The sequence below is a fragment of the Agrobacterium sp. NPDC090283 genome (assembly GCF_044769685.1).
Lineage (GTDB): Bacteria > Pseudomonadota > Alphaproteobacteria > Rhizobiales > Rhizobiaceae > Agrobacterium.
Window position 1 is genome coordinate 1 of the sequence record NZ_JBIVYG010000025.1, and the last position, 57,671, is coordinate 57,671.

Sequence of the window (57,671 nt, forward strand, 5' to 3'; positions counted from 1 at the left end):
CACTCTAAGCAGTCAAATAATCATCCGCCTCAAAGCCATAAGCCCCGAAACCAACAAGCAAGCAGCTCATCTTCCTGATTTATTTAGAACGAAAGTCTTCGTCGCCAGCAGCGCCGCCGCCCTCGTTCAGTGAGCGGACTTATAAGAGAACCACCCCGAACAAGTCAACAGCCCAAATTCGAAAAATATACGAAATTCGACAAGTGGCTGAAATTTATGGTCTATTTCATTTTTTAGCGATTGCTGCCCCTATGCGTCCCGATAACCGCGGCGGTTTTACACAGGAGAAGGGCGGGCGGACCCGCAGGACGCGGATCGCGCCTTCTTTTAGCCCGGTTCCTCACTAATTGCTTTGTCAACGAAGCGTTAACACGGGGCCTGTCTGCGGACGGCCTTATATAGCGCGCTGCAATGTATCTGCCCGGTGCGTCGATGATTTGACTCCCGGCTTTGAAAGTTGCACACCTTCGCCTGAAGTTTCTGGAGAGCGCATGACCGACGGGGCACAGCCAGTATGACTGCGGATCGCAACGTGATCCGGTCGCTAGGCACGGAACCGCCAATTCTGGCGGAAGGGCGCCGTGCACCCGATCGTCGCGAAATTTCGCTCCGATGGCTGTCCGGCACGTTCCTGACCGGCATTACCTCTTCCATATTGATGGGGGTTGCGCTGTTTGCCGCTCTCGACGGCCGCCAGCAGCTTGCCATTCCCGCCGAAGCCTTCGCCAAGGCGGATATGGGCAACAATGCCACGGAAGCCGCCCGCCGCGGCAAGCGCCTCGTCGCACCCAATATCGCGGCCCGGCCATCCGACCGGTCGATCATGGAAGTTTCCACCGTCATCAATGAAGGTGACAAGGAAGTCGTTCGCAAGGTCCCCTTCTCGCATGTCAAGATTCCGCTGGCGTCGAATTATGCCAAGCAGGACGACTATCCCGCCTTCGACCCCCTGAATATCTTTGCGAGCAATGACGACAAGGACGCTCCCGCTCCGGCGGCGAGCCGCACCGGAACGATCTATGGCTCCGAAGTGGAATCCGAAGTCAGCCTGAAAACCGTGGCTTTCCCCGTCCAGCATTCCAAATATGCCTTTGCCGGCTCCCTGAGCTTCGATGAGGTCGAGGAAGCCGTCCGTTCCAACGGCTCGATCCTGACTGACGGTAACGAGCAGGTTGCGGCGCTTTATTACATCGACCCGCGCCGTTTCGATAATGATGACGGCGATGTCGACATTACCGCCGGCCTTGCCGCCCGCGTTGTCGAACAGAACATGTCGGTTTCGACCCCGCAGTCAGCCTCGGTGCCCGTCAAGGAATATGCCGACGACGTGATCCCGGCCCGCCAGACCGAGACCATCGAAGCCGCCCTCTTCGGCGCGGGCTATTCGAAGGCACAATCGTCGGAGATCGCCGGGCTGCTTTCACCGCAAATCCAGTCGAACGATGTCGAGAGCGGCGACGTGCTGCGCGTCGGCATTATTCAGGAAGACGAGAAAAGCGACATTGTCCGCGTGAGCCTTTATCGCAAGGGCCGCCACATGGTCACCATGGCCATTGATGACAGCAAACGTTTCATCAAGGCCAGCGAACCGCCGAAGCTCGATGCCGTGGCGACCGCCTTCGACAGCACCCCGGCCCCTGCCGCCGGTCGCGATCTGCCGAGCGTTTATGACGGGGTCTACCGTGCGGCTTTGGCCTATGGCATGAACCAGAGCATGGTTTCCCAGCTCATCAAGCTTCTGGCCAGCAGCGTCGATTTTCAGGCGCAGCTCAAGCCGGCGGATACGCTGGAAGCCTTTTTCTCCGTGGAAGACGCGGATGGCAAGGCGACGGACAAGTCGGAACTGCTCTACGTCAATGCCAAATTCGGCGACAACGAGACGCGTTTTTACCGCTTCCAGAACCCGGACGACAACAGCATCGATTATTTCGACGAGAATGGCAAAAGTATCCGGCAGTTCCTCTTGCGCAACCCCGTTCCGAACGGTCGCATGACCTCAGGTTTCGGCATGCGCCGCCATCCGGTTTTGAAGTTCAGCCGCATGCATACCGGCACCGACTGGGCCGCCGCCCGCGGCACGCCGATCATCGCGACGGGCAACGGCACTGTCGAAAAGGCCGGATGGGCCTCCGGTTACGGCAACCAGACGCTGATCCGCCATGCCAACGGCTATGTCTCCTCCTATAACCACCAGAGCGCCATCGCCAAGGGCGTCACCGAAGGTTCCAAGGTCCGGCAGGGTCAGGTCATCGGTTATGTGGGATCGACAGGTCTTTCAACCGGCGCGCATCTGCATTACGAGCTGATCGTCAACGGCACCAAGGTGGATGCGATGAAGGTACGCCTGCCGGGCGGCAAGTCGCTTTCCGGCGAGGCGCTGGCGCGTTTCTCCGATGAGAGAAAACGCATCGACAATCTGCTGAATATCGACGAAAAGCCCAATCAGGTGGCGAGCCGCTGATCTACGGGAAGACCCGAACGACAATCCCCGCCATGTGAAAAGGGCTCCGTTTCCGGAGCCCTTTCATTTTAGGCCGCATCGGCCGTTTCAGCTTCGGCCTCACCCTTGGCGGGCTTGACCTTGAACAGCAGCCGGTCGGTGCCCGAGGTCACCTTGACCCGCGATCCATCGGGGATTTCACCGCCGAGGATCATTTCGGCGAGCCGGTCCTGAACCGATTTCTGGATCACCCGCTTCAGCGGACGCGCGCCGTAAGCCGGATCGTAACCCTTGTTGGCGAGCCAGTTGCGGGCATCCTCATCCAGCTCCAGCGTGATCTTGCGATCGGCCAGAAGCGAGACGAGGCGCTTCAGCTGGATCTCGACGATGGCCCCCATTTCGTCGCGCCGCAGGCGGTGGAACAGGATGATATCGTCGATACGGTTGAGGAATTCCGGACGGAAATGCGACCGGACCCGCTCCATTACCAGATCACGAACCGAATCCACGTCATCATTGTCGCCCATCTGCGTCATGAATTCCGAACCGAGGTTCGAGGTCATGATGATGATGGTGTTCTTGAAATCGACGGTGCGGCCCTGGCCATCCGTGAGGCGGCCATCATCCAGCACCTGCAGCAGGACGTTGAACACATCCGGATGCGCCTTTTCGATCTCGTCAAACAATACGACCTGATAGGGCCGGCGGCGAACCGCTTCCGTAAGCGCACCGCCCTCCTCGTAGCCGACGTAGCCGGGAGGCGCGCCGATCAGCCGGGCAACGGAGTGTTTCTCCATATATTCCGACATGTCGAGCCGAACCATCGCGGTTTCGTCGTCGAACAGGAACCGGGCGAGCGACTTGGTCAGCTCGGTCTTGCCCACGCCCGTCGGGCCAAGGAAGATGAACGAACCGATCGGCCGGTTGGGATCCTGCAGGCCGGCGCGCGAGCGGCGAACCGCCTTGGACACGGCCTGAACGGCCTCACCCTGCCCGACAACGGACTTGGCAAGCTCGTCTTCCATGCGCAGCAGCTTTTCGCGCTGGCCTTCCAGCATCTTGTCGACCGGAATGCCCGTCCAGCGCGATACGACATGGGCGATATTATCCGCCGTCACCACTTCCTGCACCATCGAGCCGGCACCGCTGCTATCACGGGCTTCCGCCGCAGCCAGTTCCTTTTCGAGGCCGGGAATGATGCCATAGGTCAGCTCGCCGGCGCGCTGGAATTGACCATTGCGCTGGGCAATCGCCAGTTCGTTACGGGCTTCGTCCAGCCGCTTCTTGAGGTCGGCGGCATGGCCGAGCTTCTGCTTTTCCGCCTGCCAGCGGGCCGTCAGCGCATCTGCCTTTTCTTCGGTGTCAGCCAGCTCGTCCTCGAGCTTCTTGAGGCGGTCGACGGAAGACTGGTCCGTTTCCTGCTTCAGGGCTTCGCGCTCGATCTTCAACTGAATGATGCGGCGATCCAGTTCGTCCAGTTCTTCCGGCTTGGAATCCACCTGCATGCGAAGACGCGAAGCGGCCTCGTCCATCAGGTCGATTGCCTTGTCCGGCAGAAACCGGTCGGTGATGTAGCGGTTGGAAAGCGTCGCAGCCGCAACCAGGGCCGAATCCGAGATGCGGACCTTGTGGTGCTGTTCGTATTTTTCCTTCAGGCCGCGCAGGATCGAGATGGTGTCTTCGACGGTCGGTTCATCCACCAGTACGGGCTGGAAACGGCGGGCAAGGGCCGGATCCTTCTCCACATGCTTGCGATATTCATCGAGCGTGGTGGCGCCAACGCAGTGCAGCTCACCGCGGGCAAGCGCAGGTTTGAGCAGATTGGACGCATCCATTGCGCCATCGGCCTTGCCGGCGCCGACCAGCGTGTGCATTTCGTCAATGAACAGGATGATGCCGCCATTTTCGGCCTGCACTTCATTAAGCACGGCCTTCAGGCGCTCTTCGAACTCACCGCGATATTTCGCGCCGGCGATCAGCGCGCCCATGTCGAGCGCCATCAGCTTCTTGTCCTTCAGGCTCTCAGGCACATCGCCATTGACGATGCGCAGCGCAAGCCCTTCGGCAATCGCCGTTTTACCGACGCCGGGTTCACCGATCAGCACGGGATTGTTCTTGGTGCGGCGCGACAGAACCTGAATGGTGCGACGGATTTCGTCGTCACGGCCGATGACAGGGTCAAGCTTGCCTTCACGGGCCTCTTCCGTCAGGTCACGCGCAAACTTCTTCAGCGCGTCAAAACCCTGTTCGGCATTGGCACTGTCAGCCGTGCGGCCCTTGCGGATATCGTTGATGACCTGGTTGAGCGCCTGCGCCGTTGCACCCGCCTTTTTCAGGGAAGCCGAGGTGGTGGCGGAACTTTCAATCGCAAGCGCCTGCAAAAGGCGCTCGACAGTGACGAAACTGTCGCCAGCCTTCTTGGCAAGATCTTCAGCAGTGGAGAAAACCTTGGCGAGCGGCGCCGTCAGCGAAAGGCCGCCATTGCCGCCGGAAACCTTGGGCAATTTTGCAAGGGCTGCGTCATTGGCGAGACGCGCTTCCTTGGCGTCGCCGCCCGCACGCTCGATCAGCGACGCGGCCATTCCCTGCTCGTCGTCAAGCAGAACTTTCAGAACATGTTCGGGCGAAAACTGCTGATGGTTTTCGGCAAGCGCAAAGGTTTGCGCCGATTGCAGGAAACCGCGAACGCGTTCGGAGTATTTTTCAATATTCATAGTCGAACCTCCATAGACCGGCCCGCCCGCTTTCGGCACGGATCCGGGTGTTAGGGTTGAGGCTCCCTCAAAGGCAAGCCCCGCTACGACAGCCGTGTTTTAAGGATTTCACGATTGCCGCCTCTTGATGGCCGGTTGCCGGCGAATGCGGCTTCCGTCCTTCCTGCACGAATATGGGAGGCATTTTCATGGGTTTAAAGGGGCGGAATTCCGCTGTTCGGGAAATTTTCGCCTGACATGACAGGCATCAATTCCGCCCTTCGATCACGCCCGGGACGCCCGGTCTGTTTCACACCCATCGCCGAAAAACAAAAAACTCCGGCGAACCGGAGTTTTTCAATAGCGGGGCTGATTTGCAGACGCTGCTTATTCAGCGGCATTCTCAAGCGTGGCAGCTGGGGCCTCTTCACCGGCCGGCGCATCTTCGCCTTCGGCACCTTCCGCAGCGGCGGTGCGGCGCGGACGGCGCTGGCGCGGACCGGTTGCCCGGCGCGCCTTGGGTGCGCGTTCGGCAGGAGCTTCCGCCTGTTGCTGCTCTTCCTCGACGGCCACTTCCATGGGCGTGCCTTCGATGACGGGCTGCGGCGCCTGGCTGGCGTCATAGACCGGCGGCTGCTGTTCGGCGGCCACCTGCGGCTGGCGCGGCTGGCGCTCCTGCCGCTCGCGGCGGTCGGGACGCTCACGGCGTTCCTGGCGCTGCTCGTTCCGCTCAGTGCGTTCCTGGCGTTCCGGCTGCTGCGCGCGCTCGACCTGTTCGGCCTGCTGCTGCGGTGCAACGACGTTGTCGTCGCCGTCATTCATATCCATTTCGTCGCCATCGGCGGCATTGTACTCGCCACGGTCGTCGCGCTGGAAACGTTCCTGCATCTGGGCCTGGGCCGAAGCGATGATACGGTTATAATGTTCAGCGTGCTGCAGGTAGTTCTCAGCGATCACGCGGTCGCCGGAACTCTGCGCGTCGCGCGCCAGAGCCGCGTATTTTTCCGCTATATGCTGGGCTGTGCCACGGATTTTAACATCGGGGCCGGAACTGTCATAAGTCCTGGTGAGCGGATTGCCGCCCTTGCGGTTGAAGTTGTTATTGTTACCGCCACCATTGTTATTGTTGTTGTTTCCACGCCCCCGGCCGCGCTTGTTTTGCTGTCCTGGCCTCATCAATTGCTCACCTGAATTCTGTTTTGCTGACAATCTGGTTGTTTTCATGCAATTCCGGGCGGAAAACCGCTGGAAATTTTTCCTGAAATTGCTCCATCACGCGTCTTGCCGAAGATAACCCCAGGGCAAGACCTCGCGTATGACGACCGGCTGCGCAAATGCTGCACCGAGCCGCCTGCGAACAAAGTTTACTGATTCACATGCCGGAAACGCCCAGCCTTTCAGGGCTCTCAAAAGAACCCGCTTCGGGACTGACCCATACCCTGACGAATCTCAGTTCGTCCTCAGCCACCCGGCATGTGGCCGCAAACTATCCCGCTTCCTGCGGAAATCCAAGCCTTTTCTTTTGCTGTGCAAAATATCCTTGCAAAAAATCCGCAGACATATCGCGAACAACTATCTCCGGAAGGTCAAAACTCTGTCGTTACCGCCATAATCCTTCACGGCATCCAGAAGAGAGAAACCGTGGGCAGCAAATATAGCGGAAACATCAAGCCTTTGATCGAAACCGATCTCCACACCGACAATCCCGTTTTCCACAAGAAAGCGGCCCGCGTCGGCAGCGATGAGGCGGTACGGTGCAAGGCCGTCCTGACCTCCGTCCAGCGCAGCCATCGGATCGTGATTACGAACCTCTTGGTCGAGCGTTGCGACGATATCAGTCTTTATATAGGGCGGATTCGACACAATTATGTCAAAGCGGCCAGAGATTTTTTCAAACCAGTTACTGCGAATGGTTTCGAAGCGTGAAGCAAGACCATTTCGGGCGGCATTTCTGGCCGCCGTTTCCAGTGCGTCCGCGGAAATATCACTGCCGATGCCGGATGCCTGCGCACATTCCTTTAAAAGCGCCAGACAGATCGCACCCGTTCCCGTGCCCAAATCCAGAATGCGGGCGCTACCCTTTCGGGAAACCGTCTCTTTTAACGCCGGCAACAGCGTATCGACGAGAACTTCCGTGTCCGGCCGGGGTTCGAGCGTCTCCTTCGACAAAAGAAGATCGAGACCATGAAACTCCCGGTGACCGAGAATGCGATGAACGGGTTCACCGCTGGCCCGACGTTCGATCATGGCGACAATACGGGCGTTTTCTTCCGAGGTGACCGGCCGCTCAGACTTCATCACGAAATCGGTCAATGAAAAATCGACGACTTCCGCAATCAGCAGCCGTGCATCGAGAAGCGGATCATCGATCCCGGCTGCCTGCAGCCTTTTGCGAGCGGCGGCAAGCGCACTCGCGACACTTGCTTCAGCCCCCGCGCTCAAAGCTGCTCGCCAAGCTGTGCCAGCTGGCCGGCCTGATAATCGGCGATCAGCGCATCCACAAGCTCGTCGATCTCGCCTTCGATCATGCGATCCAGCTTGTAAAGCGTGAGATTGATACGGTGATCGGTGACACGGCCCTGCGGAAAATTATAGGTGCGGATACGCTCGGAACGATCGCCGGAACCGACCTGGCTCTTGCGGTCGGCCGAACGTTCGCTCTCCACCTTCTGCCGCTCGATGTCATAAAGACGCGAACGCAGGACCTGCATGGCCTTGGCGCGGTTCTGGTGCTGCGATTTTTCCGAGCTCGTGACGATAAGGCCCGTTGGAAGATGGGTGATGCGAACGGCAGAGTCGGTGGTGTTGACGTGCTGGCCGCCGGCACCCGAAGCGCGCATCGTATCGATGCGGATGTCTTCCGGGCGGATTTCGACATCGATATCTTCCGCTTCCGGAAGCACTGCGACGGTTGCGGCAGAGGTGTGGATGCGACCGCTCGCTTCCGTCTCCGGCACACGCTGCACCCGGTGAACGCCGGATTCGAATTTCAGCTTGGAGAACACCCCTCGCCCGCTGATTGTGGCGATGATTTCCTTGTAGCCACCCGCTTCACCTTCGCTGGCAGAGAGCACTTCCACCTTCCAGCCCTTGGTCGAAGCGAAACGCTCATACATGCGGAACAGATCGCCGGCGAACAATGCCGCCTCGGAACCGCCGGTGCCGGCGCGGATTTCAAGGATCGCGCTTTTTTCGTCCGCCGCATCCTTGGGAAGCAAGAGGACCTGCATGTCCTTCTCAAGCTCTTCGATACGGCTCTCGATGTCCGGCAGCTCCATTTCCGCCAGATCGCGCATGTCCTTGTCGGTGGTTTTATCGGCAAGCAGCGCTTCCAGATCGGCGGCCTCGGAAACCGCCTTTTCGTAGTCGCGAATTTTCTTCACCACGGGCTCGAGTTCGGAATATTCCGAAGCGAGCTTCACATAGACATCCGCTGCCGGGCCGGCCGACATGCGCGCTTCGATCTCGCCGAAACGTCTTTCCAACTCGTGCATTTTTTCGACGGGAAGCTTCGCCACCAGTCACTCCAATAATGAAACAGGTCTTTTTAAATGGGAATGGAATGCGTCGCGGCAAAGCGTAACAACACCTCGCGCGCGCTTTCCAGCGAATTGTGATCGTCCAGCGCCGCGTTCAGATCTTCGGCAAGCTTTGTGGCATCGAGCCCGAGCAGCATGGCCTTGACCGGACCGATTGCCGTCGGCGACATGGAAACAGAACGGAAGCCGAGACCAATCAAAGCCATGGCCGAAAGCGGCTTGCTCGCCATTTCGCCGCACAGCGTAACGGAAGTATGGTGCCTTTCGCCGGCGCGCACGATATCGCGCAGAATGCGCAGAAACGGCTTGCCGAGAGTGTCGAAACGATCCGAAACCCGGGCATTGCCGCGATCGACCGCCATCGAGAACTGGAACAGGTCGTTCGAGCCGACGGAGACGAAATCCACCTCCTGCATCAGCTCATCGAGCTGCCACATGAGGGATGGCACTTCCAGCATCGCGCCGAATTGCAGCTTTTTCGGCAGCGCATGGCTGAATTTCGAAAGATGCTGCACTTCTTTCTGCAACAGGTCGCGCGCGGCGCGGATTTCGGACACTTCCGTCACCATCGGCAACATCATGCGCAACTCAGCACCGGAGGCGGCGCGCAAAAGCGCGCGCATCTGCGTGCGCATCAGGCCCGGCCGGTCAAGCGACAGGCGGATCGCCCGCCAGCCGAGCGCCGGGTTTTCCTCTTCCTGGCCGCGCATATAAGAAACGACCTTGTCGCCGCCGATATCCAGTGTGCGGAAGGTAACGCTCTTGCCCTTGGCCTGGCGCAGAACGGAGCGGTAGAAAGCCTCCTGCTCCTCGCCCTTCGGCATGTTGGAGGCGATCATGAATTGCAGCTCGGTGCGGAACAGGCCGATACCATCGGCGCCGGATTCCTCCAGCTGCGGCAGGTCGACCAGCAGGCCGGCATTCATCTTCAGATTGACCTTCTGGCCATCCTTGGTGATCGGCTCGACATTGCGCAGCGCGCGGAACTGCTCCTGCCGCCGGGCACGCAGCCGCACCTTTTCTTCATAAGCGTGTTGCAGATCCGACATCGGGCGCAGATGCACCTGACCGTCATCGCCATCGATGATGATCGGATCGTTGTTTTCCGCCAGCGCGACGATGCCGGCCGCTTGGCCGATGATCGGAATACCCATGGCGCGCGCCACGATAACGACATGGCTCGTCACCGCGCCGTCTTCGAGCACCAGACCTCGCAGTTTTTCACGCGGGTAATCGAGCAGTTCGGCAGCACCCATGGCGCGGGCAAGCACGATGGCGTCGAGCGGGAAATCCTGCTCCGGCCCACGACCGCCAAAACCGATCAGCTGGCGCAGCAGCCGGTTGGCGAGATCGTCGAAATCATGCATGCGTTCGCGCAGATAAGGATCGGTCAGGCGCATCATGCGCGCCTTGGTGTCGCTCTGCACCTTCTCGACCGCCGCTTCCGCCGTCAGGCCGTTACGGATCGCCTCTTCCATGCGCCGCACCCAGCCCTGATCGTGGGCGAACATGCGGTAGGTTTCCAGAACCTCGCGGTGCTCACCCTCGGTCGGGACATCGCGGCGCTGCAACATGTCGTCAATCGACAGGCGCAGAGACCCGATGGCGTCGGCAAGACGGCGGATTTCCGTATCCGCATCCTCGTTCAGAAGATTGGTGACGACGATTCGCGGATCATGCAGCACGACATGGCCAAGGCCGATGCCTTCGCCATAACCGTCGCCATCGATGGAAACGGCGCGCGTCAGATCAAGCTCCACGCCGGGGCGCGTGATCTTCTTCAACTCGCCGCTCGCCACTATTTCGGCAATGAGCATCGCGGTTGTCTCAAGCGCTTCCACTTCATCCTCCCGGTATGTTCGGCTGGCCTTGTTCTGGACCACAAGAACGCCAAGAGTGCGACCGGAACGCAAAATCGGCACGCCGAGGAAGGAATGATAAATTTCCTCACCGGTTTCAGGAAGATAGCGGAATGCGGGATGCGCCTGCGCATCGGAAAGATTGAGCGGCTGGGCCGAAGCGGCGATGGTGCCGACAAGACCTTGCCCCATTTTCAGCTGGGCAAGATGCACGGCATCCTTGTTCAGACCTTCGGTCGCGTAAAGTTCCAGCACGCTGTCGGAACGCAGCACGTATACAGAGCAAACCTCCGCCACCATGTTGCTGGCAATCTGACGGACGATCTGGTCCAGACGCTCCTGCGGTTCAAGGTGCTCCGCCATCATTTCGCGCAGCCGCTTGAGCAGGACGCGCGGACCTGCGGAAAGGTCTCTCATCGCGTTTGCTCCCCGACGCTTCCGATCCGAATGTCATAATATTCGAGAATCAAAACGTCATTTAAAAATTTATAGCGCGAGAAGCGCGTCCCGCAAGGGACACGCTTTCATGAAACGCCACATCGGAAGAACGCAACTCCGAAGAATCGGAGCATCGGGAACCGATGTCTCGGCTTAGCTCTTATCGAGGCCGTAAGCGGAATGCAAAGTGCGAACCGCAAGTTCAGCATAGGCGCCGTCGATCAGGATCGAAATCTTGATCTCTGACGTGGTGATCGCCTTGATGTTGATGTTCTTCTCGGCCAGTGCCTTGAAGGCGCTGGCGGCAACGCCGGCGTGGCTGCGCATGCCGATGCCGATGACCGAAACCTTGGCAAGACCCGTCTCGTTCTGCGCGACGTCGAAGCCGATCTGGGCCTTGTTGTCGTCGAGAACCTTGAGCGCCTTGGCAACGTCGCCCGAAGGAACCGTAAAGGTCATGTCCGTGCGCGAACCGTCTTCGGAGATGTTCTGCACGATCATGTCGACATTGATATGCGCTTCAGCGAGCGGTCCGAAGATCGCGGCGGAAACGCCCGGACGGTCGGCCACGCGACGCAGCGAGATCTGTGCTTCATCCTTGGCATAGGCGATGCCGGTTACGACTTCCTGTTCCACGATTTCATCCTCGTCACAAATCAAAGTACCGGGCGGGTTGATGAGGTCGCCCATGCCCGGCGCATCGGGATCCTCGAAACTGGAGCGAACGAAGGTGCGCACCTTGTGTACCATGGCAAGCTCGACCGAGCGAACCTGCAGAACCTTCGCGCCGAGAGAAGCCATTTCGAGCATTTCCTCGAAGGCGATCTTCTTCATGCGGCGAGCCTTCGGCTCGATGCGCGGATCGGTCGTGTAGACGCCATCGACATCCGTATAAATGTCGCAACGATCCGCCTTGACAGCGGCGGCGATGGCGACGGCCGAGGTGTCCGAACCGCCGCGGCCGAGCGTCGCGATGCGATTATCCGGGCCGATGCCCTGGAAACCGGCAACCACGGCAACCTGTCCCTCGCCCATGCGGTGGACGATATCCGAACCGTCGATTTCGAGAATGCGGGCGGCGCCATGCGCATTGTCGGTGCGGATCGGGATCTGCCAGCCCTGCCAGGAGCGCGCATTGATGCCCATGGATTGCAGCGTGATCGCCAGAAGACCCGAGGTCACCTGTTCGCCGGATGCGACGACCGCGTCATATTCGCGCGCGTCGAAAAACGAGGCGGCGTTGGCGCCGGCCACTTTCGCGGCGTTCTGCACCCAGTCCACCAGCTCATTGGTTTTGCCGGACATGGCGGAAACGACCACGGCCACTTCATGGCCGGCATCCACTTCGCGTTTCACATGCCGTGCGACATTGTGAATGCGTTCGAGGTTCGCGACGGACGTGCCGCCGAATTTCATGACAATGCGAGCCATAGCCTTGACCAGTACCATCCCATTTTCCCGCCGGCTCGTTCAAAGAGCGGACGGACAAGAACAAACCCAGTCGGCCCTTCCTGACAAAGAGCCTCAAGTTGCGGGTCTCTTAGCGAAAAGGCGGGGGGCACGCAATGCCGTTTATGAACCATGCGGTACGCCTTTTTATGGAGTGGCGGCACGCAACAATGGCAGGAGGAAACGTCGGCGGCATAAAGTACCCGTAAAAGAGCGTACCGCAGTGCACTGTACAAACCGGCCCATTCGCAGTATGAGCGCGGCAATGCAACCGGCCAGATGGCCGAAATGGCCCGTATCGGCTGCCCCGGAGACTTTAGGATCTATTGGTTTCGGGCGGATGCGGGCAGCTTCATATCCGAAAGACGGTAGATGACAGACACCCAGGGTATCGCCCCGGCGATCGCGCAGGCGTTGGAAAAACGCGGCTACAAAGACTTGACCCCCGTGCAGCAGGCCATGCTTGCGCCGGAGCTTGCCGACAAGGACGCGCTGGTTTCCGCGCAGACCGGCTCCGGCAAGACGGTCGCCTTCGGCATCGCGCTCGCGACCACGCTGCTGCGTGAAAACACCCGTTTCGGTCAGGCCTCTGCACCTCTGGCCCTTGCCATTGCCCCCACACGCGAACTGGCCATGCAGGTCAAGCGCGAGCTGGAATGGCTTTATGAGTTTGCCGGCGTTTCCATTGCTTCCTGCGTCGGCGGCATGGATATCCGCAATGAGCGCCGAGCGCTGGAGCGCGGCGCTCATATTGTCGTCGGCACGCCCGGCCGTCTCTGCGACCACATCAAGCGCAACGCGCTCGATCTGTCGTCGATCCGCGCTGTTGTGCTTGACGAAGCCGACGAGATGCTCGACCTCGGCTTCCGCGAAGATCTGGAATTCATTCTGGAGGAATCGCCAGAGGATCGCCGCACGCTGATGTTCTCCGCCACCGTGCCGCGCAGCATCGCCAAGCTGGCCGAAAGCTACCAGAAGAACGCCGTACGCATCGCCACCGCTTCCGAACAGAAGCAGCATGTGGATATCGAATATCGCGCCATGCTGGTGACCCCGGCCGACCGTGAAAACGCCATCATCAATGCGCTGCGTTTTTACGAGGCCCGCAACGCCATCGTCTTCTGCTCCACCCGTGCGGCGGTGAACCATCTGACGGCACGCCTGAACAATCGCGGCTTCGCCGTCGTTGCTCTCTCCGGCGAACTCACCCAGAACGAGCGCACCCATGCGCTGCAGGCCATGCGCGACGGCCGCGCCCGTGTCTGCGTGGCGACCGACGTCGCCGCCCGCGGTATCGACCTGCCGGGTCTCGAACTCGTCATCCATGCCGACCTGCCGACCAATTCCGAAACGCTTCTGCACCGCTCCGGCCGTACCGGCCGCGCCGGGCAGAAGGGCGTCAGCGCCATCGTCGTGCCGGTCAACCAGCGCCGCAAGGCCGAACGCCTGCTGGAAGGCGCCAAGGTCAGCCCGGCATGGGTTCACCCGCCTTCCGCCGAAGAGATCGTTGAGCGCGACGGCGCCCGGCTTCTGGCCGATCCGTCGCTCACCGAGGCCGTGGCCGAGGACGAGCGCGATTTCGTCACCAAGCTGCTCGAACAGCATGGCGCCGAAAAGGTCGCCGCCGCCTTTGTGCGCCTCTACCATGCCGGACGTTCCGCGCCGGAAGACATCACCGAAGTGTCGCTCGACAACAGCCGCAAGCCGCGCCGCGACAGTTTCGAGACGGTCGAAAACAACGCCCCGCGCCGCGAACGCTCCGATTTTGCCGACAGCGCCTGGTTTTCGCTGTCCGTCGGCCGCAAGCAGAGCGCCGAACCGCGCTGGCTTATCCCCATGCTCTGCCGTTTCGGCAAGATCACCCGCCAGGATATCGGCGCGATCCGCATGCAGCAGACGGAAACCTTCGTGGAACTGGCGGCCGATGCCGTCGACCGTTTCACCTCGGCCATCGGCAAGGACATGACGCTCGAAAAGGGCATTCGCCTGAAGGCGCTGGAAGGCAAGCCGGAAATGACCGGCGGCTTCCGCGAAGACACGCGCCCGGCCAAGGCTCAGCGGAAATTCAGCAAGACGGACAATGCGAGCGGCCCCCGCGATGACCGCAAGGGCGACGACAAGCCCTGGAAGAAGAAAAAGCCCTTCGGCGACAAGCCGAAATACGAGGGCAAGAAGGACAAGCCCTTCGAGAAGCGTGGACCGAAGCCGACGAAGGGCTGAGGACCACTCTTCACAAGCCTCGGCAATTTCGGCTCCCGTTCATCTGAAACTTGAGACCGGCAGCAAGGTTTCTGCCGTCATGCCGGCCTTTGAGCCGGCATCCAGCCACGGCGCGTCTGCGCCGTGAGAAGACTCTCCCGCGATCAAGGACTTGATCGCGCTGGACCCCGGACTAAATCCGGGGTGACGGTAAGGATGCTACGAACTCGCCAAAACTATTAGGGTCGGTAGACGTCGCCACCAACAAAAAAGCCCCGCTTTCGCGGGGCTTTCTGTTTAACGCAATCACAACGCCTGCAATCAGAACTCCAGCGCGCGATCGCCGTTTTCGTCCTTGATGCGGTTCGGAAGACCGATCTTGTTCAGGATGTTCAGGAACGGCTTCGGCGGCAGCTCTTCCACATTGGCCATCTGCTTCACATCCCATTCGCCGGTGGCGATGAGCATGGCAGCGGCGACCGGCGGAACGCCGGCGGTGTAGGAAATGCCCTGCGAGCCGACTTCTTCGTAAGCTTCCTTATGGTCGGCCACGTTGTAGATGAAGACTTCGCGTTCCTTGCCGTCCTTGATACCCTTGACGATATCGCCGATGCAGGTCTTGCCGACGTAATCGGGCGCCAGCGAAGACGGATCGGGCAGCACGGCCTTGACCACCTTCAGCGGCACGACTTCGAGACCTTCAGCCGTCCTGACCGGCTTTTCGGACAGGAGGCCGAGATTCTTCAACACGGTGAAGACGTTGATATAGTGATCGCCGAAGCCCATCCAGAAGCGCACATCGGCGCCGTCCATGTTCTTGGACAGCGAATGTACTTCGTCATGGCCGGTCATATAGGCCTTCTGCTTGCCGACGACCGGCAGATCGAATTCCTGGCCGACTTCGAACATCTGGTTCGTCTGCCACTCACCCTTCTGCCAGGAATAAACGACGCCGGTGAATTCGCGGAAGTTGATTTCCGGGTCGAAGTTGGTCGAGAACCAGCGGCCGTGGCTGCCGGCATTGATATCGACGATATCGACCGAGGTGACCTTGTCGAAATAGTCATCCTTGGCGAGACGCGCATAGGCGTTCACCACGCCCGGATCGAAACCGACGCCGAGAATGGCGGTAACGCCCTTTTCCTTGCACTCTTCCGCGCGCTTCCATTCGTAGTTTCCGTACCACGGCGGCGCTTCGCAGATCTTGGTCGGATCCTCGTGGATCGCCGTATCCATATAGGCAACACCCGTGTCCATGCAGGCACGAAGAACGGACATGTTGACGAAAGCCGAACCGACATTGATGACGATTTCCACGCCGGTTTTTTTGATCAAGGCTTTCGTCGCCTCGATATCCATCGCGTCAAGCGCATGGGCCTCAAGTTTCACATCTGTCTTGAGGCTCTTCTTTTCGCGTACGGACTCGACAATCTTGCGGCACTTTTCCAAAGTCCGTGACGCAATATGAATGTCTCCCAATACATCGCTGTTCTGGGCGCATTTATGCGCCACGACCTGTGCTACGCCACCGGCGCCGATGATCAGAACGTTCTTCTTCATTTCAGGTGATGCCTCCTTTTCCCCGCAGGGATGAGCTTCGTTTCATGTTAAAAACAGGGTTTAAGACAGGCTTTGCTCGAAATCGGCAAAGTCGAATTCACGAACGGCGCGCACGCTGCCGTCGAGTTCCTTGATGGCAATCGTCGGCATCTTCACGCCGTTGAACCAGTTCTTCTTGACCATGGTGTAACCGGCCGCGTCCTGGAAGGAGATGCGGTCGCCGACCTTCAGCGCCGTGTCAAAGCGGAAATCGCCGAAAATATCGCCCGCGAGGCAGGACTTGCCGCAGACCATATAGGGATGCTCGCCCTCATTCGGCGACACCTTGGCGGTTTCGCGGTAGATCAGGAGATCGAGCATATGCGCTTCGATGGAGCTGTCGACGATGGCGAGGTTCTTGCCGTTGAACAACGTGTCGAGAACCGTCACTTCCAGCGTCGTGCTCTTGGTGATCGAGGCTTCGCCCGGCTCCAGATAGACCTGCACGCCGTATTTTTCCGAGAACGCCCGGAGACGGTCGCAGAACTGGTCGAGCGGATAATTCTCGCCCGTGAAGTGGATGCCGCCGCCGAGGCTCACCCATTCCGCACGCGACAGCAGCGATCCGAATTTCTCCTCGATCTGCGTCAACATCCTGTCGAACAGGGAAAAATCGCTGTTTTCGCAATTATTGTGGATCATGAATCCGGAAATGCGGTCCATGACCTTGTCGACCTTGGCGACATCCCATTCGCCCAGCCGGCTGAAGGGGCGCGCAGGATCGGCAAGATCGAAGCTCGAGGAACTGACCTGCGGATTGAGGCGCAGACCGCGGGTAATACCGGAGGCCTTGTCGGCGAAACGTTCGAGCTGGCCGATGGAATTGAAGATGATCTTGTCGGCATTCGCAATCACCTCGTCGATTTCGTAATCGGCATAGGCAACGGAATAGGCATGGGTCTCACCGCCGAATTTCTCGCGGCCGAGACGCACCTCATAAAGCGAGGACGAGGTGGTGCCATCCATATATTGCGACATGAAATCGAACACCGACCATGTGGCGAAGCACTTCAGCGCCAAGAGCGCCTTGGCGCCGGATTTTTCCCGCACATAGGCAATCTTCTCCATGTTGCGAAGAAGTTTTGTCTTGTCGATGAGGTAATAGGGCGTCTGGAGCATGTCGTTTCACATATTGATTGAAGTCAAGGTACGTCTCGATGATGGGCCTTATATGATGCTTGTGACAGGAAAACAAATGTCCGGCACCGAATTCCCGGAAAATCGCCCCCGAGCCGAAATGCCGGTGAAGAAAACACCTCCCCTTGCGGAACCAAGCCGGCATGGACGCGTTTGAATGACGGACAGGCGGGTGTTTTGGCCGCCGTAACGAAGGCTTGTGAGCGGCGGCAGTCTGTAACATGTCGCCATTCCCATCAACGATGTTCAGGAAGGACTTCACCTATGGCAAGCGTGCGTAGCAGCGTGAACGACAAGATCCAGCAATCCCTCGAAAACGGTGATGCGGCCGATGTGGCGGCACAACTCGCCCAGCTTCGCGAAGACCTGGCAAATCTTGCCAAGAGCGTGAAGGCGCTCGGCGTCGGCGCTTCGCACGAGCTGAAGGCGCAGGCCGCCCGGGTTGCCGACGATGCCCTCACCGCCTCTGGCGAAATGGCCGACAGCGTCCGCAATGAAATTTCCACGCTGAACGACAATCTGACCGATCACGTCCAGAAGAACCCGCTTCAATCCCTCGGCATTGCCGTCGGCGTCGGCTTCGTGCTCGCCCTTCTGACACGTCGATAAGGCAGCGCTCATGCTTGAGGCATTGCTGGTCTATCTGGGGGAGACCCAGCGCGAAGGGCGCGTCGTTACACGACGGCTGCGCGCGACCATAATCCTGTATGTTCTGACCGGGATATTCTTCCTGATCGCCTTCGTCGCCGCCGTGGTGGCGGGGTCGATCTATCTCGCCCGGCATGTGGGCGCCGGGCCTGCGGCGCTCGTCGTCGCCGGCACGGCATTCCTGCTCGGTGTCATCATGCTGGTGGCGCTGGCGATCGTCAAACGTCCGAGAGCCTATGCCGTAAGGCCCGCTGTCGCCCCTCTGACGGCGGCGCCGCTAGCTGCGGCGCCTCTGGCCCTGCAATCGCTGCTGACACTGGCGATCCAGGCCCGGCCTTATGCAACGCTCGCCGTGGCTGTCGCGGCCGGTTTCCTGGCCACAAGGGTCAATACGAAAAAGTCCAAGTAATTTCTTGGCGACACGACAAGGCGAACCGCGCGTCCAGACGATGGATGCGCGGTTTTTTTTGTGTTACCCGCGAAGGATAGACTGGTTGATGGCGTTACCCGCCACGCCGCCCTTATTTGAACAAAGTGACATACAGTCTCGGGCAGTCTCGGCGCGTCCGTAATTTTCTGAAAGGCAATTGATGAAGAAGAAAGTCCTTGTCGTCGGCGGTGCCGGCTATATCGGTTCGCACACCTGCCTTCTCCTGTCTGAGCGAGGATATGAACCTGTCGTTTTCGACAATCTGTCCAACGGGCATGAGGAATTCGTCCGCTGGGGGCCCTTCGAACAGGGTGATATTCGCGACCGGGCGCGGCTGGACGAGGTCTTCGCCAAGCACCGGCCGGAGGCCGTTCTCCATTTCGCCGCGCTGATCGAGGTCGGCGAATCGGTCAAGCAGCCCGTCGCTTTCTACGACAATAACGTCATCGGCTCGCTCAACCTGCTCTCCGCCGCCATCGATGCCGGCGTCACGGCCTTCGTTTTCTCGTCCACCTGCGCCACTTACGGATTGCCGGAACAGGTGCCGATCGACGAAACGCACCGGCAGGCGCCGATCAACCCCTATGGCCGCACCAAATGGGTGGTGGAACAGGCGCTGAAGGACTACAGCACCTATAAGGGGCTGCGCTCGGTGATGCTGCGCTACTTCAATGCCGCCGGCGCGGATTTCGAAGGCCGCATCGGCGAATGGCACAAGCCGGAAACCCACGCGATCCCGCTCGCCATCGAGGCCGCACTCGGCCGGCGTCAGGGCTTCAAGGTGTTCGGTACGGATTACGACACGCGCGACGGCACCTGCGTGCGTGACTATATCCACATTCTCGATCTCGCCGATGCGCATGTGCGGGCCGTGGATTATCTGCTGGCCGGCGGGGAAACCGTCGAACTCAACCTCGGCACCGGCACCGGCACCACGGTGAAGGAACTGCTGGCGGCGATTTCGGACGTTTCCGGCCGCCCCTTCCCGGTCGAATATACCGGGCGGCGCGACGGCGATTCCACGACGCTCGTCGCCAATAACGACAAGGCGAAGGAGGTTCTCGGCTGGGAACCGCGTTATTCCCTGTCGGACATAATCAAATCCGCCTGGGCGTGGCATTCCTCCCGCAATGCCGGGGATTGAACAGCCGGCGAACAAACATAAAAAGACACCGGCCTGTTGGCCGGTGCCTCTCGCGGGACAGCTGATTGAAGCCTGTCCCGCTCCTGCCTCCCAGGTATGGGAATTAGGGCTTGGTGGCTGATGTCGTCGTGCTGTCGGGAGCCGCCGGCGTTGCCGCATTCTTTTCGCTGGCCTTCTGCTCCAGCGTCTTGAATTCGGGGGCGGCCTTCAGCGTTTCCGCCGTTTCCGTCGTCGTCAGGCGGATGGTGCCGTCCTGCGCGTTGCGCGTCATCGTTACCTTGTCCATCGGAACGGCAACGTCCTTTGCACCGATACCCAGGAAGCCACCGACGCCGATCACGGCCGCAACCAGACCACCATCTTCTTCCATGATCAGGTTGGTGACGTTACCGATGCTTTCATCGGCTGCGGTATAGACCGCCTTGCCGATATAGTCGTTGGCGCTGACCTGCGTTTCGCCCTGTTCGGTCAGATAGGCGCCACCCGTCGTTGTGGCCGCGCTGTCATTGGTCGCAGTAGTTGCAGGCGTCATCGGGGTGGCAGGCGGGGTTGCCGGCTCCGTCTGCGCACTCGGATTTGCCGGCGCAGGCTGGGTGGTGCCCTGAGCGATGGCCAGCGGCGCGAAAGCCGTCGTGCCCATCAGGGCGGCGGTGACGAGGATTGTAAGTTTCTTTGCCATTTCGTACCTACCTTTCATCGTTCTCAACTGGCCGGCGGTGATGAATTTCATATCCGCTCCTCGGCCGGTTCGTCTGGCAAACGGGTTGGTCGTTGAAATAGTTCCGATTTTTTCAATCACGCCGTTTGCAATTGTCGCCTGCCGCAACAACCGAAGGTAAAAATCAGGCATTGCTAAAGGGGGACAGCGCGGTATTATCCGTGTCGTAACAATGCCATAACTGCCGGAGTTTTTTGTATGCCTCGACCCGGCAACAGACTGAAAGACATGATCTCGGCTTTGCGTCGGCGCAGCGCGAATTTTTTCCCGACCGCCTCCATCGGCACCTATCTGGTGGTGATGGCTACCGTCATTACCCTGCCGCTCATTCTTTTCGGCGGCTATCTGATGCTGCGTCTCGAGGCGGAAAAACGCGACGACCTGCAGCGGGAAACCATCGAGGATGTGCGGGTGGTCTCCCGCAACATCGACCGCCGCCTGCAGGAAATCGCCACCTCGCTCAATCTCCTGTCGCAATTTCCGGAACTCGAGAGCGGCAACCTCGCCGCGTTTCAGGGACGTGTCGCCGACAGTCTGAAGCGGGAGGGCCTCTACGCCATTCTCGCCACCAAGGATGGCCAGCAGCGTCTCAACACCCGCGTGCCCTATGGCCAGCCGCTCGGCAAGGTGCCGACGGAAGCCAATCTGGTCAGGGCGATCGACTCCCGCCGCATCACCGTCTCCGACATGTTTTTCGGCTCGACCAGCAAGGAATGGGTGTTCAACGTCACCATGCCGCTCGGCCCGGACCTCGACCCCGCCGGAGACGCCCTGATCCTGACGCAGAATACCAGCGATTTGAGCCGGCTCATCCCCACGGAAAACCTGCCGCGCAACTGGGCGGTCGCCATCATTGACGGCACCAACCGCGTTGTCGCCTCAAGCGCGCCCGATGAGGCGGAAGTGGGCAAGCCGTTTGTCACTCCCGATATCCTTTCGGAAATGCAGGCCTTCAGCGGCAATTTTTTTGACGGCAAGGGTAATCTCTACGCCTACGCTCAATTGCCGGGCTGGCAATGGAAAACGGTGATGTGGGGGCCGCTCGCCGCGAGCCAGGCGGCGCTGATCGACACCTGGCGGCAGATGATGATCGGCAGTCTGATGCTGGTGCTGATTGCCATTGGCGGCGCCTATCTGGTCGGCCGGCAATTGCGCAGTTCCATTCGTGACCTGACTTTGATGGCCGAGCGCATCGGCGAAGGCGAGATCGTCGCACCCGTCGATACCAAGATAAAGGAGGCGAACCAGGTCGCCATAGCGCTCTCCAACGCATCCTTCGACAGAAGCCAGTCGGAAGAGCGGCTGCAATTGCTACTGCACGAGCTGGTTCACCGTTCCAAGAACATTCTGACGCTGGTTCAGGCGATGATACGGCAATTGGGGCGCGAAAATAAAAGCATTCCGGAATTTCAAAAGGAGGTCGATCACCGCCTGCGCGGCCTTGGAATGTCGATCCGGGCTCTGGCGGAAGTTCAATGGCAGGGTCTGCCGATCCGCAAGCTGATCGAGACCCACCTCGATGTTTTCGGCACCGTGGCGCAGCGCATCGTGCTGGTCGGGGATGATTTCATGCTTTCCCCGGAAGCGGCGCAGAATTTCGGTCTGGTGATCCATGAGCTGACGACGAATTCCATTAAATATGGCTCGTTGTCGGTTCCATCGGGAAAAATCACCGTGCGCTGGCAGTCACTTGAAAAAGACGGGCGACAGATGATCCATCTTGTCTGGACCGAAACGGGCGGACCGCCGGCCAGAGAGCCGAGCCGCAAGGGCTTCGGCACCACCGTCATCAAAAGGCACGCGGAAGGCGCCTTCGGCGGACAGGTGCTGACAGAATATCGCGAATCCGGTTTCGAGTGGTCGCTGGAAGCGCCGATGCGTTATTTCACGCCCAAACGATCGGATCAGACAGGCACGCATTGAGGCCGAGACTTGCGGACCGAACCCGCCGTGCAGGCGCAAAAACGACCGGTATTTTGCTCAACGTCAAAAAAATGCATTTTTCGGGAACCGAATCCCGTCAGGTGTGTTTTTACTGCAGGCCAAGCAATTCCCCCGTCCCCGCCTGAAGCTTGGCTGAAAATAAACAGGTTTCGCCCCTGAAAACCTGTCATAAAAATAGCACGGCTCTTTCATGAGCCGTGCTTTTTGTTTTTGTCGACACGAAATGAAAGTGGACCCGGTGCTGCGGATTATATCGGGATTTCAGGTATCCGCGCCGTTGCCGGAAGGGAATTTCAGCCGGTAGACGATCCGCTCCGGCGTCAACACATATTCAGCGCTTCCCCCCAAGGCGGACGGAACCACCTTTTCCAGCACCACGCTGCCGAAGCTGCCGCGCCGGGCCTCCGCCGGCTCTTTCGACGGCATCATCGGCTCATTCCATTCAACGATATAAAAATCACCCTCCTGGCGACATTGCAGGGATATGGGCGGGTGATAGGCAAGATTGCCACTGTGGCTGACGGTGTTGACAACCAGCTCATGGAAGGCGAGCCCGATATAAAGCGCGCCATTCGGATTGAGCAGCAGGTTTTCGCCTTCCATATGGATGAGGTTCGGATATTCCGGCACATAAAGATCGAATTGCTGGCGCAGCAGTTCGAATATCCGCGCGCCCCGCCAGTCCGAATCCGTGATGAGATCCTGGCTTTGGGCAAGGGCATGCAGCCGGCCGCGGAACTTGCGCAGAAAATCATCCTTGGTCAGGCTGAAACGGGCCGTCTGGCCCGCAAGGCTCTGGATGATCGCCAAGAGGTTTTTGGAACGGTGGCTGACCTCGCGCAGTAGCGAGCGCAGGAGCTGCTCGCGCCGCCTTTCCGCCGTCACTTCGCGAATGGTGGTTTTCATCACCATCTGATTCGACTGGTTGAAGGTGGAATGAACCTGAAACTGGAAAACCCGATCATTGCCGGCATTGACTTCCAGCATGCCGCGGCTACCCGCAGCGTTCATGTCCTTCTTGAGGTCTGCAAGCCGGGCGGAGAGATCGTTGCCGAACAGATTTTCATCGGTCGGCCGGGAATCGGCCGGAAGTTTCCAGACATCCGGCAGATTGGCCACGAATATATAGTCGCGGTTCCAGTCCTGCAGCATGACTGTCTCGCCCGAATCGAGCAAGGCAAGGACAAGCGAATCGTGAAGTTCGCTTTCGTCCCTCTCCGCGTTATGCCATGCCAGCCGATGCAAATTCATCTCCTTGCAGAAAGCCGCGGGAAAGCCCCACGACCGTAACCGCCAACGCCCGGGTACCACACTGGTTCCCGGTCATTCCACGGTTTCGGCAAAATTCACGCCGCGACGCGTGAGCTTTCGTTGAAAAACAGGGCCTGGCTGATAAGCGCTTTCACCATGTCCGGATTGAACGGCTTCGTCACGAGGAAGGTCGGCTCCGGTCGCTCGCCTGTCAAAAGACGCTCGGGGAAGGCCGTGATAAAGATCACCGGGAGGGTGGTCATCTGCAGGATATCCTTCATCGCATCGAGACCGGAGCTGCCATCGGCGAGCTGGATATCGGCCAGGATCATCTTCGGCTGGGTGCGATGGAAGAGATCGAGCGCCTCCGTATGCGTGCGGGCGATGCCCGTGACACGGTGACCGAGATCGGTGACCATCTGTTCGATATCCATGGCGATCAGAGGTTCGTCCTCGATGATCATGATATCGGTCGCCACCTGCCGGGCGATTTCAGACGCCGCCTCGTCGATCAGCTTGCCGACCTGATCCTCGGAGACTTTCAGAACTTCTGCGGTTTCCGAAGGCGTGAATTCTTCGACCGTAGTGAGCAGGAAAGCCTGACGGGCCAGCGCCGGCACGGCGGAGAGGTTGGCCGAGGCGCGTTTTTCCCATCCGGACAGGTTTTCATCGGTCTTAATATTGATCGTGACGGAACTAAAGATCGATACGAACAATTGATAAAGCGAAACGCGATCGCTGCTTGTCTGTGGAAAGATGCTGATATCGGCGATCAGAGCTTCGAGTGTTGCCGCAACATAGGCATCGCCCGTCGATTGTGAGCCGCAAACGGCACGCGCGAACCTGCGCAGATATGGCAGGTGCGGTGCGATGCGTGTAGAAACTGACATGGAATTCTCCCCTTTCATGCGGTCTGCAACGCAAACCCACGATAGCAACGTGCGCATTGCAAAAAAAGTTCCGAAAAGTCGGAACTATTTTTTTCACCGCGCATTCTTTGCCACGACGAAAAAGGAATACCGGACGTTATGAGCATATTTCAATCGGACCAAGATCAGCCGGACAATTCGGCCGCCCCCCAGGTTCCGCACTCCGGGCGGGCGGTGATTTCCCGTAAGCTCAGGGAGCTTTACGATGCCGTTCAGGATGAAGGCATCCCTGACAAATTCCTCGATCTTCTCGAAAAACTCGATGAAGCCGAAAGCAAAGCCAAAATAAAGGCTTCGGAGGAATGATGGCGAAAGAGCCGGAGCAGACAGAATACAATTTCAAGCGGGAAATGCTGGCGGCGCTGCCGAATCTGCGCGCGTTTGCGATTTCACTCATCCGTTCGAGGGACCGTGCAGACGACCTCGTGCAGGACACGATCATGAAGGCCTGGGCGAAACAGGACAGCTTTCAGCCCGGCACCAATATGCGGGCATGGCTGGTGACGATCCTGCGCAACGAGTTCTACAGCCAGATTCGCAAATCCGGCCGCGAAGTGCAGGATACGGACGGGGTTTACACCTCGCGTCTTTCGGTGCCGCCGGAACAGCACGGTTCGGTGGATCTTCAGGATTTCCGCGCAGCGCTCGCAAAACTGCCGGACGACCAGCGTGAGGCGATCCTGCTGATCGGGGCTTCGGGTTTTGCTTACGAGGAAGCCGCCGAAATCTGCGGTTGCCCCGTAGGTACGATCAAGAGCCGCGTCAGCCGCGCAAGGCTGCGTCTGCAGGAATTGCTCGGCATCGAAAATGAAAACGAATTCGGTCCCGACGCGCAGATGAGCGCGGTGACCGCCGCTGCCACGGCGCGCTGAGAAAACGGAACTCGGACAGTAAGAAACGGGCAGGCTCGCGTCTGCCCGTTTTTCCATATCCGCTTTTTAGATACCGGTTTCCTTCACCGACTGCATGACCACGAAGGTCGAGGTGTTGGCGACGGACGGCAGGCTCGAGATTTTTTCCCCGAGCACCCTTCGGTATTTGCGGATGTCGCTGGTGCGCACCTTCAGGAGGTAATCAAAGGCGCCGGCGATCATGTGGCACTCCTCCACCTCCTTGATCTTGCGCACCGCCGTGTTGAATTCCTCCAGCGCCTTTTCCCGCGTATCGGAAAGCTTGACTTCGGCGAAGGCGATATGGTCGACGCCGAGCTTTTGCGGGTTGAGCACGGCGCGGAAGCCAAGAATATAGCCCTCATCCACCAGCCGCTTCAGCCGCGTCTGGCAGGGCGTCTTGGAAAGGCCGACCGTTTTTGAGAGTTGCAATACGGACATGCGCCCGTCTTCGCTGAGCGCCTCGAGGATCTTGAGATCGAAGTGGTCCAGATCGTCTGCTTTATGACTATTTGCCATGTGATTTAACGCCATATCTCAAAAATAAAAGTTCATATTGCCTGTTTTATCCTGAAAATAGGGCCATAGCAATTTCTGCGGTGATGATATTGTCTGTGCCAGGATGAGAAGCGGCGGGCGGAGGACACGCGGCCGCCGAAGGTCTGTCTTCAACAGCGTTTTCAGGATTTTCAGAATGGCCGATGGTGCAAGCAACGCCGGTGTAGTGGCGAACGGTATTTTCCAGAATTTTGCGCCGCAGGTGCGCGAACAGAGCCTGCTGCGCAAGGCGATCACCGCCGCCTATCGCCGCCCGGAGGAAGAATGCCTGGCGCCGCTCATTGAGGCGGCAACGGTGACGGCGGAAGAGGCGAAAGCCATTCGCGCCACGGCACGCAGGCTGATCGAGGCGCTGCGCGCCAAGACCAAGGGCACCGGCGTTGAAGGGCTGGTGCAGGAATATTCGCTCTCCAGCCATGAGGGCGTGGCGTTGATGTGCCTTGCCGAAGCGCTGCTGCGCATTCCCGACACCGCCACCCGGGATGCGCTGATCCGCGACAAGATCGCGCGCGGTGACTGGAAGTCCCACATCGGCGGCGGGCGCTCGCTGTTCGTTAATGCCGCTACGTGGGGCCTCGTCATCACCGGCAAGCTGACCTCGACGGTCAATGACAGCGGCCTTTCGGCGGCGCTGACCAAGCTGATCGCTCGCGCCGGCGAACCCGTCATCCGCCGCGGCGTTGATATGGCCATGCGCATGATGGGCGAGCAATTCGTCACCGGCGAGACCATCGGCGAAGCGATCAAACGCTCCAAGCCGCTTGAGGAGCAGGGCTTCCAATATTCCTACGACATGCTGGGCGAAGCCGCGACGACCGCCAAGGATGCGGAGCGTTATTACAAGGATTATGAAAACGCCATCCATGCCATCGGCAAGGCGTCTGCCGGCCGCGGCATCTATGGCGGGCCGGGCATTTCCATCAAGCTTTCGGCGCTGCATCCGCGTTACGCCCGTGCTCAGGCCGAGCGGGTGATGGCGGAGCTTCTGCCGCGCGTCAAATCGCTGATGCTGCTCAGCAAAAAATACGATATCGGCCTCAATATCGATGCGGAAGAAGCCGACCGGCTGGAACTGTCGCTCGATCTTCTCGAAGAACTGGCGCTGGACAAGGACCTTGCCGGCTGGAACGGCCTCGGTTTCGTGGTGCAGGCCTATGGCCGCCGCTGCCCCTTCGTTCTCGATTACATCATCGATCTCGCCCGCCGTTCGGGACGCCGCATCATGGTGCGTCTCGTCAAGGGCGCCTATTGGGATGCGGAAATCAAACGCGCGCAGGTGGAGGGGCTGGAAGACTTCCCGGTCTTCACCCGCAAGGTGCACACGGATGTCTCCTACATCGCCTGCGCCCGCAAGCTGCTCGACGCGCGCGATCTGGTCTTCCCGCAATTTGCGACCCACAATGCGCAGTCAATGGCGACCATCTATCACCTCGCCGGCCCCGATTTCAAACTCGGCGACTATGAATTCCAGTGCCTGCACGGCATGGGCGAACCACTTTACAGCGAGGTCGTCGGCAAAAAGAAGCTTGACCGGCCCTGCCGTTTTTACGCCCCGGTCGGCACCCACGAAACGCTGCTCGCCTATCTCGTCCGCCGCTTGCTGGAAAACGGTGCGAATTCCTCCTTCGTCAACCGTATTGCCGATCCGGCCGTGCCGGTCGATTCCCTGCTGGAAGACCCGGTCGCGGTGGTCAAGGCCTATGCCGTTCCCGGCGCACGCCACGATCGCATCGCTGCACCCGCAGGTCTCTTCGGCCCAGAGCGGAAAAATTCCGCCGGCCTCGACCTTTCCAGTGAAACCACGCTCTCCGCCCTCGACAAGACCCTGAAGGCAGGCGCCGCAACGGAATGGAAGGCTGCCGCGCCACAGGCGGGCGGCCAGACACGCCCGGTCCTCAACCCCGGCGACCACAGCGATATCGTCGGTCATGTGACCGAGCCGACGCAGGCCGATGTCGAAGCGGCCATGCAGCGGGCGGCGGCTTCAAGCTGGCCCTCCACTCCGGTGGAAGACCGCGCCGCCTGCCTGGAACGTGCGGCTGACGCCATGCAGGCCGAAATGCCTGCGCTGCTCGGGCTCATCATGCGCGAGGCGGGAAAATCCATGCCCAACGCCATTGCCGAAGTGCGCGAGGCCATCGACTTCCTGCGTTATTACGCGGCGGAAGCCCGCAGGAATTTCAAGGCCGGCGAAACGCCGCTCGGTCCGGTCGTCTGCATCAGTCCCTGGAACTTCCCGTTTGCCATCTTCATTGGGCAGGTGACGGCAGCACTGGTTGCCGGCAACCCGGTTCTGGCAAAGCCGGCCGAAGAGACCCCGCTGATCGCCGCACAGGGCGTGCGCCTGCTGCATGAGGCGGGCGTTCCGCAAGACGCCGTGCAGCTTCTGCCGGGCGATGGCAAGACGGGTGCGGCGCTGGTCGGCTCGTCACTGACAGCGGGCGTGATGTTCACCGGCTCGACGGAGGTAGCGCGGCTCATTCAGGGCCAGCTTGCCGGCCGGGTTCTGGCCAATGGCCAGCCGGTGCCGCTGATTGCCGAAACCGGCGGCCAGAACGCCATGATCGTCGATTCCTCGGCGCTCGCCGAGCAGGTCGTCGCCGATGTCATCGCATCCGCCTTCGACAGTGCCGGGCAGCGCTGCTCGGCACTGCGCATCCTTTGCCTGCAGGAAGACGTGGCAGACCGCACGCTGACCATGCTGAAAGGCGCGCTGCATGAATTGCGCATCGGCCGCACGGATCGACTTTCGGTCGATGTCGGCCCGGTCATCACCGCCGAGGCCAAAGGCATCATCGAAAAGCACATCGACGGCATGCGGTCGCTCGGCCACCGGATCGAACAGATCGCGCTTACCGGGGAGACCGGCAAGGGCACATTCGTGCCGCCGACCATCATCGAGATGAAATCGCTCGCCGATCTGAAGCGCGAGGTCTTCGGGCCGGTGCTGCACGTCATCCGCTTCAAGCGCGATAATCTCGACCGGCTGATCGACGAGATCAACGCCACCGGCTACGGCCTGACCTTCGGACTGCATACGCGTCTCGACGATACGATCCAGCATGTCCTCTCCCGCGTTGCGGCCGGCAATCTTTATGTGAACCGCAACATCATCGGCGCGGTGGTCGGTGTGCAGCCCTTTGGCGGGCGTGGCCTTTCCGGCACCGGCCCCAAGGCCGGCGGCCCGCTTTATCTCGGCCGCATGACCGAGAAAGCGCCGAAGATCGACCGCATCGCCAGCCAGCAGGATCAGGCCGCGGTCGATCTCGCCCGCTGGCTGGATGAAAATGGTCAGACCGTCGCGGCCGAAGCCGCACGGCAGGCGGCAGCACTTTCCGGCCTCGGCTTCGAGACCGAGCTGGCCGGGCCGGTCGGCGAGCGCAATGTCTATGCGCTGCATCCGCGCGGCAAGGTCCTGCTGGTGCCGGCGACCGAACAGGGGCTTTACCGCCAGCTTGCGGCCGCACTCTCCACCGGAAACTCGGTTGTCATCGACAATGCTTCAGGGCTGGAAAAGGCAATCTACGGCCTGCCGGCAACCGTCACCTCGCGTATCGTCTGGGCCGATGACTGGGAAAAATCAGCGCCCTTCGCCGGCGCGCTGGTCGAGGGCGACCCGGAGCGCGTGATTGCGATCAACAGGAAGATCGCCGCCCTGCCCGGCCCGCTGGTTCTCGTTCAGGCCGCCACGACGGACGCGCTTTCCGGCGAAAGCCAGCCCTATACTCTGGACTGGCTGGTGGAAGAGGTTTCCGTTAGCGTCAACACCACGGCCGCCGGCGGCAATGCCAGCCTGATGAGCATTGGCTAAAAAATGGTCCCGGCAGGGTCTCGGCCCTGCCGCACCACCTATTGTCCGGTAATCTCGCCACGGCCGAAGAGCTGGTTCAGAACCTGTTCTTCCAGCCTTGCGAATTCCGGCGTGCCATGGCGGCGCGGGCGCGGCAGCTTCACATCGAGATCAAGCGCGATGCGCCCCTCATCGATGACGACGATGCGATCCGCAAGCGCCACGGCTTCCGAGACATCATGGGTGACAAGCACGGCGGTGAATTTCTGCTTGCGCCAGATACGCTCCAGCAGAAGCTGCATTTCGATGCGGGTGAGCGCATCGAGCGCGCCGAGCGGCTCGTCCAGTGCCAGAATCTGCGGATGGGCGACAAGGGCGCGGGCCAGCGCCACACGCTGCTTCTGGCCGCCGGAGAGCACATAGGGCCACTCACCCGCCCGGTCCTTGAGACCGACCTCATCGAGAATGCCGAGTGCCTGCTCCCTTGCAGCTTCGCCCTTGGCTATGCCGGTGAGGCCGACGGAGACATTATTCGCGATCCGCTCCCACGGCAGAAGGCGCGGCTCCTGAAACATCATGCGTGTACGGTCCGAAGGGTCTTTCGAGACTGTTCCGGTCGTCGGCGTATCAAGGCCCGCCAGAATGCGCAAAAGCGTGCTCTTGCCGCAGCCGCTCTTGCCGATGACGGCCAGAAACTCGCCTTCCCGCACATCGAGATCGATGCCGCGCAGGACCGGCTTGTCGCCGAAGCTCTTCGTGACGTTGCGGAAGCTGAAGGCGACCTTGCCTTCAGCCGGTTTGGCACGGTGTTCGATCTTCGCCTCCGTTCCGGACGGAAGAGATGGGGGAGCATCCGGGCGTCTCAGCGTCGTCACATTACCGGTCGACATGGGTTACCTCAGACTTTCTTGAAGGCTGGATGCCATTGCAGGAAGATGCTTTCGAGGAAGCGGGCGAAACTGTCGGCGAGCTTGCCGAGAAGCGCATAGATGAGGATCGACAGCACAACGACATCGATCAGCAGGAATTCGCGCGCCTGCATGGCCATATAGCCGAGGCCGGAAGACGAGGAGATGGTTTCTGCCACGATCAAGGTCAGCCACATGATGCCGAGCGCATAACGCAGGCCGGTGAAGATGGCCGGCAGTGCGCCGGGCAGGATCACCCGCCGAAACAGCGTGAAGGGCGACATGCCGTAGGTGCGGCCCATCTCGACCAGTTGCGGATCGACCCCCTGAATGCCGAGCAGCGTATTGATGTAGATCGGGAAGAAGACCCCGAGCGCGACGAGAAAGAGCTTCGCTTCCTCGTCTATGCCGAACCACAGGATGACGAGCGGAATGAGCGCCAGATGTGGGATATTGCGGATCATCTGCAGTGTCGTATCGGTGAAACTGCGGGAAAATCTCGACAGGCCATTGGCGAGCCCGAAGATGAAACCGATGGAGCCGCCAATGGCGAAGCCGGCCAGTGCGCGGGCGGAACTGACACCGATATTGGCGACAAGCTCACCTGAGAGCAGAAGCCGCCAGAAGGCTTCCGCGACAGCGGAGGGGGCCGGCAGCACATTGGCGGAAATCAGGCCGACACGCGCCGCCACCTCCCAGCCAGCAAGAATGAGGGCGGGAAGCAGCCAGCCGGTGGCGCCACCTATCTCGATACGCTTTCGAGTGCTCATGGCATCCCCTCCGGTCCGGCTCAGTTGGTCGCGCCCGACCAGACGGCATCCTTGATGCTGATCTGTTTCGGGATGAGGCCAAGGCGATAAAAGCGGTCGGCGGTTTCCTGCTGGCTGGCGACGATCTTGTCGTCGATCTTTACGATGCCGAATTCCGAGCGGTTGGCGGCGAGCGTCTGCGCCTCCAGCGGAACGCCCGTCACCTCATGCAGCGCTGCGGCCACCTTGTCGCGGTTGGCGGCAGACCATTTTGCCGCCTCGCCAAGCGCGTCGATGGTGGTGTTGATGGTATCGGCATGGGATTTGGCATAGTCGCGATTGGCGAGGAAATAGGTGCTGACATCCAGAACGTCGCTGGTGCGGGCAAGGGTCACCGGCTTGTAGCGGGTTTCGGCAATCGCGTAGAACGGATCCCAGACGGCCCAGGCATCGATCTTGTCGCTGGCGAAAGCGGCCGCGGCATCGGCCGGGCTAAGATAGGTCACCTCGATATCGCTGAATTTCAGGCCGTTTTTCTCCAGCGCCGCGACCAGTAAATTATGGGCACTGGTGCCCTTGCCGACACCGACCTTCTTTCCCTTGAGATCGGCAACCGACTTGATACCGCTTTCAGGCTTGGCAAAGATCGCCTCGCCCTTGCCGTTCGAAGGAAGCGCCGCGACATAAACAATGGCCGAACCCGCCGCCTGTCCGAAAATCGGCGGTGCGTCGCCCGTCCAGCCGACATTGATGGAACCGACATTCAGAGCCTCCACCAGCGGCGGGCCCGCCGTGAACTCCACCCAGGATACCTTCACACCCTTGGCCTCGAGCGCCTTTTCGATGACGCCCTGCTGCCTTGCGATAACAGGCAGGCCGGTTTTCTGATAACCGATCTTCAGCTCTTCCGCAGCCTGCGCGGCGAAGGCCAGCGTTGAAAAGGCGGCGGCGGCGATAAGACCGGCGGAAAGGGCGCGTCGGGTCATGGCTGGCATTTCATCTCCTATCACCAGCCCCACTGGCCGGTCTGCGATATGGAGCAATGCTAGGGTTTTCAATAAAAACGATAGAGAGACAATAATTCAATATGACTGATATCGCGGGAATAAAATTCCGCTACCGTAAGGCTTTTCCGCAAATATTGGCAGCGGCTTATTTTTGGCCCCAAATGAAAACGCCGGCGCACAAGGCGCCGGCATATGCATCAATCATCGTGTGATTGGCCTATTCGATATCGAAGGAAACGCCCTGCGCCAACGGCAGCGACTTGGAATAGTTGATGGTGTTGGTCGCCCGGCGCATATAGGCCTTCCAGGAATCCGAACCGGATTCACGGCCACCACCGGTTTCCTTTTCACCGCCGAAGGCGCCACCGATTTCAGCACCGGATGTGCCGATATTGACGTTGGCGATGCCGCAATCCGAGCCTTCCGACGACAGGAAACGCTCCGATTCCTGCATGTCGCGGGTAAAGATCGACGAGGAAAGACCGGCAGCAACGGCGTTATGGGCGTCGATCGCCTGATCGAGATCGCTGTATTTCATGACATAGAGGATCGGCGCGAAGGTCTCTTCCAGAACGGGGCCAACCTGCTTCGGCATTTCGACCAGTGCCGGCTTCACGTAATAGGCGTCTGCCGCGCCGGTATCCACGCGGCCGCCGCCATTCACCACGCCACCGGCCGCCTTGGCAGCCTCGAGCGCCTTTTGCATGCCGTCAAAGGCCGCCTTGTCGACCAGCGGGCCGACGAGTGCGGAGCTTTCCAGCGGATTGCCGACGGAGACGGAGGCATAAGCCTTCTTCAGGCGCGGCACGAGTTCGTCATAAACGCTGTCATGCACGAAAAGGCGGCGAAGCGTGGTGCAGCGCTGGCCGGCGGTACCCATGGCACCGAAGGCGATGGCGCGCAGCGCCATGTCGAGATCGGCAGACGGGCAGACGATGCCGGCATTGTTGCCGCCGAGTTCCAGAATGGCGCGGGCAAAACGCTTGGCCAGACGCGGGCCGACATCACGGCCCATGCGGGTGGAACCGGTGGCGGAGACGAGCGGCACCTTGGCATTGTCCACCATGGCTTCACCCACGGCGCGGTCACCGATCAGCAGTTGCGACAGACCTTCCGGCGCATCGCCAAAGCGGGCGACGGCGCGCTCGAAGATGCCCTGCACGGCAAGGGCCGTCAGCGGGGTCTTCTCCGAAGGCTTCCAGACCACCGAATTACCGCAGACGAGGGCAAGTGCGGCATTCCACGACCAGACGGCAACGGGGAAATTGAAGGCCGAGATGACGCCGACGACGCCAAGCGGATGCCAGGTTTCCATCATGCGGTGGCCGGGGCGTTCGGTGGCGATGGTGAGACCGTAAAGCTGGCGGGAAAGACCGACGGCGAAATCGCAGATATCGATCATCTCCTGCACTTCACCGAGACCTTCGGACGGGATCTTGCCCGCTTCCAGCGAAACGAGACGGCCGAGATCGGTCTTGAAGGCGCGCAGTTCTTCGCCGAGCAGGCGGATCAACTCGCCACGGCGGGGCGCCGGCACATTACGCCAGACCTTGAAGGCCGCGTCAGCCTTGTCGACCACGGCCGCGACACCGTCGACCGAAACGGTCTTGAGGCTCGCGATCTGCTCACCCGTGACAGGGCTGAAGGACGCCATGTCGCCGCCGGTATAAAGATCGCGGGCAACACCCATCCTGTCGAGCAGAGCCGCGGCTTCCTGTTTCACGTCAAGCTTCGTCATCGCATCCATGTCCATCGTCCTTTTGGTTGAAAGGGAGGAAAGGCCGTGTGGATACGGCGCTTTCAACTCCCGTCACTCTATCTTTCCCCGAATTTTTCATTCGTTATCTGAAACTGGGCCCGACAAGGCCGGAAAACACCGTTCCATTCTTTCCCGTAATCATATATGGCCATAACGACCCTTTTCCAATGAGGAAAGCGGGTAAGTTGATGCGAGAATGGAATGGATCCGCGCAGAAGACTGGTCCCCGATATCGTCACCCTGCAGGCGTTCGAATGCGCGGCACGGCATGGCAATTTTACGCGCGCGGCCGAAGAACTCAACCTCACGCAGAGCGCGGTGAGCCGGCAGATCGGCGAGCTGGAGGCGCAGACCGGAATGCAGCTGTTCGAGCGCATCCGCCGGCGGGTCGTGCTTTCGGAAGCCGGGCGCAAGTTCCTGCCCGATGTGCGGCGCCTGTTGCAGCAATCCGAACAGCTGATGGTGCGTGCGGTTTCTGCCGGAACATCGCATGCATCCCTTTCCGTCGCGACACTGCCGACATTCGGAAGCCGCTGGCTGATGCCGCGCCTGCACCGCTTCATCGATGCCAACCCTGATATGACGATCACGATCGGCTCGCGTTCGCATCCCTTCGATTTTGATGAGGAAGGTTTCGATCTCGCCATTCATTATGGCCAGCCAATCTGGGCACACGGCACCTGCACGTTCTTATGCAACGAGGTGATCGTGCCGGTTGCCAGCCCCGCCCTTATCCGCCGCGCCGGCGTGAACCAGGCGCAGGATCTGGCCGGACAACCGTTGCTGCACGTCACGACGCGGCCGAAACTCTGGACGGAATGGTTGGAAATGAACGGGGTGACGGCAGACAATGCCTATCAGGGCAGCCGTTTCGACCAGTTTTCGATGATCATCGAAGCCGCCGCGAGCGGCATCGGTTTTGCTCTTCTGCCGAGATATCTAATCGAGGCGGAACTCTCATCCGGCCGCCTCGAAATTGTCTTCGACATCCCCCTGCAAACCGACAAGAGCTATTATGTCGCCCTGCCGGAAGGACGTCAGGACAACGCGCTTGCGCGCGCCTTTCAGGCCTGGCTGCTCGATCAGGTCGGCAAGCCGGTCTAGGCCGTCACTGGCTCAGTTCGCAGAGCGGAAGGAGACGTCATCCAGACCCGGAAGGTCGGGACCAACGGGTACGATCCGGGTCGGATTGAGCGCCTTTATCGAATAATAACCGCGTTTGATGTGATCGATATTGACCGTATCGCGCACGCCGGGAACATTCAGCACCCGCATCATATAGGCCTGCAGCGCGGGATAATCGGCGATGCGGCGGAGATTGCATTTGAACAGGCCATAATAGGCTGCATCGAAACGCACCAGCGTTACGAAAAGCCGGACATCCGTTTCGGTCAGACGATCGCCGAACAGGAAAGGCCCGCCGGTCGCCAGCCGCGTCTCAAGCTCATCGAGCGTCGCGAAGACCTCGGCGAAAGCTTCCTCATAGGCTCCTTGAGTGGTGGCAAAACCGGTTCTGTAGACGCCGTTATTGAGACGGGGATAGATGTGATCGTTGAGCGCGTCGATCTCGACTCGCAACTCCTCGGGATAAAGGTCAATCGCGTTATCGGCGAGAGCGCCGAAACCGGAATTCAGCATGCGCAGAATATCGGCGGATTCGTTATTAACGATGGTTTTTGTCTTTCTGTCCCACAGAACCGGCACGGTGGCGCGGCCGGTATAATACGGATCGGCGCTGGTATAGGCCTCATGCATATAGGTAAAGCCATTCAGCCCGTCGCGATCCGCTCCCGGATAGTCGCCGAATTTCCAGCCCTCGTCGGAAAGCGCCGGCTCTACCACGGAAACGGAAATCACGTCTTCAAGCTTCTTCAGCTTCCGGCCGATCAGCGTGCGCGATGCCCAGGGGCAGATCAGCGCGACATAGAGATGATAGCGGCCGGCCTCGGCCGCAAAACCGCCCTCACCCGTCGGCCCTGCCGAACCGTCAGGCGTCACCCAGTTGCGGAAGCCGGAGGTCTGGCGAACGAAGCCGCCCTTCTTGTCGGTCGCCTGCACCGGATGCCATTCGGCGGTCCATTTTCCATCAACGAGCATTGTGCTCTCCGTTCATCTGTCGATGAACGCCTTATGAGCCGGTTGACCGGCGGCCGACAAGCCGCGCTTCGGTTGACGCACTGTTTCCGATCGGCGGATGCATTCAAAGGCGATTGCGGAAAAACGGGTTCCAGCGCACGGTGCCGAGCCTGACTTTTTCGCGGATCATCGTCAGAAGTCCCGAAGCGGCGATGACGGCGAGACCCAGCACCGCGATGGCATCGGGATATTCGTGAAAGAAGGTCATGCCGATCGCCACCGCCCAGAGGATCTGAGAATAATGCGAGGGCGCGATCTGGCTTGCGGGCGCGATGCGGGTTGCGACCAGAAGAGTGATCTGTCCCGTCGCCGTGCAGAGGCCTATGAAGGCGAAGGCGAGAAGCTGGTGCAGGTTGGGCATGACGAAATCGGGAATGGAAGCGATGCCGTTGAAAGTCAGGCCATAAATCAGCAGCACACCCATGATGGAGGTGCGCTTTTCCTTGCCCGCAAGCGAGCGCAAAAGCACGATGGTCATGGCCGCCAGGAAGGCTACGCCGATGGCGGCGATATGCCCGAGTTCCAGTGTCTTGAAGCCCGGCCGCACGACAAGGATGACGCCGACGATACCGGCCAGAACCGCCGCCCAGCGCCATGGGCCGATACTCTCCTTCAGGACCACGGCGGACAGAACTGTTACGAAAAGCGGCGACAGGAAGATCAGCGCATAGGCTTCCGCCAGCGGAATGGTGGTGAAGGCATAGATGCCGAAAATACCGGCGAAGAGACCGGAAATGGCGCGCCCATGCACCGCAAAGGGCCGGCTCATGCGCCAAAATTCGCGCCACCTTTCCTCGCGCGGTTTGCTGAAGAAGATGAAGATGCCGGAGAAAAGAATGCTGAAAAAGCCGATCTCGAAAACGCTGATCTGTGACCCAAGCGATTTGATCGTGGCATCGCCCATGGAAAAGGTCGCATAAGCGAACAGACCGAGCAGAAAACCCTTTTGCATTTGACTTCCCCGAACATCGACCGCAATGCAAAGCATCCCCCGGCCGCGTGACGCGACCCGAGCACCCATTAAAAGGGCAGTCAGTCTGGCAGATTTGATCCTCACCCCTATGGCTAGACCCGGCTACCTATGAGTGCAAGCCGCAAAAACGGCAAAATTGCCCGATTGGACGCCGCCGGTGCAAATGGCCGCAAGGTGCGGCAAATTTGTCCCGCCATGGCCATCACATCACCGTCATGGAAAGAGGTTAGCCGGTGTTGATCGTGGCGCTTGGCGACGGGCATGAAGGCGGCTAAATATATCATGCGATTTTTCACCCGCCGATTTCCCCGGCCGGTGCTGCCGCGTTAACATGGCCTCGCTAACCGAAAGGAAAAAGAATGCGGATTGTGATGATCGGTTCGGGTTATGTCGGCCTTGTGTCCGGCGCGTGTTTTGCGGATTTCGGCCATGACGTGGTTTGCGTCGACAAGATGCCGGAGAAGATCGAGGCTTTGAAAAGTGGCCATATTCCGATCTTCGAGCCGGGGCTGGAAACCATCGTTGCCAACAATGCCAAGGCCGGCCGGCTGAGCTTCACGACAGATCTTTCCGCAGCTGTCGCCAATGCCGATGTCGTCTTCATCGCGGTCGGCACGCCCTCGCGACGCGGCGATGGCCATGCCGATCTCGGTTATGTCTATGCGGCGGCGAAAGAGATCGCCCATGCGCTCGATGGCTTCACGGTCATCGTCACCAAATCCACCGTTCCCGTCGGCACCGGCGACGAGGTGGAACGCATCATCCGCGAGGAAAACCCCTCGGCCGATTTCGCTGTCGTCTCCAATCCGGAGTTCCTGCGCGAAGGGGCCGCCATCGAGGATTTCAAGCGGCCGGACCGCATCGTCGTCGGCCTTTCGGATGAGCGCGCCCGCCCCGTGATGACGGAGGTTTACCGCCCGCTTTACCTCAACCAGTCGCCGCTGCTCTTCACTACGAGGCGTGCTTCAGAACTGATCAAATATGCCGCCAATGCCTTTCTGGCGATGAAGATCACCTTCATCAACGAGATGGCCGACCTCTGCGAGAAGGTCGGCGCCAATGTGCAGGACGTGTCGCGCGGCATTGGACTCGATGGCCGTATCGGCTCGAAATTCCTGCATGCCGGCCCTGGTTATGGCGGCTCCTGTTTCCCGAAGGACACGCTGGCGCTTGCCAAGACCGCGCAGGATTATGATGCGCCGGTGCGGCTGATCGAGACCACAATCGCCATAAACGACAACCGCAAGCGCGCCATGGGTCGCAAGGTCATCAACGCCGTGGGTGGCGATGTGCGCGGCAAGAAGATCGCCGTGCTTGGCCTCACCTTCAAGCCAAACACCGACGACATGCGCGACAGCCCGGCCATCGCCATCATCCAGACCCTGCAGGACGGCGGTGCGAAAGTGGTCGGTTACGATCCGGAAGGCATGGCGAATGCCCGCCATCTGATGGAAGACATCGACTATGCTTCGGGCCCCTACGAGGCAGCGGAAGGCGCCGACGCCGTCGTGATCGTGACGGAATGGAACCAGTTCCGCGCGCTCGACCTGCCGCGCCTGAAGGCGATCATGAAACATCCGGTTCTGGTGGACCTGCGTAATATCTATCGCACGGATGAAGTCGCCGCACATGGCTTCATCTATGCCGCGGTCGGTCGCCCGCACGAAGGCAGCACCGGTAACGGCGCTTAGGGGTTTCGCTTCGCAATTTCATCAAGAGGTTTTCTGCGCTTCGGTTAAACCGCAAACGCACCAACGGATTCGGGATATAATCATGCGTTATCTGGTTACCGGCACAGCAGGCTTCATCGGCTTTTACGTTGCGAAGCGGCTGCTGGATGCCGGCCATTTCGTGACCGGTTTTGACGGCATGACGAAATATTACGATGTCAGCCTCAAGGAAAAACGCCACGCCATTCTTTCCCGCTCCAACGGCTTCCGGGCCGAAATCGGCATGCTGGAAGATACGGATGCGCTGAAGCGGGCCGCTGAGGCCGCCGAACCTGAGATCATCATCCACCTCGCCGCACAGGCGGGCGTTCGTTACAGCCTTGAAAATCCGCGCGCCTATATCGATTCCAATCTCATCGGCTCGTTCAACATGCTGGAGCTTGCCAGAAGCCTTGATGTCAAGCACCTGATGCTGGCCTCGACCTCCTCCATCTACGGCGCCAATGAAAAAATTCCCTTCGCGGAGAGCGACAAGGCCGACGAGCCGATGACGCTCTACGCCGCCACCAAAAAGTCGATGGAGTTGATGGCGCACAGCTATGCCCATCTGCACAAGCTGCCCACCACCGCCTTTCGCTTCTTCACGGTCTACGGCCCATGGGGGCGGCCGGATATGGCACCGATCAAATTCGTCGACGCCGTCTCCAACGGCCGGCCGATCGATATTTACGGGCAAGGCAATATGAGCCGCGATTTCACCTATATCGACGACCTCGTGGAAGGCATCGTCCGGCTGAGCCAGATCATCCCTTCGGAGGAAAACCGCGTCACGCAGGAAGGCGTCACCGACACGCTTTCACGCCACGCGCCCTTCCGTGTCGTCAATATCGGTGGCGGCCAGCCGGTGGAACTGATGCATTTCGTCGAGACGGTCGAAAAGGCGGTCGGGAAACCCGCGATCCGCAACATGCTGCCGATGCAGCAGGGCGATGTTCCCCGCACCTTCGCCTCGCCCGATCTTCTGAAAGCCCTGACCGGCTACGTGCCGCAAACCCCGGTCGAGGAGGGCATCAAGGCCCTCGTCGCCTGGTATCGCGAAATGCACCCGGCCGAGTTACGGGAATAACCTCACAACGTCGCCAGCAGGCGGTTGGAGATGGTGCCGCCGGAAGCGCTCTGCATGGCGATCTTGGTTTCCACGGCCTCGATGATCGTGTCGCTGAAATCCATTTCGGTGAGATCGCGGATATTGGAAAGACCGCCCGGCGAAAACACGTTCACTTCCAGTATCTTGTCGCCGACAATATCGAGCCCGACGAGGAACATGCCGTCCTCCACCAGCTTTGGCCGCACCATTTCGGCAAGCGCCACGATTTCATCGGTCACCGTCACCGCCTCCGCCGTGCCATGGGCATGGATATTGGAGCGCAGATCGCCCTTGGCCGGCACGCGGCGAAGGGCGGCGTATTTGCCATCCCGCATCAGCGGCCGGCCATTCATCATGAAGAAGCGGATATCGCCATCCTTGGCGGCCGGCAGATAGGCCTGCGCGATCAGATAGCCCTCCAGGCTCACCGCCTCGAAAATCTGGTTGAGATTGGTCTCCTTGCTGGAGCCGATCTTGAAGACGTTCTTGCCGCCGGAGCCCTGCAACGGCTTGACGATGACGCCCTTGGGATGTGCATCGGCAAAGGCGCGGATTTCCTCGACATTGCGCGAAATGATCGTGGTTGGGCGGACGATTTCGGGAAAGCTCTGGAAATAGAGCTTGTTCTGCGCCAGCGCCAGACCTTCCGGATCGTTCAGCACCACGACACCGCGCTGTTCGGCGAGCCGGCCAAACAGGATGCCGGCATGCACCGCCCATGGCCGCGTCGTCTGGTCGAGCGAGGGGTCGTTGCGCAGCATCAACGCATCTATTTCCTCGACATCCATGGTGCGTCGCTCCAGCGCCTTGTCCTGAAGTGCGGCGTGGAAACCTTCCGATTTCTTGTATTTCGTCTTCGGCAGCACGGTGGCATGGATTGTCAGGCTGTCATCCGAGCGCAAGGTGAAATCGCCTGGCGTCAGATAGACCACCTCATGGCCGCGATTGAGCGCGGCCATGGCCAGCAGGCCGGTGGCGTAGTTCGGTCCCTCGGTTTCGATGGAATTGACGAAAAATGCGATACGCATGAAGCCCCTCCTATAATGTCGCCAGTTCGGCAATGGATAATCCCGCCCGTATTTTTTCCAGCCGCTCATTGGCCTTGGCGGGCAGCAGAAATGCGGGTCTCACACCCGGCGGGCGAAGCAGGCCGCGCAGGGCAAGCTCCTGCATGACAGGAAAATGCGCGGCGGCGATCTTGCCCATCCAGAACGGATCGAGCGCCCCGCCCCTGCGCAGATGGTCCAGCACCTCGGCCAGCCCGCGCAGATAGATCGCATCCTTGGAAAGACCGCCGCCGCGATAGATGCGCAGCACCATGTTGAAGGCGGCGGCCTCATCGAAACCGTGATCGCGGGTCATGGTGCGGAAGGTCTCCACGAAGCTTGCCCCATCCAGCATGGCGGCGCAGCCGACGACGCGGCCGGCGATCAGCCGCAGACGCTCGCGCGTCATGCCGCCGGCCAGATGTTCCGCCAGCACCGCGAGCCCCTCCTGCACGCCCTCATAACCGGAAAGGCCGGTGCGGAAGAGACGCAACCCCTGAAACGAGCCGTTGAAATAGGTGAGAAGATGCACGCCGATCTCATGCGACAGCAGCGCCTCGACACGGCGCTGTTCCATGACGGTGTGGCGGGAGATCAAAAGCTTCTCGCCCGTCACCATCAGGCCCGGCGGCAGGTCGTCGCGGATTTCGACGCGAGCCTTGAATTCCGGGGCTTCCGCAAGATAGGTCTCGACCATCTCCCGCGACTTCTTGGCGACCGCGTAGCAATCGACCATGGCGATTTCGCCGCTCTCTTGCCCGCGCGGGCAATCCGCAAGCACGCGCAGCGCCAGCTGAAGGAGGGCCGGTTCGACAGCGCCGTAAAGGGCGCGTGAAAAATCGGTGAAGGTGCGATGGTGCAGATTGGCGAGCATCGTCAGCTGCAGATCGATCTCCTGCTGTTTCTCCCGGTAGAGATTATAAAGCACCGGGTCTTCCAGATGATCGAAAACGACGGAATAAAGCTTGCGTTTCTGCTCCTCGACATCGACGCCGAGCGGCCGGTAAAGCAGGCGCGGCGCGAACTGAAAGCCGCCATCACGAAACTCCTCGAAGGCCCGGCGGGCATTGATGGGCGTGACGGAAAGCAGAAAATCGAAGGATGAAACAATATCGTCGACGGACCGGTCGGCGCGCCTGACCGCATCGACGAAGGCCTTGCGCCCCAGCGCCCGATGGCTGGTGACCTTGAGCGCGTCCTTGCCCGAAGCGAAGGATGAAAAAGCCTGCAGGCCGGCATCGAAAAGATCGGCGATCATCGTCACCCGCAGGCCCGGATAATCCGCACCGGATTCCGGCTGGCGGTAGATCGGCGCAAAACGCACGCTGATGCAGGGAAAATCGAGTCCGGCTTTCTTGAAGCGCAGAACCGGATCGGCATCCGGCTCCGGCCGGGTGATGCGCGGCGTGCGAAAGCGCACTTCAGCATCACAGACCGCCTTGATGAAGACCCGGCGGGCATTCTGCGTTTCGGGCTCAGCCGTCGCCGAGACGGAGACCTCATAATGCGGCAGGAAAGGCGAATCGTCGGCCAGAAGAATGTCATGCTCCAGCTCGCCGATATCGAGGACGATGAAGGCGCCGAAACGCTGCCGCATGACCGTGCCAACGGCCTCGATCAGCGGCGCCGCCTCCTGAATGGTGGACGCGATCAGATAGGAGGCATGAGCGGCGGCGATATCGCGGGCGGCGAGATTTTTCGTGCCGCCTGTCAGATGCAGGCAGAGAAATGGCAGTGGCCTATCTATATGCAGACGGCCGTCTTTGCCGAGATCGCGCCGGATGGCCTTGCCCGCCTCGAGGCAGGACACGACGTCATCGGCCAGATCGGCGATGGGAGACGGTGCGCTGCGGGCGGAAGAGAGGTTCATCGCCGCGACCTCAGGCACTCTTCGAGCACCGGCTGGAGTGCTGTTATCGCTTGGCGAATATCCGCCACCACACGCGCATCCGGCTTTCCCGTCCACTCATCCATGAAGAATTTCTTGAACTCGACTGCGATGGCGCAGCCATTTTCGGCGAACCTTTCGTGGATGAAACGGGTCTGCTCGCCCTTGCCCTGAAACGCCACGTTCTCGCGAACATCGAGGCGGCGTCCGCCGATGGTCGCTGACGCGAAATGATGCCCGACCGCGCTGACGATATCGCCCCAGCGGCTGCGATCCATGGAAAAGGTGCCGATATTGATATCGGGCGCCTCCGCCTGTGCCGTCGGCGGCGCGGCGGCGCCCTGCCGGCGATGATTATAGCTGTGCACATCCAGCACCACGAAGGCGCCGTGCCGCCTTTCGATTGCAGAGAGCACGGTCTTCAGCATCGCATAATAATCGGCGTGAAAATCGAGCGATTGCCGGATGGCTTCCGGGGCCGGCTCCTCTTTCCAGACCTCAAGCCCCCAGGATTGTTCCGGCTTCAGATAGATCGCCTGATCGGCCGCACGGTTGAGATCGATTTCGAAACGCGAATGGTGAACAACGAGACGGTTCGTCAGTCCCGCGATCATCTCACCGGTGAAAGGGTCTTCCTCCCTCAGCCGCTGTTCCGGGGAAAGGGCGATGAGCCCGGATACGTCCGGTCTGATGCGATGACCGTCGTGAATGGCCGTGCCGATAACAGGTGAATTGCCGAAATCAATCGACCAGAAACCCTTGTTTTCGTTGTTACCGCGGTATTCGCCGTCGCTCTGTCTGGCTGCCATGCTGCCTCCCCTGCATCGGGGATAAAACAGCGGGACATGCCCGTTTGTTCCGGTAAAAAATTGCGCGCGATGCATTCGGTCTCATCAATGACGCCGCTGGAAAAAATGCGGAACCATCCCGGAAAGCCCACGTTGTTCCAGCAGGAGGGGCCGCCGTGTCAAACGGACGCGATGGCGCTGAAGAACATCGGGATTTTTCCGTTTTCTCCCGGTGGCCAACGAAATGGCAGCCGAGCTTCTTACCCATCCGGCACCCCTCCGTTCCTGCTTTCCACGCACAAGGAGCCGCGACATGGAAAAGACCGAAACACGCAAACTTGCGGAAGAATATCTGCGTCTCGGCGGCACGCGTCAGGTGATGATCGACGACAACAAGACCTTCGTGCGCCAATGGCAGCACGAACCGGCGGAAGCCGAACGGTTCTGGCAAACGCACATCGAAAATCTCGACGCGGAACGGCTCAAGGACGTGGAATTTTTCCTGCCCTCCATGAATTCCGACATGAATTCCGACAAGGGCAAATGAACCCAGAAGGAGACAGACATGACTGCCATCAACGCCGCGAAAATCCTCATTCTCGCAACGGACGGCTATGAGCGTTCCGAATTGCGCGTGCCCTATGACCAGTTGAAGGCCAGGGGTGCGGACGTGAAGGTCGCCTCCATCAAGGAGGGCGAGATCAAGAGCTGGGACAAGAAGAACTGGGGCGACAGCATCGCCGTCGACCTTCCCGCCAAGGCCGTAAAAACGGAAGATTTTGACGCGCTGGTTCTTCCCGGCGGCCAGATCAACCCGGATATCCTGCGTCATGATGAGGATGCGATGCGGGTGGTGCGTGATTTCGTCAAATCCGGCAAGGTGGTGGCCGCCATCTGCCACGCGCCATGGCTGCTTGTCGAAGCGGATGCCCTGCGTGGCCGCGACGCCACCTCCTATTGGTCGATCAAGACCGACCTCAAGAATGCCGGCGCCAACTGGAAGGATGAAAAAGTGGTCACCGATAAGGGGATCATCACCTCCCGCAGCCCTGACGATCTCGACGCCTTCGTCGCCAAGATCGTGGAAGAGGTCGAGGAAGGCCGCCACGAACGTCGCGCCGCTTAAGACACGCACCATGTTTCCGTGCCGCCGGTTTCCCCGGCGGCACTTCTATTTGGGAGAAAGACATGAAAAGCAGATTGCTGGCCAGCGGCGCGGAGCGCATCTTCATCCTCGTCATTGATCCCGAGGAAGAAGCCTTCGAGGCCATCGGGCGCTTTGCCAAGGCCGAAAACATCAACGCCGCCTCGGTTACCGCGATCGGGGCCTTTGCCGCGGCAACACTCGCCTTTTTCGATCTTTCGACGCGGGACTACAAGGAAATACCGATCACCGACCAGAGCGAGGTTCTGAGTCTGCTCGGCGATATCACCCTTGACGAGAATGATACGCCCAATCCGCACCTGCATGTGGTTCTGGGCTTTGCCGATGGCTCCACCAAGGGTGGCCATTTTCTAAAAGGAGTGGTGCGACCGACGCTGGAAGTCGTCATCCGCGAAACACCTGCGGAATTGCGGCGCAGCTATCGCCCGGAATTCGGCATCGCTCTCATCGATCCCGCGAAATAAGCCCACGGAACCGGAAAAACGCCATTGCGTTATCGCTTTGGACAGGGGGCGGCATGGTGACGGCGATCGATCGAAGAGATGCGGATGATGACGAGGTCGGGCAATTTCTGATCGGCCTCGCGCGCGGCACGGCGGGCGCATTGCTGTTTGCCCTGCCCATGCTGATGACCATGGAAATGTGGTTTCTCGGCCTTTACGTCAATTCCTGGCGGCTTCTGCTGCTCTGCATCCTCAACCTGCCGCTACTGTTGCTTCTCGCCCGCCGCATCGGTTTCGAGAATGTTCACTCCTGGAGCCAGGCGCTGCGCGACGCGATGACGGCCTATGGGCTGGGCATCGCCGTCAGCGCGGCCGTGCTCCTGCTGTTCGGTATTCTGAACCACCAGATCACCGCCTCCAACATCGTCGCCAAGATTGCCCTGCAATCCGTTCCAGCCAGCATCGGCGCATTGCTCGGACGCAGCCAGCTCGGTCAGCATTCCGATGCGGAGGATGAAGAGGAAGGCGAATATTCCGGCGAGACGGGTTATCTGCACGAATTGTTCATGATGGTGGTCGGCGCGCTCTTCCTCAGCCTCAATGTTGCGCCGACGGAAGAAATGATCCTGATCGCCTACAAGGTGACGCCCTACCACATTCTGGCGCTTTGCCTGCTGTCGATCGCCATCATGCATGGCTTCGTTTATGCGCTTCACTTCAAGGGCTCGCATCAGTTGCACGAAGGGCAGAAGTGGTGGCAATCCTTTATCCGCTTCACCCTGCCCGGCTATGTCATCGCCATCGCCATCAGCATCTATACGCTCTGGACCTTCGAGCGCCTCGACCACACCTCGCTGTCGCAGATCATGAATGCCGCCGTCATTCTCGGCGTTCCCGCCTCGATCGGCGCGGCCTCTGCCCGGCTGATCCTGTGAGGTCAAGATGACGATATCCAAGGGCCGCAAACATACGGAAAGCCCCGAGCCCCACTGGGTGGAATGGCTGACGGGCGCCATCTGCACACTTCTTGTCGCCGCCATGCTCGGCTGGATCGGTTATGATATTTATCGCTACAGGCCGGAGGATGCCCGCTTCGAAATCGCCGTTACCGGCGTGGAGGCGCAGGCCGGGCAATATCGCGTGCGGTTCGATATCCGCAACCTTTCCATGACGACGGCGGCGCAGGTGCAGGTGCGCGGCGACCTGCAGCAAAACGGCGCGACGCTGGAGAGCGCCGATGTGACATTCGATTACGTCGCCTCGGAGTCTCGCGACACCGGCACGCTTTTCTTTCGCAACGATCCCCGCAGCTCAACGCTCACCATCAATGTCGCCGGCTATACCGAGCCGTGAGACCTTTCAGGATGATTTCATGCCGACATCGGAACTGACGAAAGAACGCGACCTCAGGGATTCAAAGCCCGTGTGGGCGGACACGCCCCGCATCGGCGTCCGCAGCAGGCAGACGCCGGAGGCCGACCATTACGACACGATCGTGGTCGGCGCCGGTATCAGCGGCGCGCTGGTGTCCCATGCCCTGCAACGGCCGGGTCAATCCATGCTGATCGTCGACCGGCGCGAGCCGGTGATGGGCAGCAGCGTCGCCAGCACCGCGATGATCCAGCATGAAATCGACACGCCGCTGACACAGCTCAGAAAGATGATCGGCACGGATGCGGCCGACAGGGCATGGCAGCGTTCCGCCCGCGCCGTCCTGCGGTTGGAGGAAATCGTTTCTTCGCTCGGCATCTCCTGCAGCATGAGGCGCAAACAGGCCCTTTATCTGGCGGGAGACGAAATGGGATCGCGCGCGCTGAAGGCCGAAGCGGCAGCCCGTGAGGAAGCGGGCATCGAGGCCCGCTTTCTCACCGCTGCGGAACTGAGAGATCAATACGGCTTGCACCGGACCGCGGCCATCCTCAGCGATATTTCGGCCTCTGCCAATCCCGCACAGCTGACCGCTGGCCTGCTGCGCCACACGGCGGGCGCCGGCGCCGAAATCGTCTCGCAGCTTGAGATCACCGATCTCAGGAACCTCGGCGACGAGGTTGTCCTTGCGACCGCCGGCGGCAAAATCCTTTCCGCACGCAATGTCGTTTTCTGCACCGGCTATGAATTCCTGAAAATGCTGGAGAGCCCGAAGCACCAGATCATTTCCACCTGGGCGCTGGCGAGCAGAAAGGGGCTCGACCTGCCCGACTGGCTGGAGAACCATATCGTCTGGGAGGCGTCCGATCCCTATCTCTACCTGCGCACCGACCGCGAGGGGCGGATGATTGCCGGAGGCGAGGACGAGGAAAACCCCACCGCCTACCAGTCGGAGCGCAAGCTCGCCGCCAAGGCCGAGACGATCCGCCGCAAGATCGAGAAGCTTCTCGGCATCGATATGGGAAAACCGGAATATCGCTGGGCGGCGGCCTTCGGCACGACCACCACCGGCCTGCCGCTGATTGGCGCGGTGCCCGGAATGAACAACGTCTATGCCGTGATGGGTTTCGGCGGCAACGGCATCACCTTCAGCCAGATCGCCGCTGAAATCGTGGCCGCCGCCGTCAATGGCGGCAAGGACCCCGATGCCGATCTTTTCCGTTTCAGCTGATGTCGTTCATTCCTCCTTGATGCCCGCCGCCACCTGTATGCGGCGGAGCGTCCACAAGACGACAATGCCCATTCCCGCAGCAAGAAGGGCAAGCGGCCACATGCCAAGACCGGCCGAGAGGCCGATTGCCGCCGAAAGCCACATGCTGGCGCCCGTCGTCAGGCCTTTGACATCGCCTCTGGTATAAACGACCACACCCGCCGCAAGAAAGGCGATGCCCGCCGTCACGGCCTCCACCAGCCGGATGGGATCGAGCCGTGCGGCCTCATGGCCTTCCGCCATCGTCTCCATCATGTGAATGGTGATGACGCAGAAGGTGACGGCGGCAAGGCCGATCAGCATGTTGGTGCGCAGGCCGGCCGTGTTCTTGTGAAACTCCCGCTCCAGACCGATCAGCCCGCACAGGATGACCGCGCCGAACACCCGCACCAGGAGCACCTCGAAGGGGATGGAAATATTCATGGAAAATTCTTCTGCAAGGCTCTGGGGCACTGTCGCGTCTCCTCCCGAAATTTCTTCACACTAAGTTTGGAGAGGCGTGTTGGTTCCGCGCGGCAATATAAACGTTGCGCGCAACCGAGCCGGAACCATGGGCGGAGCAAAGGGTTTGTCTCCCGTGCGCATGGGCGCACATCATGCAATTTCACACATGGGAGAAGGACCAATGGCCGAGAAGAAACTCGACGACCTGTTTTACGATACGCTGAAGGATATCTATTACGCCGAGAGGCAGATCCTGAAAGCCCTGCCGAAAATGGCGCGGGCAGCGACCGACCCGAAGCTGAAACAGGCCTTTGAAAAGCACAAGGAAGAAACGCAGGGCCACGTCGAACGCCTGCAGGAAGTGTTCGAGATCATTGGCAAGCGGGCGCAGGGCAAGACCTGCGAAGCCATTCAGGGCATCATCGCCGAAGGCGAGGAAATCATGGAGGACTTCAAAGGCACGCCCGCCCTCGATGCCGGTCTCGTTTCGTCGGCACAGGCGGTCGAACACTATGAGATCGCCCGCTACGGCACGCTGAAGGCCTGGGCGGAAAAGCTGGGCCACACCAAGGCGGTTTCGCTGCTGGACGCCACGCTCAAGGAAGAGGCCAAGACCGACGATGCGCTGACCGTGCTCGCCAAGACTTCGGTTAACGCTGCCGCCGAAAAAAAGGCGGCGTAACACCCTCCTCGACAAAAACCGGAATGGTCGCCCATTCCGGTTTTTCTGTGTCTTGAAACCTGCCGAAGTTACGGCAGGGTATAGGCGATCACATAATCGCCCGGCTTGGTTCCAACGGAGCCGTGACCACCCGCAACCATCACCACATATTGCTTGCCGCCATCCAGCGCATAGGTCATTGGCGTTGCCTGGCCGCCGGCCGGCAGGCGCGCTTCCCAAAGCTGCTTGCCGGTGGTCAGGTCATAGGCGCGCAGGTAGTTGTCGACGGCAGCACCGAGGAAGGCCACGCCGCCCTTGGTGATCATCGGCCCGCCAATGCCCGGCACACCCACCTTGAAGGGCAAGGGCAGCGGCGTCATGTCATAGACCGTGCCGTTCTTGTGCTTGTAGGCGATATCACCCGTGCGCAGATCCGCACCCGCGACATAACCCCATGGCGGCGCCTGGCAGGGAATCTGCAGCGGACCGAGGAAGGGACCCATGAACACCCCATAGGGCGCGCCGTCATTGCGGTTCAGGCCCTGTTCGCTACCTTTTTCGTCCTGACCCTTCGGCGGAATGTCGGGACGCGGCACGAGCTGCGAGGTGAAGGCGAGATAGGTCGGCATGCCGAACATGACCTGTCGTTCGGGATCGACCGCCACGCTGCCCCAGTTGAAGGTGCCGAAATTGCCGGGATAGATGATCGAGCCGTTGAGCGAAGGCGGCGTGTAACGGCCCTTGTAGTTCAGCTGATGGAAGCGGATGCGGCAGGCGAGCTGGTCGAACATGGAGACGCCCCACATGTCCTTTTCCTGCAATGGCTCCGGCTTGAAGGACAGGGCCGTCGTCGGCTGCGTCGGGGAGGTGAAGTCCTCCGGGATCGCACCGCCCGGCGCGGGCTCTTCGGTGATCGGCAGAAGGGGCTCGCCGGTGCGCCGGTCGAGAACGTAGATATCGCCCTGCTTGGTGGGGCCGACCAGCGCCGGCACGGTCTGGCCGTCCTTGGTGATATCGAGCAGCACCGGCTGGGCCGGCACATCCATGTCCCAGAGATCGTGATGAACCGTCTGGCGCACCCAGCGATCCTTGCCGGTATTGATATCGAGCGCGACGATGGAGGAGGAATATTTCTCCACATTCTCGCTGCGGCCCATGCCGAGCTGATCCGGCACCTGATTGCCGAGCGGGATATAAACGAGGCCGAGGCCTTCGTCATAACTGAAGACCGACCAGCTGTTGGGCGAATTGGTGGTATAGGTTTCACCCGCCGCAATCGGTTCGGTTTTCGCCGGATTGCCGGAATCCCAGTTCCAGACGAGCGCGCCGCTGTTCACGTCGAAAGCGCGAATGACGCCGGACTGTTCCTGCGTGGAATAATTGTCGTTCACCGCGCCGCCGATGATGATCTTGCCCGCCACGATGACGGGGGGCGAGGTCGAATAATAATAGCCGGCGGGATTGTATTTCATGCCCTGCTCAAGATGCAGCACACCCTGATCGGCAAAGGACGTGCAGACCTGGCCGGTGGCGGCGTCAAGCGCGATCAGCCGCGCATCCGAGGTCGGCAAATAGACACGTTCGGCGCAGGCCGTGCCCGGCGCGGCATTCGGTTCGGCATAATAGGAAACACCGCGGCATGTCTGGTGCTGGCGGTCCGCATTGAGACCGACATTCGGGTCGTATTTCCACTTTTCCTTGCCGGTGGCGGCATCGATGGCAATCGCCCAATTATGCGGCGTGCAGATATAAAGCGTGTTGCCGACCTTGAGCGGCGTCACCTGATAGGTGGTTTCACCGATATCATCAGGCAGCTTCACATCCCCCGTCTGGTAACGCCAGGCTTCCTTGAGCTGGGAGACGTTGTCGACATTGACCTGGGTCAACGGCGAATAACGTTGACCATAGGGCGTACGGCCATATTGATGCCAGTCACCGTCAGGCACATTGCCGCCATAGGCGGGCGTGGCGGAGGCCGTTTCCTGGGGCAGCGAACCTGCCATTTCGTGCGGATCCTGCGCCATGGAATATCCGGCCACGACGATCGAGGCGACGACGGAGAGCGCAAGCGGCCAGGCATTCGGGCCGTAGCTAAGCCCGGTCGGGCTCGCAAAACCGAGCGGCTTTCTGACCCATGGAACCAGAAGCCAGAGGCCGATGAGAATGATGATGCCGCCGCGCGGGCCAAGCTGCCACCAGTCGAAGCCGACTTCCCAGACGGCCCAGGCGAGCGTCGCGACAATGAAGACGGCATAGACGTGAAGAGCTGCGCGATTGCGCTTGAACAGCAGAATGGCCGTCAAAAGAAAGGCCAGTCCGGAAAGCACGTAATAAAAGCTCCCGCCCAGCATGACGAGCTGAGAGCCGAAACCGAACAGCGCAAGACCGATCAGTGTGAGAACAACTGCAGTGACGGTGACTGCCATGAATGAAACCCCCGATTCCTGTCACTTTGCGTGAAATGAAATCGGGCGCGATCTGGTTCCATGGAAATCATCATGATCGCGAAAAAAATTCACGTCATGGTGGTCACGGGTTTTGTGGCGCTCCGGTGGAATCCTGCGGCGCGGGATTGGTTTCCGTCGATGCCGGCGGTTGGGCGCGGCCATTCGCCGGATTGTTGTCGAAGCTTCCGGATCCGGACGGCTGCTGCGGCACGGGCGCAGTCTCGGTCTGCGGGTTCTGCGGCAGGTTTTCGTCGGGTTCGAAAACCGAATATTCGACAACGGCCCAAACCACCAATGCAAGAAGCACGCTGACGATCAGAATGACAAGGACCGGGCGTCCGCGCGATCCCTGCCGCGCACGCGTTGCCGTTTCGCTTTTGTGAGCATCCCGACCGTCGAGATAGCTGGCATTTTCTCTGGCCATGTCTTTCACTCCCTGTGACCCTATTGATCTAATCCCCGGGGTCAGGGTTTTGTTCCAGATTGCCGGAGAACGACTTTAGCCGCACTCGGCCGGTAACCGAGACCTCTCTGAGCCGTCGCAGCCTGCCACATCCACCGCGCTGAAGCTTTGCCCGAGACCAAGCCAGGAGACCGGCGGGCGTGCTTCATCCGTTTCCCATGGGTCGTCCGGGAGGTTGTCGGAATTCGCCGAAGACAGGGGCGATGCCGCCGCATGAAATCCGGCACCGGAAAAGGAAAGGTATTTTTTCACCGCATGGCGCCATCCACGCCACAGGTCGAGAAAAGCAGGAATTTTCAGCATCATGATTGTCAGGCAATATATCGATAAAAATAACGTCTCCTGTTTGGCACGTCTGGAGGACAGGCGCATCCCCGTTGCGGCGCAACCGCAGCGAATGGTCGAATTGTGCCAAGAAACCGTCATAAAGTGTCAGATCGACGCCCGACCAGGCGTGATCAGCGGCCGAGCTGCACGATCCAGCGTGTCCATTCGGCGCTATCCGGCTTCAGAATATCCGACGTGACGTCACGGCTTTCCAACGCGAAATGCCGCATCTGGCGCGGCGAAAGGCCGAAGGTCCTCTTGAAAACGCGGCTGAAATTTTCCGGATTGGTGAAACCATAGGACGCCGCCACCTCGGCAATCGTCATATGCGCCGATTGTGGCGCCCGCAGAAAATCCATCGCGCGTTCAAGACGCCGATGGGTAATGCAGGCCGAAAACCCGCCCAGCGACTCAAAGAGCCGGTAGACGGTGCGCCGGGATACGCCAAACTCACCCATGACCTTCTCCACCGAGAGGGCCGGATCGAGAAGATGATTGTCGATGTAACGCCGGATGGATGCCCTGAGCGCCCGCTGCACACCCTGCGCATTGTCGTGCCCGACATGATTGTTGATGGCGGCTGCGGCAAGTTCCAGAAGCGGCGAGACCGTGGCAGCACCCTCGCCGGCATTCATGATGTCGAAATGGCGATAGATGCTCGTCATCGTTTCGCGCAGCAGCGATACCAGTGGCAGACCGGCCGGCAGCACCCGTTCGTGATGGTTGCCGGAACCGAGAAGCCTGCCTTCCAGCAGCCGGCGCGGCACGACGAGGCTGAGATGATCGTGGTCGGTCGTGGCGGTGGCCAACGGTTGCGCCATGTCGATGAGATAGAGGTCGCCGGGGCCCGCGGTCTCGCCCGATCCGCGCCGCGACATGCTTTGTCCGCTGGCATAAAATTGCAGGAGAAAACCGTCCATGCCGTCGCGGGCAAGCTTGTGGCGCGAACGGTCGAAATCCTGCGCCGAGGACTGGGTGCGGCCGAGCGCGACATTGCCGATGAAAGCGGCGTCCACGCTGGCGAAGAAACCGTCATCCTGCGAGCGCCGCAGGCGGGCATCGAAAAGCACGTTGATCGAATCCCGCCACAGCGCCATGGCATCGCGTTTCGGCATCTGGCGCGTATCGAAGCGCGAGCGCGCCAGCGGCGCTTCAAAAGACCCTGTGTTCATCACACCGTTTTTCCGTGAACACGGCGCTGACCCCCGCCGTCCACGAAAACTATACAGGATTGAAATCGCCTAACAATGCCGGATGCCAGCGAGATGGTTCGCTGGAGGCGGGTGCGCCAAGATTATTTCGCGGTCCAGCCGCCATCGATGGAGATGGTCGTGCCGGTGATGGAGCGCGCCATATCGCCGGAGAGATAAAGCGCCATTTCCGCCACTTCTTCCGGTTGCACAAACCGTCTGGTAGGCTGCGGCGCCAGCATCACCTTTTTCACCACATCCTCCTCGCTCATGCCATGCACGCGCGCCTGATCGGCAACCTGGGCGGCGACAAGCGGCGTCCAGACGTAACCGGGGCAGATGGCGTTGCAGGTAATGCCGAGTTCGGCCACTTCCAGCGCCACGCTTTTCGTCAGGCCCACCACCGCATGTTTGGTCGCGACATAAGGCCCCTTGAAGGGCGAAGCGCGCAGGCCGTGGGCGGAGGCGATATTGACGATGCGGCCCCAGCCCCGTTCCTTCATGCCCGGCAGGGCCGCGTGGATGGTGTGAAAGGCGCTGTCGAGCGAGATGGCGACAATGCGGGAGAAATCGGTGAAATCGAACTCGTCGATCGGCGCGACCTTCTGAATGCCGGCATTGTTGACCAGCACGTCGATATGACCGAGTTCAGCGATAACTGTTTCCGGCAGATGGGCGCTTTCATCATAATTGGCGAGGTTGGCGGAAAAATAGACCGGCCTGTGCCGCGCCACCTTCGCGACCGCCTCCAGCGCCTGCGTCGCCTCCTCCGCCGTCTCTATGCCATGCACCGCGACCAGAAATCCCGCCTCGGCGAACCGCTTGGCGATGGCAAGCCCGATGCCGCTGGTGGAGCCCGTGACCAGCACGATTTTCGGTTGATCCTCCATCGGCCTAGTCCTTCAGCTGGGGCAGGTTGCGGAAAAGTTCGAGCGCTTCTGGATTGGCGAGCGCATCGGCATTCTTCACCGGCCGGCCATGGATGGTATCGCGCACCGCGATTTCGGAAATCTTGCCCGAACGGGTGCGGGGAATGGCGCTGACGGCAATGATCCTTGCCGGCACATGCCGCGGCGTGGCGCCGGAACGGATGCGGCTGCGGATGGTTTTTTCCAGCTCTTCCGTCAAGACCGCGCCGCCCTTCATGCGCAGGAAGAGGATGACCCGCTGGTCGCCGTCTATATCCTGCCCCACGGCAATGGCCTCCTCGACTTCGGGCACGGTTTCCACCTGCCGGTAGATTTCCGCCGTGCCGATGCGAACCCCGCCGGGATTGAGCGTCGTGTCCGAACGGCCATGGATGACATATCCGCCGGAGGGGCGCAGTTCGGCAAAATCGCCATGGGCCCATATGCCCGGAAACCGGTCGAAATAGGCGGCCTGATACCGGGAACCATCCTCATCGCCCCAGAACTTTACCGGCATGGAGAGATGCGCATTGCGGCAGACGAGTTCGCCGGCAACGCCGCGAACCGAACGGCCCTCATCATCCAGCGTGTCGATATCCATGCCGAGCATCGCGCCCTGCAATTCGCCGCGATGCACCGGCTGCAGCGGGTTGCCGCCGAGGAAACAGGCGCAGATATCCGTGCCGCCGGAAATCGAGGCAAGATGTACATCGGCCTTCCAGTCGCGATAGATATAATCGAAGGATTGCGGGATGAGCGGCGAGCCGGTGGAGAGAATTGTCCTCAGCGATGAAAGATCGTGGCTTTCACGCGGCTTCAGCCCGGCTTTGAGGCAGGCGTCGATGAACTTCGCCGAGGTTCCAAAGGTCGCGATCCGTTCGGCATCGATGAGATCGATCAGCCGCGCGGGCGTCGGATAACCGGGATTGCCGTCATAGGTGACGAGCGTCGCGCCGAGCGCCAGGCCGGAGACCTGCCAGTTCCACATCATCCAGCCGCAGGTGGTGAAATAGAAAAAGCGCTCCCCCTCCTCAATATCGCATTGCAGCTTTTGCTCCTTCATATGCTGAAGAAGCAGGCCGCCGCCGGAATGGGTGATGCATTTCGGCTTGCCTGTCGTGCCCGAGGAATAAAGGATCGCCAGCGGCGCCTTGACGGGAAGACGGTTGAAGGCAATCTCGCCCGCCGCATAGGGCGCGACGAAATCCGCAAGCGTCACGCAGCCGAGATCGGCGAGGCTTTCGGGAACGGTATCACCGATCAGCACGATCTTTTCGGGAGCCGCACTTTCCGCGACGAAGCGGATGGTCGGAGCGACATCGATGCGCTTGCCGGCATAACCATATTCCGGCACAGCGATGAGGATTTTCGGGTCGATCTGCGACAGGCGATCGGAGGCGCCGGCAGGGCCGAAATCCGGCGAGCAGGACGACCAGATCGCCCCGATGGCGCTGACAGCCAGATAGCTGACGATCGCCTCGATATCATGGGTGACGATGGCCCCGACGCGGTCGCCCTCCTTCACGCCAGCATGAACGAGCGCCTGCACCATGCGGGACACTTCGTCGTAAAGCTGCCTGCGGGTAATCTCGCGCCTTGTGCCGTCGTCGCGATGGGCGATGATGGCCAGCCGCTCGTCGGCATCGCGCAGCAGGTTTTCGGCATAATTGAGCCTTGCGCCCGGATAGAATTCGGCATCCCGGATCGTCGCGCCCGGTTTGAACGCCGTGTCGCCGCGAGTGCCAATGATCCCGAGTTCATCCCACAGCGCATCGTAAAACTCATCCGGCGCGTTGATGGACCAGCGCAGCAGCCCGGCATAATCATCGGCGGCCTGCCCGTGCAGCTTTGCCGTTTTCGTCGCGAAGGAGAAAAGCGCCGAGCGCTCCCGCCTCTTCTCAGGCGGTACCCATAAGATGTCGGATGGCGCGGCGTCCGTCATGCTTTGCCCCCGCGCAGCATTTCCACGATGGCGGAGAAATCGCGCCCGCCGCTCCCCTCGTCGACGAAATTCTCATAAAGCGACGCTGCCGCGGCACCGAGGGGAGTGGAGGCTCCGGCTCCATTCGCCGCCTCCTGCGAAAGCTTCAGATCCTTGAGCATCAAGGCCGCCGCAAAGCCGGGTTGATAATCCTTGTTGGCGGGCGATGTCGGCACCGGTCCCGGCACCGGGCAATAGGTGGTGAGCGACCAGCATTGCCCCGAAGAGGTGGAGGCGACATCGAACAGCGCCTGATGCGAGAGCCCGAGTTTTTCGCCCAGCACGAAAGCTTCGGAAACGGCGATCATGGAAATGCCGAGAATCATGTTGTTGCAGATCTTCGCCGCCTGACCGTTACCGCCCCTGCCGCAATGCACGATCTTCTTGCCCATCGCCTCCAGTACCGGTTTTGCCGCCGAAAAGGCCTCAGGCTCGCCGCCGCACATGAAGGTCAGGGTGCCGGCGGCAGCCCCGCCGGTTCCGCCGGAAACGGGCGCATCGACCGAGGGGCAACCGGCGGAAGCGGCCAGCTCATGCGCTTTCAGCGCGCTTTCCATATCCACTGTCGAGCAATCGATGAGAAGCGTTCCGGCAGATACCTTTCGAACCAGATCGCCATAGACCGCAACGACATGTTCGCCCTTGGGCAGCATGGTGATGATCACATCCGCCGCGTCCGTTGCTTCGGCAGAATCCAATGCCACGGGAATGCCGGCCTCTTTCGCCGCCGTACGGCAGGCGTCGGCGAGATCATATCCCCTGACGGTATAACCCGCCTTGACGAGATTGGCGGCCATCGGCAGGCCCATATGTCCCAGCCCGAGAAAAGCGACGGTCTTCATCGGTGCGCTCCTTTCAGCGATTATCCGCAAGGATCATGTCCGCGGCCTTTTCGGCGATCATGATCGTCGGGGAATTGGTGTTTCCGGAAGTGATGCGCGGCATCACCGAGGCGTCGGCGACGCGCAGCCCGGCGAGCCTGCGGAATTTCAACCTGTTATCGACAACGCTCTCCACATCCGACCCCATGCGCAACGTGCCGACGGGATGGAAGATGGTGGTGCCGATATCGCCCGCCGCCTTGGCGAGATCATTGTCGTTTTCGAAGGATGGGCCGGGCCGGTATTCCTGCGGGTTGAAGCGGGAAAACGCCGGCTGGGCGACAATGCGGCGCGTCAGCCGCATCGCATCGATGGCCACCTGCCGGTCGCCTTCGGTGGAAAGATAGTTCGGGCGGATTTCCGGCTGCATGGCGAAATCCGGTCCTTTCACATGCAC

At 60.3% G+C, this 57,671-nt stretch carries 49 protein-coding genes (1 of these 49 running past the window's edge); 19 read left to right on the forward strand and 30 right to left on the reverse strand.

Features of this window, described 5'->3' with window-relative positions; genetic code table 11:
- The first annotated feature begins 514 nt into the window (after positions 1-514).
- A complete protein-coding gene (locus ACIQUH_RS25245; RefSeq protein WP_400820338.1) occupies positions 515-2,461 on the forward strand; it encodes a M23 family metallopeptidase in 1,947 nt (648 codons plus the stop codon).
- 68 nt (positions 2,462-2,529) lie between these two features.
- On the opposite strand, the gene clpB is transcribed toward ACIQUH_RS25245, so the two are convergent.
- The 6 genes from clpB to ACIQUH_RS25275 form a co-directional block, all read right to left on the reverse strand.
- Positions 2,530-5,154 carry an ATP-dependent chaperone ClpB gene (gene clpB / locus ACIQUH_RS25250; protein ID WP_400820341.1) on the reverse strand — a complete coding sequence of 875 codons (2,625 nt, stop codon included), beginning with the start codon at positions 5,152-5,154 and terminating at the stop codon, positions 2,530-2,532.
- 366 nt (positions 5,155-5,520) lie between these two features.
- Positions 5,521-6,309 (reverse strand): DUF4167 domain-containing protein, encoded by a 789-nt coding sequence (locus ACIQUH_RS25255; protein ID WP_400820343.1) that lies wholly within the window; start codon positions 6,307-6,309, stop codon positions 5,521-5,523.
- A 396-nt stretch (positions 6,310-6,705) separates the two neighbouring features.
- Positions 6,706-7,575 carry a peptide chain release factor N(5)-glutamine methyltransferase gene (prmC, locus tag ACIQUH_RS25260; protein ID WP_400820345.1) on the reverse strand — a complete coding sequence of 290 codons (870 nt, stop codon included), beginning with the start codon at positions 7,573-7,575 and terminating at the stop codon, positions 6,706-6,708.
- Positions 7,572-8,651 carry a peptide chain release factor 1 gene (prfA, locus tag ACIQUH_RS25265; RefSeq protein ID WP_400820348.1) on the reverse strand — a complete coding sequence of 360 codons (1,080 nt, stop codon included), beginning with the start codon at positions 8,649-8,651 and terminating at the stop codon, positions 7,572-7,574. The genes prmC and prfA overlap by 4 nt, the downstream gene beginning before the upstream one ends.
- Before the next feature lie 29 nt (positions 8,652-8,680).
- Positions 8,681-10,948, reverse strand: coding sequence for a phosphoenolpyruvate--protein phosphotransferase (ptsP, locus tag ACIQUH_RS25270; protein WP_400820351.1), 2,268 nt, complete (start codon positions 10,946-10,948; stop codon positions 8,681-8,683).
- A 174-nt stretch (positions 10,949-11,122) separates the two neighbouring features.
- The gene (locus tag ACIQUH_RS25275; RefSeq protein WP_400820446.1) at positions 11,123-12,400 is read right to left on the reverse strand and encodes an aspartate kinase; all 1,278 of its coding nucleotides are present in this window, start codon (positions 12,398-12,400) and stop codon (positions 11,123-11,125) included.
- A gap of 390 nt (positions 12,401-12,790) precedes the next feature.
- Between ACIQUH_RS25275 and ACIQUH_RS25280 the strand changes: the two genes are divergently transcribed.
- On the forward strand, positions 12,791-14,638 hold the full coding sequence (locus ACIQUH_RS25280) for a DEAD/DEAH box helicase (protein ID WP_400820354.1): 1,848 nt from the start codon (positions 12,791-12,793) through the stop codon (positions 14,636-14,638).
- 300 nt (positions 14,639-14,938) lie between these two features.
- Here the strand turns inward: ACIQUH_RS25280 and ACIQUH_RS25285 are convergent, their stop codons facing one another.
- Positions 14,939-16,177: a saccharopine dehydrogenase family protein gene (locus ACIQUH_RS25285; RefSeq protein WP_400820356.1), complete on the reverse strand. Its 1,239-nt coding sequence runs from the start codon at positions 16,175-16,177 to the stop codon at positions 14,939-14,941.
- A 60-nt stretch (positions 16,178-16,237) separates the two neighbouring features.
- Positions 16,238-17,335 carry a carboxynorspermidine decarboxylase gene (gene nspC, locus ACIQUH_RS25290; RefSeq protein ID WP_400820358.1) on the reverse strand — a complete coding sequence of 366 codons (1,098 nt, stop codon included), beginning with the start codon at positions 17,333-17,335 and terminating at the stop codon, positions 16,238-16,240.
- A 282-nt stretch (positions 17,336-17,617) separates the two neighbouring features.
- Between nspC and ACIQUH_RS25295 the strand changes: the two genes are divergently transcribed.
- From ACIQUH_RS25295 to galE, 3 genes are all read left to right on the forward strand, one after another.
- Positions 17,618-17,962: a YqjD family protein gene (locus ACIQUH_RS25295; RefSeq protein ID WP_400820360.1), complete on the forward strand. Its 345-nt coding sequence runs from the start codon at positions 17,618-17,620 to the stop codon at positions 17,960-17,962.
- Between the two features lie 10 nt (positions 17,963-17,972).
- Entirely contained in the window at positions 17,973-18,410 is a 438-nt protein-coding gene (locus ACIQUH_RS25300) for a hypothetical protein (protein WP_400820362.1), read from the forward strand.
- A gap of 181 nt (positions 18,411-18,591) precedes the next feature.
- The gene (galE, locus tag ACIQUH_RS25305; protein ID WP_035239308.1) at positions 18,592-19,575 is read left to right on the forward strand and encodes a UDP-glucose 4-epimerase GalE; all 984 of its coding nucleotides are present in this window, start codon (positions 18,592-18,594) and stop codon (positions 19,573-19,575) included.
- Positions 19,576-19,678: 103 nt separating this feature from the next.
- On the opposite strand, the gene ACIQUH_RS25310 is transcribed toward galE, so the two are convergent.
- Positions 19,679-20,254: a PRC-barrel domain-containing protein gene (locus ACIQUH_RS25310; protein WP_400820448.1), complete on the reverse strand. Its 576-nt coding sequence runs from the start codon at positions 20,252-20,254 to the stop codon at positions 19,679-19,681.
- Positions 20,255-20,491: 237 nt separating this feature from the next.
- Between ACIQUH_RS25310 and ACIQUH_RS25315 the strand changes: the two genes are divergently transcribed.
- A complete protein-coding gene (locus ACIQUH_RS25315) occupies positions 20,492-22,216 on the forward strand; it encodes a sensor histidine kinase (protein WP_400820364.1) in 1,725 nt (574 codons plus the stop codon).
- Between the two features lie 282 nt (positions 22,217-22,498).
- Here ACIQUH_RS25315 and ACIQUH_RS25320 read toward each other — a convergent pair whose 3' ends face one another.
- Entirely contained in the window at positions 22,499-23,488 is a 990-nt protein-coding gene (locus tag ACIQUH_RS25320; RefSeq protein ID WP_400820366.1) for a sensor histidine kinase, read from the reverse strand.
- A gap of 95 nt (positions 23,489-23,583) precedes the next feature.
- Entirely contained in the window at positions 23,584-24,378 is a 795-nt protein-coding gene (locus ACIQUH_RS25325; RefSeq protein WP_003522529.1) for a response regulator, read from the reverse strand.
- A gap of 138 nt (positions 24,379-24,516) precedes the next feature.
- On the opposite strand from ACIQUH_RS25325, the gene ACIQUH_RS25330 reads away from it, so the two are divergent.
- Both ACIQUH_RS25330 and ACIQUH_RS25335 read left to right on the forward strand, forming a co-directional pair.
- Complete coding sequence (locus tag ACIQUH_RS25330) at positions 24,517-24,723, forward strand: NepR family anti-sigma factor (RefSeq protein WP_080820056.1); 207 nt, start codon at positions 24,517-24,519, stop codon at positions 24,721-24,723.
- Positions 24,723-25,289: an RNA polymerase sigma factor gene (locus ACIQUH_RS25335; RefSeq protein ID WP_080828265.1), complete on the forward strand. Its 567-nt coding sequence runs from the start codon at positions 24,723-24,725 to the stop codon at positions 25,287-25,289. Before ACIQUH_RS25330 ends, ACIQUH_RS25335 begins: the two co-directional genes overlap by 1 nt.
- A 66-nt stretch (positions 25,290-25,355) precedes the next feature.
- On the opposite strand, the gene ACIQUH_RS25340 is transcribed toward ACIQUH_RS25335, so the two are convergent.
- The gene (locus ACIQUH_RS25340) at positions 25,356-25,826 is read right to left on the reverse strand and encodes an Lrp/AsnC ligand binding domain-containing protein (protein WP_400820370.1); all 471 of its coding nucleotides are present in this window, start codon (positions 25,824-25,826) and stop codon (positions 25,356-25,358) included.
- Positions 25,827-26,001: 175 nt separating this feature from the next.
- On the opposite strand from ACIQUH_RS25340, the gene putA reads away from it, so the two are divergent.
- A complete protein-coding gene (gene putA / locus ACIQUH_RS25345; protein WP_400820372.1) occupies positions 26,002-29,676 on the forward strand; it encodes a trifunctional transcriptional regulator/proline dehydrogenase/L-glutamate gamma-semialdehyde dehydrogenase in 3,675 nt (1,224 codons plus the stop codon).
- A 38-nt stretch (positions 29,677-29,714) separates the two neighbouring features.
- On the opposite strand, the gene ACIQUH_RS25350 is transcribed toward putA, so the two are convergent.
- From ACIQUH_RS25350 to ACIQUH_RS25365, 4 genes are all read right to left on the reverse strand, one after another.
- Positions 29,715-30,545, reverse strand: coding sequence for an ABC transporter ATP-binding protein (locus tag ACIQUH_RS25350; RefSeq protein ID WP_400820374.1), 831 nt, complete (start codon positions 30,543-30,545; stop codon positions 29,715-29,717).
- Between the two features lie 8 nt (positions 30,546-30,553).
- Positions 30,554-31,333: an ABC transporter permease subunit gene (locus ACIQUH_RS25355; protein ID WP_400820376.1), complete on the reverse strand. Its 780-nt coding sequence runs from the start codon at positions 31,331-31,333 to the stop codon at positions 30,554-30,556.
- 20 nt (positions 31,334-31,353) lie between these two features.
- On the reverse strand, positions 31,354-32,307 hold the full coding sequence (locus ACIQUH_RS25360; RefSeq protein WP_400820378.1) for an aliphatic sulfonate ABC transporter substrate-binding protein: 954 nt from the start codon (positions 32,305-32,307) through the stop codon (positions 31,354-31,356).
- A gap of 229 nt (positions 32,308-32,536) precedes the next feature.
- The gene (locus ACIQUH_RS25365) at positions 32,537-34,066 is read right to left on the reverse strand and encodes an aldehyde dehydrogenase family protein (RefSeq protein WP_400820381.1); all 1,530 of its coding nucleotides are present in this window, start codon (positions 34,064-34,066) and stop codon (positions 32,537-32,539) included.
- 213 nt (positions 34,067-34,279) lie between these two features.
- Here ACIQUH_RS25365 and ACIQUH_RS25370 point away from each other — a divergent pair, with 213 nt between their 5' ends.
- On the forward strand, positions 34,280-35,182 hold the full coding sequence (locus tag ACIQUH_RS25370) for a LysR family transcriptional regulator (RefSeq protein WP_400820383.1): 903 nt from the start codon (positions 34,280-34,282) through the stop codon (positions 35,180-35,182).
- 12 nt (positions 35,183-35,194) lie between these two features.
- Here ACIQUH_RS25370 and ACIQUH_RS25375 read toward each other — a convergent pair whose 3' ends face one another.
- Together ACIQUH_RS25375 and ACIQUH_RS25380 are read right to left on the reverse strand one after the other, a co-directional pair.
- Complete coding sequence (locus ACIQUH_RS25375) at positions 35,195-36,175, reverse strand: glutathione S-transferase family protein (protein WP_400820385.1); 981 nt, start codon at positions 36,173-36,175, stop codon at positions 35,195-35,197.
- A gap of 103 nt (positions 36,176-36,278) precedes the next feature.
- Entirely contained in the window at positions 36,279-37,166 is an 888-nt protein-coding gene (locus ACIQUH_RS25380; RefSeq protein ID WP_400820387.1) for a DMT family transporter, read from the reverse strand.
- A gap of 380 nt (positions 37,167-37,546) precedes the next feature.
- Here ACIQUH_RS25380 and ACIQUH_RS25385 point away from each other — a divergent pair, with 380 nt between their 5' ends.
- Positions 37,547-38,878, forward strand: a complete 1,332-nt coding sequence (locus ACIQUH_RS25385) for a UDP-glucose dehydrogenase family protein (protein ID WP_400820388.1) — start codon at positions 37,547-37,549, stop codon at positions 38,876-38,878.
- Positions 38,879-38,960: 82 nt separating this feature from the next.
- Positions 38,961-39,983 carry an NAD-dependent epimerase gene (locus ACIQUH_RS25390; RefSeq protein ID WP_400820389.1) on the forward strand — a complete coding sequence of 341 codons (1,023 nt, stop codon included), beginning with the start codon at positions 38,961-38,963 and terminating at the stop codon, positions 39,981-39,983.
- A 2-nt stretch (positions 39,984-39,985) separates the two neighbouring features.
- On the opposite strand, the gene ACIQUH_RS25395 is transcribed toward ACIQUH_RS25390, so the two are convergent.
- The 3 genes from ACIQUH_RS25395 to ACIQUH_RS25405 are packed head-to-tail and all read right to left on the reverse strand — an operon-like array spanning position 39,986 to position 43,747.
- Entirely contained in the window at positions 39,986-41,032 is a 1,047-nt protein-coding gene (locus ACIQUH_RS25395) for a glutathione synthase (protein WP_400820391.1), read from the reverse strand.
- A gap of 10 nt (positions 41,033-41,042) precedes the next feature.
- The gene (locus ACIQUH_RS25400) at positions 41,043-42,920 is read right to left on the reverse strand and encodes a flavohemoglobin expression-modulating QEGLA motif protein (protein ID WP_400820450.1); all 1,878 of its coding nucleotides are present in this window, start codon (positions 42,918-42,920) and stop codon (positions 41,043-41,045) included.
- Positions 42,917-43,747, reverse strand: coding sequence for an N-formylglutamate amidohydrolase (locus tag ACIQUH_RS25405; protein WP_400820392.1), 831 nt, complete (start codon positions 43,745-43,747; stop codon positions 42,917-42,919). Before ACIQUH_RS25405 ends, ACIQUH_RS25400 begins: the two co-directional genes overlap by 4 nt.
- 292 nt (positions 43,748-44,039) lie before the next feature.
- Between ACIQUH_RS25405 and ACIQUH_RS25410 the strand changes: the two genes are divergently transcribed.
- The 6 genes from ACIQUH_RS25410 to ACIQUH_RS25435 all read left to right on the forward strand — a co-directional run bounded on the left by ACIQUH_RS25410 (position 44,040) and on the right by ACIQUH_RS25435 (position 47,933).
- Positions 44,040-44,273 (forward strand): hypothetical protein, encoded by a 234-nt coding sequence (locus ACIQUH_RS25410; protein WP_400820393.1) that lies wholly within the window; start codon positions 44,040-44,042, stop codon positions 44,271-44,273.
- A gap of 18 nt (positions 44,274-44,291) precedes the next feature.
- The gene (locus ACIQUH_RS25415) at positions 44,292-44,852 is read left to right on the forward strand and encodes a type 1 glutamine amidotransferase domain-containing protein (RefSeq protein WP_400820395.1); all 561 of its coding nucleotides are present in this window, start codon (positions 44,292-44,294) and stop codon (positions 44,850-44,852) included.
- 62 nt (positions 44,853-44,914) lie between these two features.
- Positions 44,915-45,355, forward strand: a complete 441-nt coding sequence (locus tag ACIQUH_RS25420) for a PPC domain-containing DNA-binding protein (protein WP_400820396.1) — start codon at positions 44,915-44,917, stop codon at positions 45,353-45,355.
- Between the two features lie 53 nt (positions 45,356-45,408).
- Positions 45,409-46,269 carry a TIGR02587 family membrane protein gene (locus tag ACIQUH_RS25425; protein ID WP_400820398.1) on the forward strand — a complete coding sequence of 287 codons (861 nt, stop codon included), beginning with the start codon at positions 45,409-45,411 and terminating at the stop codon, positions 46,267-46,269.
- A gap of 7 nt (positions 46,270-46,276) precedes the next feature.
- Entirely contained in the window at positions 46,277-46,687 is a 411-nt protein-coding gene (locus ACIQUH_RS25430; RefSeq protein ID WP_400820400.1) for a TIGR02588 family protein, read from the forward strand.
- Between the two features lie 19 nt (positions 46,688-46,706).
- Positions 46,707-47,933 (forward strand): NAD(P)/FAD-dependent oxidoreductase, encoded by a 1,227-nt coding sequence (locus tag ACIQUH_RS25435; RefSeq protein WP_400820401.1) that lies wholly within the window; start codon positions 46,707-46,709, stop codon positions 47,931-47,933.
- 6 nt (positions 47,934-47,939) lie between these two features.
- Here ACIQUH_RS25435 and ACIQUH_RS25440 read toward each other — a convergent pair whose 3' ends face one another.
- Positions 47,940-48,425: an MgtC/SapB family protein gene (locus ACIQUH_RS25440; protein WP_400820402.1), complete on the reverse strand. Its 486-nt coding sequence runs from the start codon at positions 48,423-48,425 to the stop codon at positions 47,940-47,942.
- 172 nt (positions 48,426-48,597) lie between these two features.
- On the opposite strand from ACIQUH_RS25440, the gene ACIQUH_RS25445 reads away from it, so the two are divergent.
- On the forward strand, positions 48,598-49,098 hold the full coding sequence (locus tag ACIQUH_RS25445) for a ferritin-like domain-containing protein (protein ID WP_400820403.1): 501 nt from the start codon (positions 48,598-48,600) through the stop codon (positions 49,096-49,098).
- A gap of 68 nt (positions 49,099-49,166) precedes the next feature.
- On the opposite strand, the gene ACIQUH_RS25450 is transcribed toward ACIQUH_RS25445, so the two are convergent.
- The 8 genes from ACIQUH_RS25450 to ACIQUH_RS25485 all read right to left on the reverse strand — a co-directional run.
- Positions 49,167-51,503: a glucose/quinate/shikimate family membrane-bound PQQ-dependent dehydrogenase gene (locus tag ACIQUH_RS25450; RefSeq protein WP_400820405.1), complete on the reverse strand. Its 2,337-nt coding sequence runs from the start codon at positions 51,501-51,503 to the stop codon at positions 49,167-49,169.
- A 103-nt stretch (positions 51,504-51,606) separates the two neighbouring features.
- A complete protein-coding gene (locus tag ACIQUH_RS25455) occupies positions 51,607-51,948 on the reverse strand; it encodes a hypothetical protein (RefSeq protein ID WP_400820408.1) in 342 nt (113 codons plus the stop codon).
- A 75-nt stretch (positions 51,949-52,023) separates the two neighbouring features.
- A complete protein-coding gene (locus ACIQUH_RS25460; protein WP_400820410.1) occupies positions 52,024-52,413 on the reverse strand; it encodes a hypothetical protein in 390 nt (129 codons plus the stop codon).
- Between the two features lie 32 nt (positions 52,414-52,445).
- Entirely contained in the window at positions 52,446-53,489 is a 1,044-nt protein-coding gene (locus tag ACIQUH_RS25465; protein WP_400820413.1) for a helix-turn-helix domain-containing protein, read from the reverse strand.
- A 119-nt stretch (positions 53,490-53,608) separates the two neighbouring features.
- Positions 53,609-54,394, reverse strand: a complete 786-nt coding sequence (locus tag ACIQUH_RS25470; RefSeq protein ID WP_400820415.1) for a 3-hydroxybutyrate dehydrogenase — start codon at positions 54,392-54,394, stop codon at positions 53,609-53,611.
- 4 nt (positions 54,395-54,398) lie between these two features.
- Positions 54,399-56,354 (reverse strand): acetoacetate--CoA ligase, encoded by a 1,956-nt coding sequence (locus ACIQUH_RS25475; protein ID WP_400820417.1) that lies wholly within the window; start codon positions 56,352-56,354, stop codon positions 54,399-54,401.
- Positions 56,351-57,235, reverse strand: a complete 885-nt coding sequence (gene mmsB / locus ACIQUH_RS25480; RefSeq protein ID WP_400820419.1) for a 3-hydroxyisobutyrate dehydrogenase — start codon at positions 57,233-57,235, stop codon at positions 56,351-56,353. Before mmsB ends, ACIQUH_RS25475 begins: the two co-directional genes overlap by 4 nt.
- A gap of 13 nt (positions 57,236-57,248) precedes the next feature.
- A protein-coding gene (locus ACIQUH_RS25485) for a GMC family oxidoreductase (RefSeq protein ID WP_400820453.1) crosses the window boundary here: on the reverse strand, positions 57,249-57,671 show its final stretch. Its footprint extends 1,173 nt past the window's final position; the window shows 423 of its 1,596 coding nt (coding positions 1,174-1,596); its start codon lies off the right edge, out of view; the stop codon is at positions 57,249-57,251.

Bases quoted from the DNA above. Each gene is read 5' to 3' on its own strand.
- ACIQUH_RS25325 (WP_003522529.1), bottom strand. From the start codon at position 24,378: ATGTCAGTTTCTACACGCATCGCACCGCACCTGCCATATCTGCGCAGG.
- ACIQUH_RS25320 (WP_400820366.1), bottom strand. From the start codon at position 23,488: ATGAATTTGCATCGGCTGGCATGGCATAACGCGGAGAGGGACGAAAGC.
- ACIQUH_RS25420 (WP_400820396.1), top strand. From the start codon at position 44,915: ATGAAAAGCAGATTGCTGGCCAGCGGCGCGGAGCGCATCTTCATCCTC.
- nspC (WP_400820358.1), bottom strand. From the start codon at position 17,335: ATGCTCCAGACGCCCTATTACCTCATCGACAAGACAAAACTTCTTCGC.
- putA (WP_400820372.1), top strand. From the start codon at position 26,002: ATGGCCGATGGTGCAAGCAACGCCGGTGTAGTGGCGAACGGTATTTTC.
- ACIQUH_RS25450 (WP_400820405.1), bottom strand. From the start codon at position 51,503: ATGGCAGTCACCGTCACTGCAGTTGTTCTCACACTGATCGGTCTTGCG.
- ACIQUH_RS25360 (WP_400820378.1), bottom strand. From the start codon at position 32,307: ATGCCAGCCATGACCCGACGCGCCCTTTCCGCCGGTCTTATCGCCGCC.
- ACIQUH_RS25390 (WP_400820389.1), top strand. From the start codon at position 38,961: ATGCGTTATCTGGTTACCGGCACAGCAGGCTTCATCGGCTTTTACGTT.
- ACIQUH_RS25310 (WP_400820448.1), bottom strand. From the start codon at position 20,254: ATGGCAAAGAAACTTACAATCCTCGTCACCGCCGCCCTGATGGGCACG.
- ACIQUH_RS25455 (WP_400820408.1), bottom strand. From the start codon at position 51,948: ATGGCCAGAGAAAATGCCAGCTATCTCGACGGTCGGGATGCTCACAAA.
- ACIQUH_RS25445 (WP_400820403.1), top strand. From the start codon at position 48,598: ATGGCCGAGAAGAAACTCGACGACCTGTTTTACGATACGCTGAAGGAT.
- ACIQUH_RS25460 (WP_400820410.1), bottom strand. From the start codon at position 52,413: ATGACGGTTTCTTGGCACAATTCGACCATTCGCTGCGGTTGCGCCGCA.
- ACIQUH_RS25315 (WP_400820364.1), top strand. From the start codon at position 20,492: ATGCCTCGACCCGGCAACAGACTGAAAGACATGATCTCGGCTTTGCGT.
- ACIQUH_RS25335 (WP_080828265.1), top strand. From the start codon at position 24,723: ATGGCGAAAGAGCCGGAGCAGACAGAATACAATTTCAAGCGGGAAATG.
- ACIQUH_RS25245 (WP_400820338.1), top strand. From the start codon at position 515: ATGACTGCGGATCGCAACGTGATCCGGTCGCTAGGCACGGAACCGCCA.
- ACIQUH_RS25435 (WP_400820401.1), top strand. From the start codon at position 46,707: ATGCCGACATCGGAACTGACGAAAGAACGCGACCTCAGGGATTCAAAG.
- ACIQUH_RS25430 (WP_400820400.1), top strand. From the start codon at position 46,277: ATGACGATATCCAAGGGCCGCAAACATACGGAAAGCCCCGAGCCCCAC.
- ACIQUH_RS25365 (WP_400820381.1), bottom strand. From the start codon at position 34,066: ATGGATGCGATGACGAAGCTTGACGTGAAACAGGAAGCCGCGGCTCTG.
- ACIQUH_RS25400 (WP_400820450.1), bottom strand. From the start codon at position 42,920: ATGAACCTCTCTTCCGCCCGCAGCGCACCGTCTCCCATCGCCGATCTG.
- ACIQUH_RS25395 (WP_400820391.1), bottom strand. From the start codon at position 41,032: ATGCGTATCGCATTTTTCGTCAATTCCATCGAAACCGAGGGACCGAAC.
- ACIQUH_RS25370 (WP_400820383.1), top strand. From the start codon at position 34,280: ATGGATCCGCGCAGAAGACTGGTCCCCGATATCGTCACCCTGCAGGCG.
- mmsB (WP_400820419.1), bottom strand. From the start codon at position 57,235: ATGAAGACCGTCGCTTTTCTCGGGCTGGGACATATGGGCCTGCCGATG.
- ACIQUH_RS25285 (WP_400820356.1), bottom strand. From the start codon at position 16,177: ATGAAGAAGAACGTTCTGATCATCGGCGCCGGTGGCGTAGCACAGGTC.
- ACIQUH_RS25385 (WP_400820388.1), top strand. From the start codon at position 37,547: ATGCGGATTGTGATGATCGGTTCGGGTTATGTCGGCCTTGTGTCCGGC.
- clpB (WP_400820341.1), bottom strand. From the start codon at position 5,154: ATGAATATTGAAAAATACTCCGAACGCGTTCGCGGTTTCCTGCAATCG.
- ACIQUH_RS25415 (WP_400820395.1), top strand. From the start codon at position 44,292: ATGACTGCCATCAACGCCGCGAAAATCCTCATTCTCGCAACGGACGGC.
- ACIQUH_RS25275 (WP_400820446.1), bottom strand. From the start codon at position 12,400: ATGGCTCGCATTGTCATGAAATTCGGCGGCACGTCCGTCGCGAACCTC.
- ACIQUH_RS25350 (WP_400820374.1), bottom strand. From the start codon at position 30,545: ATGTCGACCGGTAATGTGACGACGCTGAGACGCCCGGATGCTCCCCCA.
- ACIQUH_RS25405 (WP_400820392.1), bottom strand. From the start codon at position 43,747: ATGGCAGCCAGACAGAGCGACGGCGAATACCGCGGTAACAACGAAAAC.
- ACIQUH_RS25380 (WP_400820387.1), bottom strand. From the start codon at position 37,166: ATGCAAAAGGGTTTTCTGCTCGGTCTGTTCGCTTATGCGACCTTTTCC.
- ACIQUH_RS25355 (WP_400820376.1), bottom strand. From the start codon at position 31,333: ATGAGCACTCGAAAGCGTATCGAGATAGGTGGCGCCACCGGCTGGCTG.
- ACIQUH_RS25280 (WP_400820354.1), top strand. From the start codon at position 12,791: ATGACAGACACCCAGGGTATCGCCCCGGCGATCGCGCAGGCGTTGGAA.
- ACIQUH_RS25300 (WP_400820362.1), top strand. From the start codon at position 17,973: ATGCTTGAGGCATTGCTGGTCTATCTGGGGGAGACCCAGCGCGAAGGG.
- ACIQUH_RS25375 (WP_400820385.1), bottom strand. From the start codon at position 36,175: ATGCTCGTTGATGGAAAATGGACCGCCGAATGGCATCCGGTGCAGGCG.
- ptsP (WP_400820351.1), bottom strand. From the start codon at position 10,948: ATGAGAGACCTTTCCGCAGGTCCGCGCGTCCTGCTCAAGCGGCTGCGC.
- ACIQUH_RS25295 (WP_400820360.1), top strand. From the start codon at position 17,618: ATGGCAAGCGTGCGTAGCAGCGTGAACGACAAGATCCAGCAATCCCTC.
- ACIQUH_RS25340 (WP_400820370.1), bottom strand. From the start codon at position 25,826: ATGGCAAATAGTCATAAAGCAGACGATCTGGACCACTTCGATCTCAAG.
- ACIQUH_RS25255 (WP_400820343.1), bottom strand. From the start codon at position 6,309: ATGAGGCCAGGACAGCAAAACAAGCGCGGCCGGGGGCGTGGAAACAAC.
- ACIQUH_RS25410 (WP_400820393.1), top strand. From the start codon at position 44,040: ATGGAAAAGACCGAAACACGCAAACTTGCGGAAGAATATCTGCGTCTC.
- ACIQUH_RS25330 (WP_080820056.1), top strand. From the start codon at position 24,517: ATGAGCATATTTCAATCGGACCAAGATCAGCCGGACAATTCGGCCGCC.
- ACIQUH_RS25470 (WP_400820415.1), bottom strand. From the start codon at position 54,394: ATGGAGGATCAACCGAAAATCGTGCTGGTCACGGGCTCCACCAGCGGC.
- ACIQUH_RS25425 (WP_400820398.1), top strand. From the start codon at position 45,409: ATGGTGACGGCGATCGATCGAAGAGATGCGGATGATGACGAGGTCGGG.
- ACIQUH_RS25475 (WP_400820417.1), bottom strand. From the start codon at position 56,354: ATGACGGACGCCGCGCCATCCGACATCTTATGGGTACCGCCTGAGAAG.
- galE (WP_035239308.1), top strand. From the start codon at position 18,592: ATGAAGAAGAAAGTCCTTGTCGTCGGCGGTGCCGGCTATATCGGTTCG.